At 44.1% G+C, this 57,671-nt stretch carries 54 protein-coding genes and 2 tRNA genes (2 of these 56 cut by a window edge); 19 read left to right on the top strand and 37 right to left on the bottom strand.

What is annotated here, in order from left to right:
• Positions 1–903 carry the end of an SF1B family DNA helicase RecD2 gene (gene recD2 / locus AC3E8G_RS00710; RefSeq protein ID WP_490676778.1) on the top strand. The gene continues 1,533 nt to the left of window position 1, outside the view, so only the last 903 of its 2,436 coding nucleotides appear in the window; its start codon lies beyond the left edge, outside the window; its stop codon occupies positions 901–903.
• Positions 904–931: 28 nt separating this feature from the next.
• On the opposite strand, the gene dinB is transcribed toward recD2, so the two are convergent.
• Positions 932–2,044 (bottom strand): DNA polymerase IV, encoded by a 1,113-nt coding sequence (dinB, locus tag AC3E8G_RS00705; protein ID WP_414286346.1) that lies wholly within the window; start codon positions 2,042–2,044, stop codon positions 932–934.
• A 225-nt stretch (positions 2,045–2,269) separates the two neighbouring features.
• Here dinB and pflB point away from each other — a divergent pair, with 225 nt between their 5' ends.
• From pflB to AC3E8G_RS00675, 6 genes are all read left to right on the top strand, one after another.
• Positions 2,270–4,585 (top strand): formate C-acetyltransferase, encoded by a 2,316-nt coding sequence (pflB, locus tag AC3E8G_RS00700; RefSeq protein WP_048688403.1) that lies wholly within the window; start codon positions 2,270–2,272, stop codon positions 4,583–4,585.
• A gap of 140 nt (positions 4,586–4,725) precedes the next feature.
• Entirely contained in the window at positions 4,726–5,484 is a 759-nt protein-coding gene (locus AC3E8G_RS00695; RefSeq protein ID WP_490676776.1) for a threonine/serine exporter family protein, read from the top strand.
• Between the two features lie 4 nt (positions 5,485–5,488).
• Positions 5,489–5,956 (top strand): threonine/serine exporter family protein, encoded by a 468-nt coding sequence (locus AC3E8G_RS00690; RefSeq protein ID WP_490676775.1) that lies wholly within the window; start codon positions 5,489–5,491, stop codon positions 5,954–5,956.
• Positions 5,957–6,062: 106 nt separating this feature from the next.
• On the top strand, positions 6,063–6,293 hold the full coding sequence (locus AC3E8G_RS00685; RefSeq protein WP_490676773.1) for a hypothetical protein: 231 nt from the start codon (positions 6,063–6,065) through the stop codon (positions 6,291–6,293).
• A 344-nt stretch (positions 6,294–6,637) separates the two neighbouring features.
• Positions 6,638–7,816: a hydroxymethylglutaryl-CoA synthase gene (locus AC3E8G_RS00680; RefSeq protein ID WP_490676772.1), complete on the top strand. Its 1,179-nt coding sequence runs from the start codon at positions 6,638–6,640 to the stop codon at positions 7,814–7,816.
• Complete coding sequence (locus AC3E8G_RS00675; protein WP_490676770.1) at positions 7,809–9,077, top strand: hydroxymethylglutaryl-CoA reductase, degradative; 1,269 nt, start codon at positions 7,809–7,811, stop codon at positions 9,075–9,077. Before AC3E8G_RS00680 ends, AC3E8G_RS00675 begins: the two co-directional genes overlap by 8 nt.
• A gap of 46 nt (positions 9,078–9,123) precedes the next feature.
• Here AC3E8G_RS00675 and fni read toward each other — a convergent pair whose 3' ends face one another.
• The 7 genes from fni to AC3E8G_RS00640 form a co-directional block, all read right to left on the bottom strand.
• A complete protein-coding gene (gene fni, locus AC3E8G_RS00670) occupies positions 9,124–10,140 on the bottom strand; it encodes a type 2 isopentenyl-diphosphate Delta-isomerase (protein ID WP_490676768.1) in 1,017 nt (338 codons plus the stop codon).
• Entirely contained in the window at positions 10,118–11,143 is a 1,026-nt protein-coding gene (locus AC3E8G_RS00665) for a phosphomevalonate kinase (RefSeq protein WP_490676767.1), read from the bottom strand. Before AC3E8G_RS00665 ends, fni begins: the two co-directional genes overlap by 23 nt.
• The gene (mvaD, locus tag AC3E8G_RS00660; protein WP_490676766.1) at positions 11,133–12,083 is read right to left on the bottom strand and encodes a diphosphomevalonate decarboxylase; all 951 of its coding nucleotides are present in this window, start codon (positions 12,081–12,083) and stop codon (positions 11,133–11,135) included. The genes AC3E8G_RS00665 and mvaD overlap by 11 nt, the downstream gene beginning before the upstream one ends.
• Complete coding sequence (gene mvk, locus AC3E8G_RS00655; RefSeq protein ID WP_490676765.1) at positions 12,065–12,943, bottom strand: mevalonate kinase; 879 nt, start codon at positions 12,941–12,943, stop codon at positions 12,065–12,067. The genes mvaD and mvk overlap by 19 nt, the downstream gene beginning before the upstream one ends.
• 120 nt (positions 12,944–13,063) lie before the next feature.
• Positions 13,064–14,017, bottom strand: a complete 954-nt coding sequence (locus tag AC3E8G_RS00650) for a serine hydrolase domain-containing protein (RefSeq protein ID WP_154857258.1) — start codon at positions 14,015–14,017, stop codon at positions 13,064–13,066.
• Positions 14,018–14,052: 35 nt separating this feature from the next.
• Positions 14,053–14,787 (bottom strand): CppA N-terminal domain-containing protein, encoded by a 735-nt coding sequence (locus AC3E8G_RS00645; protein ID WP_490676764.1) that lies wholly within the window; start codon positions 14,785–14,787, stop codon positions 14,053–14,055.
• A 105-nt stretch (positions 14,788–14,892) separates the two neighbouring features.
• Positions 14,893–16,170, bottom strand: coding sequence for an HdeD family acid-resistance protein (locus AC3E8G_RS00640; protein WP_490676763.1), 1,278 nt, complete (start codon positions 16,168–16,170; stop codon positions 14,893–14,895).
• 108 nt (positions 16,171–16,278) lie between these two features.
• Between AC3E8G_RS00640 and AC3E8G_RS00635 the strand changes: the two genes are divergently transcribed.
• The 3 genes from AC3E8G_RS00635 to AC3E8G_RS00625 all read left to right on the top strand — a co-directional run bounded on the left by AC3E8G_RS00635 (position 16,279) and on the right by AC3E8G_RS00625 (position 19,868).
• Positions 16,279–18,558: a Xaa-Pro dipeptidyl-peptidase gene (locus tag AC3E8G_RS00635; RefSeq protein WP_490676762.1), complete on the top strand. Its 2,280-nt coding sequence runs from the start codon at positions 16,279–16,281 to the stop codon at positions 18,556–18,558.
• 112 nt (positions 18,559–18,670) lie between these two features.
• A complete protein-coding gene (locus AC3E8G_RS00630; protein WP_048690819.1) occupies positions 18,671–19,186 on the top strand; it encodes a DUF536 domain-containing protein in 516 nt (171 codons plus the stop codon).
• An 88-nt stretch (positions 19,187–19,274) separates the two neighbouring features.
• The gene (locus tag AC3E8G_RS00625; protein ID WP_048690821.1) at positions 19,275–19,868 is read left to right on the top strand and encodes a 3'-5' exonuclease; all 594 of its coding nucleotides are present in this window, start codon (positions 19,275–19,277) and stop codon (positions 19,866–19,868) included.
• 314 nt (positions 19,869–20,182) lie between these two features.
• Here AC3E8G_RS00625 and AC3E8G_RS00620 read toward each other — a convergent pair whose 3' ends face one another.
• Complete coding sequence (locus tag AC3E8G_RS00620) at positions 20,183–20,482, bottom strand: YbaB/EbfC family nucleoid-associated protein (protein WP_048690824.1); 300 nt, start codon at positions 20,480–20,482, stop codon at positions 20,183–20,185.
• A 140-nt stretch (positions 20,483–20,622) separates the two neighbouring features.
• Positions 20,623–21,969 carry an Nramp family divalent metal transporter gene (locus AC3E8G_RS00615; protein WP_490676761.1) on the bottom strand — a complete coding sequence of 449 codons (1,347 nt, stop codon included), beginning with the start codon at positions 21,967–21,969 and terminating at the stop codon, positions 20,623–20,625.
• Positions 21,970–22,256: 287 nt separating this feature from the next.
• Here AC3E8G_RS00615 and AC3E8G_RS00610 point away from each other — a divergent pair, with 287 nt between their 5' ends.
• The 3 genes from AC3E8G_RS00610 to AC3E8G_RS00600 all read left to right on the top strand — a co-directional run bounded on the left by AC3E8G_RS00610 (position 22,257) and on the right by AC3E8G_RS00600 (position 25,581).
• Positions 22,257–22,787 (top strand): hypothetical protein, encoded by a 531-nt coding sequence (locus tag AC3E8G_RS00610; RefSeq protein ID WP_490676760.1) that lies wholly within the window; start codon positions 22,257–22,259, stop codon positions 22,785–22,787.
• 87 nt (positions 22,788–22,874) lie between these two features.
• A complete protein-coding gene (aao, locus tag AC3E8G_RS00605) occupies positions 22,875–24,047 on the top strand; it encodes an aminoacetone oxidase (protein ID WP_490676759.1) in 1,173 nt (390 codons plus the stop codon).
• 196 nt (positions 24,048–24,243) lie between these two features.
• Entirely contained in the window at positions 24,244–25,581 is a 1,338-nt protein-coding gene (locus AC3E8G_RS00600; protein WP_490676758.1) for a sodium-dependent transporter, read from the top strand.
• A gap of 40 nt (positions 25,582–25,621) precedes the next feature.
• Here AC3E8G_RS00600 and AC3E8G_RS00595 read toward each other — a convergent pair whose 3' ends face one another.
• From AC3E8G_RS00595 to tsaB, 7 genes are all read right to left on the bottom strand, one after another.
• Positions 25,622–26,293 (bottom strand): hypothetical protein, encoded by a 672-nt coding sequence (locus AC3E8G_RS00595; protein ID WP_490676757.1) that lies wholly within the window; start codon positions 26,291–26,293, stop codon positions 25,622–25,624.
• 122 nt (positions 26,294–26,415) lie between these two features.
• The gene (locus AC3E8G_RS00590) at positions 26,416–26,745 is read right to left on the bottom strand and encodes an AzlD domain-containing protein (RefSeq protein WP_154857250.1); all 330 of its coding nucleotides are present in this window, start codon (positions 26,743–26,745) and stop codon (positions 26,416–26,418) included.
• Positions 26,732–27,427, bottom strand: a complete 696-nt coding sequence (locus AC3E8G_RS00585; protein ID WP_154857248.1) for an AzlC family ABC transporter permease — start codon at positions 27,425–27,427, stop codon at positions 26,732–26,734. Before AC3E8G_RS00585 ends, AC3E8G_RS00590 begins: the two co-directional genes overlap by 14 nt.
• Positions 27,428–27,526: 99 nt before the next feature.
• Positions 27,527–28,438 carry a glucosidase family protein gene (locus AC3E8G_RS00580; RefSeq protein ID WP_154857246.1) on the bottom strand — a complete coding sequence of 304 codons (912 nt, stop codon included), beginning with the start codon at positions 28,436–28,438 and terminating at the stop codon, positions 27,527–27,529.
• A 167-nt stretch (positions 28,439–28,605) separates the two neighbouring features.
• Positions 28,606–29,616: a tRNA (adenosine(37)-N6)-threonylcarbamoyltransferase complex transferase subunit TsaD gene (tsaD, locus tag AC3E8G_RS00575; RefSeq protein ID WP_154857243.1), complete on the bottom strand. Its 1,011-nt coding sequence runs from the start codon at positions 29,614–29,616 to the stop codon at positions 28,606–28,608.
• On the bottom strand, positions 29,606–30,043 hold the full coding sequence (rimI, locus tag AC3E8G_RS00570) for a ribosomal protein S18-alanine N-acetyltransferase (protein ID WP_154857241.1): 438 nt from the start codon (positions 30,041–30,043) through the stop codon (positions 29,606–29,608). The genes tsaD and rimI overlap by 11 nt, the downstream gene beginning before the upstream one ends.
• Positions 30,040–30,723 carry a tRNA (adenosine(37)-N6)-threonylcarbamoyltransferase complex dimerization subunit type 1 TsaB gene (tsaB, locus tag AC3E8G_RS00565; protein WP_414286334.1) on the bottom strand — a complete coding sequence of 228 codons (684 nt, stop codon included), beginning with the start codon at positions 30,721–30,723 and terminating at the stop codon, positions 30,040–30,042. Before tsaB ends, rimI begins: the two co-directional genes overlap by 4 nt.
• A 283-nt stretch (positions 30,724–31,006) precedes the next feature.
• Between tsaB and AC3E8G_RS00560 the strand changes: the two genes are divergently transcribed.
• A complete protein-coding gene (locus AC3E8G_RS00560; protein ID WP_006595537.1) occupies positions 31,007–31,237 on the top strand; it encodes a DNA-dependent RNA polymerase subunit epsilon in 231 nt (76 codons plus the stop codon).
• Between the two features lie 3 nt (positions 31,238–31,240).
• On the top strand, positions 31,241–32,923 hold the full coding sequence (rnjA, locus tag AC3E8G_RS00555; RefSeq protein ID WP_006595536.1) for a ribonuclease J1: 1,683 nt from the start codon (positions 31,241–31,243) through the stop codon (positions 32,921–32,923).
• A gap of 248 nt (positions 32,924–33,171) precedes the next feature.
• On the opposite strand, the gene glnA is transcribed toward rnjA, so the two are convergent.
• The 4 genes from glnA to AC3E8G_RS00535 all read right to left on the bottom strand — a co-directional run bounded on the left by glnA (position 33,172) and on the right by AC3E8G_RS00535 (position 37,063).
• Positions 33,172–34,518: a type I glutamate--ammonia ligase gene (gene glnA / locus AC3E8G_RS00550; protein WP_006595535.1), complete on the bottom strand. Its 1,347-nt coding sequence runs from the start codon at positions 34,516–34,518 to the stop codon at positions 33,172–33,174.
• A gap of 41 nt (positions 34,519–34,559) precedes the next feature.
• Positions 34,560–34,925 (bottom strand): MerR family transcriptional regulator, encoded by a 366-nt coding sequence (locus tag AC3E8G_RS00545; RefSeq protein ID WP_411400098.1) that lies wholly within the window; start codon positions 34,923–34,925, stop codon positions 34,560–34,562.
• A gap of 68 nt (positions 34,926–34,993) precedes the next feature.
• Positions 34,994–35,527, bottom strand: a complete 534-nt coding sequence (locus tag AC3E8G_RS00540) for an FUSC family protein (RefSeq protein WP_006595533.1) — start codon at positions 35,525–35,527, stop codon at positions 34,994–34,996.
• Between the two features lie 336 nt (positions 35,528–35,863).
• Positions 35,864–37,063: a phosphoglycerate kinase gene (locus tag AC3E8G_RS00535; RefSeq protein ID WP_048715731.1), complete on the bottom strand. Its 1,200-nt coding sequence runs from the start codon at positions 37,061–37,063 to the stop codon at positions 35,864–35,866.
• Between the two features lie 140 nt (positions 37,064–37,203).
• Here AC3E8G_RS00535 and AC3E8G_RS00530 point away from each other — a divergent pair, with 140 nt between their 5' ends.
• Entirely contained in the window at positions 37,204–37,911 is a 708-nt protein-coding gene (locus AC3E8G_RS00530) for a hypothetical protein (RefSeq protein WP_048715728.1), read from the top strand.
• A 94-nt stretch (positions 37,912–38,005) separates the two neighbouring features.
• On the opposite strand, the gene AC3E8G_RS00525 is transcribed toward AC3E8G_RS00530, so the two are convergent.
• From AC3E8G_RS00525 to rsgA, 12 genes are all read right to left on the bottom strand, one after another.
• Positions 38,006–42,802, bottom strand: coding sequence for an endo-beta-N-acetylglucosaminidase (locus AC3E8G_RS00525; RefSeq protein WP_490676756.1), 4,797 nt, complete (start codon positions 42,800–42,802; stop codon positions 38,006–38,008).
• Positions 42,803–43,030: 228 nt separating this feature from the next.
• Complete coding sequence (gene gap / locus AC3E8G_RS00520; RefSeq protein WP_006595530.1) at positions 43,031–44,041, bottom strand: type I glyceraldehyde-3-phosphate dehydrogenase; 1,011 nt, start codon at positions 44,039–44,041, stop codon at positions 43,031–43,033.
• Positions 44,042–44,296: 255 nt separating this feature from the next.
• On the bottom strand, positions 44,297–46,378 hold the full coding sequence (gene fusA, locus AC3E8G_RS00515; protein ID WP_048715725.1) for an elongation factor G: 2,082 nt from the start codon (positions 46,376–46,378) through the stop codon (positions 44,297–44,299).
• A gap of 270 nt (positions 46,379–46,648) precedes the next feature.
• The gene (gene rpsG / locus AC3E8G_RS00510) at positions 46,649–47,119 is read right to left on the bottom strand and encodes a 30S ribosomal protein S7 (protein WP_048715723.1); all 471 of its coding nucleotides are present in this window, start codon (positions 47,117–47,119) and stop codon (positions 46,649–46,651) included.
• 19 nt (positions 47,120–47,138) lie between these two features.
• Positions 47,139–47,552 (bottom strand): 30S ribosomal protein S12, encoded by a 414-nt coding sequence (gene rpsL, locus AC3E8G_RS00505; RefSeq protein ID WP_001142332.1) that lies wholly within the window; start codon positions 47,550–47,552, stop codon positions 47,139–47,141.
• 216 nt (positions 47,553–47,768) lie between these two features.
• The gene (locus tag AC3E8G_RS00500) at positions 47,769–48,305 is read right to left on the bottom strand and encodes a hypothetical protein (protein WP_048715721.1); all 537 of its coding nucleotides are present in this window, start codon (positions 48,303–48,305) and stop codon (positions 47,769–47,771) included.
• A gap of 22 nt (positions 48,306–48,327) precedes the next feature.
• On the bottom strand, positions 48,328–49,152 hold the full coding sequence (gene purR, locus AC3E8G_RS00495; RefSeq protein ID WP_048715719.1) for a pur operon repressor: 825 nt from the start codon (positions 49,150–49,152) through the stop codon (positions 48,328–48,330).
• A 130-nt stretch (positions 49,153–49,282) separates the two neighbouring features.
• On the bottom strand, positions 49,283–50,233 hold the full coding sequence (locus tag AC3E8G_RS00490; protein ID WP_129269931.1) for a 3'-5' exoribonuclease YhaM family protein: 951 nt from the start codon (positions 50,231–50,233) through the stop codon (positions 49,283–49,285).
• Positions 50,220–51,476, bottom strand: a complete 1,257-nt coding sequence (locus AC3E8G_RS00485; RefSeq protein ID WP_314368989.1) for a DNA recombination protein RmuC — start codon at positions 51,474–51,476, stop codon at positions 50,220–50,222. The genes AC3E8G_RS00490 and AC3E8G_RS00485 overlap by 14 nt, the downstream gene beginning before the upstream one ends.
• A 1-nt stretch (position 51,477) precedes the next feature.
• Positions 51,478–52,143 carry a thiamine diphosphokinase gene (locus AC3E8G_RS00480; RefSeq protein WP_490676755.1) on the bottom strand — a complete coding sequence of 222 codons (666 nt, stop codon included), beginning with the start codon at positions 52,141–52,143 and terminating at the stop codon, positions 51,478–51,480.
• Positions 52,103–52,762, bottom strand: a complete 660-nt coding sequence (gene rpe, locus AC3E8G_RS00475) for a ribulose-phosphate 3-epimerase (protein ID WP_023024510.1) — start codon at positions 52,760–52,762, stop codon at positions 52,103–52,105. The genes AC3E8G_RS00480 and rpe overlap by 41 nt, the downstream gene beginning before the upstream one ends.
• Positions 52,763–52,777: 15 nt before the next feature.
• Entirely contained in the window at positions 52,778–53,656 is an 879-nt protein-coding gene (gene rsgA / locus AC3E8G_RS00470) for a ribosome small subunit-dependent GTPase A (RefSeq protein ID WP_414279550.1), read from the bottom strand.
• A gap of 330 nt (positions 53,657–53,986) precedes the next feature.
• On the opposite strand from rsgA, the gene AC3E8G_RS00465 reads away from it, so the two are divergent.
• The 3 genes from AC3E8G_RS00465 to AC3E8G_RS00455 all read left to right on the top strand — a co-directional run bounded on the left by AC3E8G_RS00465 (position 53,987) and on the right by AC3E8G_RS00455 (position 55,202).
• On the top strand, positions 53,987–54,907 hold the full coding sequence (locus tag AC3E8G_RS00465) for a CPBP family intramembrane glutamic endopeptidase (RefSeq protein WP_414278688.1): 921 nt from the start codon (positions 53,987–53,989) through the stop codon (positions 54,905–54,907).
• A 119-nt stretch (positions 54,908–55,026) separates the two neighbouring features.
• Positions 55,027–55,109, top strand: a tRNA-Leu gene (locus AC3E8G_RS00460).
• 4 nt (positions 55,110–55,113) lie between these two features.
• Positions 55,114–55,202, top strand: a tRNA-Ser gene (locus AC3E8G_RS00455).
• A 46-nt stretch (positions 55,203–55,248) separates the two neighbouring features.
• On the opposite strand, the gene rsmA is transcribed toward AC3E8G_RS00455, so the two are convergent.
• The 4 genes from rsmA to AC3E8G_RS00435 all read right to left on the bottom strand — a co-directional run.
• Positions 55,249–56,124 carry a 16S rRNA (adenine(1518)-N(6)/adenine(1519)-N(6))-dimethyltransferase RsmA gene (rsmA, locus tag AC3E8G_RS00450; RefSeq protein WP_490676754.1) on the bottom strand — a complete coding sequence of 292 codons (876 nt, stop codon included), beginning with the start codon at positions 56,122–56,124 and terminating at the stop codon, positions 55,249–55,251.
• 61 nt (positions 56,125–56,185) lie between these two features.
• Complete coding sequence (locus tag AC3E8G_RS00445) at positions 56,186–56,812, bottom strand: immunity protein Imm33 domain-containing protein (protein WP_490676753.1); 627 nt, start codon at positions 56,810–56,812, stop codon at positions 56,186–56,188.
• Between the two features lie 20 nt (positions 56,813–56,832).
• Positions 56,833–57,417: a ribonuclease M5 gene (rnmV, locus tag AC3E8G_RS00440; protein ID WP_490676867.1), complete on the bottom strand. Its 585-nt coding sequence runs from the start codon at positions 57,415–57,417 to the stop codon at positions 56,833–56,835.
• A protein-coding gene (locus tag AC3E8G_RS00435; protein ID WP_490676752.1) for a TatD family hydrolase crosses the window boundary here: on the bottom strand, positions 57,389–57,671 show its 3' portion. It continues 488 nt past the right edge of the window; 283 of the gene's 771 nt are visible here — the last part of the coding sequence; its start codon lies beyond the right edge, outside the window — the gene reads right to left on this strand; its stop codon occupies positions 57,389–57,391. Before AC3E8G_RS00435 ends, rnmV begins: the two co-directional genes overlap by 29 nt.

Below are 57,671 nucleotides of genomic sequence, written 5' to 3'. Positions count from 1 at the left end.
CGCAAAGGCCAACTGCCTCCTGATTTCACAGAGAAAAAACCTGATCGTTCCTACTTTGAAGCGCCGAGTGAGCTCATCGCTCCCATGATTGAAAAAATTACCAGCGCTGCCCTTCGCAACGGCATTCCGGCTCGAGACATCCAGGTCCTCGCTCCGATGTATCGAGGTTCTGCAGGTATTGATCAAATAAACAGTCTCATGCAAGAGCTTCTCAATCCATTAGAAACAGATGCTCTATTCTTTCAAGCATTGGATTGCCAGTATCGAAATGGTGACAAGGTCATCCACCTGGTCAATGATGCTGAAAGCAATGTCTTTAACGGAGATATTGGCTACATCACCGACCTTTTGCCAGCTAAGTATACCGAATCCAAGCAAGATGAACTCACCATCCAATTTGATGGCAATGAATTGGTCTACCCCCGCAATGAATGGTACAAGATTCGCCTGGCTTATGCTATGAGCATCCACAAATCACAGGGAAGCGAATTTCCTGTGGTCATTCTGCCCTTGACCAATCAGAGTCGGCGCATGCTCCAACGCAATCTGATCTACACGGCCATCACCCGTTCCAAAAGCAAGCTTATTCTCCTAGGAGAATACACCGCATTTGACTTTGCGACAAGGAATACTGGAACTGCTCGCAAAACCTTTCTGATTGAGCGTTTTTCGGATGGGACCCCTCAAGGTAGAGACTCTGCCTCACAGAGCCCTGTCCACCTGGAAGAGCCCATAAAAAAAACAGAGCCCCAAAGGGAGCCTGTCTCAGTTGAAAACCACTCCGACTCACCTGATTCCCAACCTTCTCAGCGAAGCTATCGATTAACAGAGGACAATTACTTAAGCATTGATCCCATGATCGGCCTCACAGAGGAAGATATTCAGAACTTCTTTAAAAATTAGTAAAAAATTCCCCGTAGGTCAAGTATACCTACGGGGTTTCTTCTATTAGAGATCCTTCATGGAATTCCTGAGACTCGGAAGAAAAATTAGTGAGGGTCACCCCTAAAAGGCGAATACCTGAGGGATTACTCTCTAGACTCTGGTAGAGCTCCTGGGCCACTCTCTGAATGACTTCAGGGTCTCTGGTTGCTTCCTCTAAACTTCGTCTCTTAGTCAAGGTCGTAAAATCGGCATAACGAATCTTGAGCACCAAGGTCTTGCCGATTTTCTGATGCTTGGCCAAACTGCTCGCTACCTTTTCAGATAGGTTGGCTAGTTCTTTTAGCACATCATCCTCGGCCACCAACAATTTTCGATAGGTGCGTTCCTTCCCAATGGACTTACGAATGCGATTGCTCTTAACCGGACTATTATGAATTCCCCGAGCCTTTCGATAGAGATCAAAACCAAAGCGACCGAAGTGATCGATGAGAGTCATTTCCGGCACTTCTAAGAGATCTGCACCTGTATAAATTCCCAAATCATGAAGTCGCTCCACTGTCCGTTTTCCCACACCATGAAACTTAGCTACATCTAGCTGACTTAAAAAATCTTGAGCTTGCTCGGGTAAAATGACGGTCAGTCCCCGAGGTTTCTGGTAATCACTGGCAATTTTTGCTAGAAACTTATTGTAGGAAACTCCGGCAGAAGCAGTTAAGTGCAATTCATTCCAAATATCATGCTGAATCAAGCGGGCTACTTTGACAGCAGACTGAAGACCAAGCTTATTGTTGGTCACATCCAGATAGGCTTCATCAATGCTCATGGGCTCAATCAGATCGGTATAGCGTTTAAAAATTTCTCTGACTTGGAGACCGACTGCCTGATACTTCTCGTAGTTACCAGGGATGAACACTGCCTGAGGACACCGTTCATAGGCCTCTTTGGAACTCATAGCCGAATGGACCCCATACTTTCTGGCTTCGTAATTGCAGGTCGATACCACTCCTCTTCCGCCAGACAAACGAGGATCATGGCCAATGATGACAGGCTTTCCCTTCAATTCAGGATGGTCGCGCTCTTCAACGGACGCAAAAAAGGCATCCATATCGATATGAATGATCTTACGACTCGTATCATTTACTAAAGGAAATATGAGCATGGGCAACCTCCTCTTTCATTATATCCCTATCACCGATTTTTTCCTACTAATTTTCACCTCTCCCAAGACAAAAATATAATACAGTTTATCCATATATGCCTTTCTGTATTATAAAAGAATCCAAAATCTTTTTGTTATTCCCTTTGTGAAACCGATTTCTATGTGGTATACTACTATTGTAAGTGCAACAGATTTGTTGCTAGAAAGATATAAGAGGATTTAAACATGGTTGTTAAAACAGTTGTTGAAGCACAAGACATTTTTGACAAAGCCTGGGAAGGCTTCCAAGGGGAAGACTGGAAAGAAAGAGCCAGCGTCTCACGCTTTGTACAAGCTAACTACACTCCTTATGATGGAGACGAAAGCTTCCTAGCTGGACCAACTGAACGTTCTCTTCACATCAAGAAGATTGTTGAAGAAACAAAAGCACACTACGAAGAAACTCGTTTCCCATACGATACTCGTCCAACTTCTATCGCTGATATCGCAGCTGGATACATCGACAAAGAAAATGAAGTCATCTTCGGTATCCAAAACGATGAATTGTTCAAATTGAACTTCATGCCTCGTGGTGGTATCCGTATGGCGGAAACTACTTTGAAAGAAAATGGATATGAACCAGATCCAGCTGTGCATGAAATCTTCACTAAATATGTAACAACAGTTAACGACGGTATTTTCCGTGCTTATACTACAAACATCCGTCGTGCACGTCACGCTCACACTGTAACTGGTCTTCCAGATGCATACTCACGTGGACGTATCATCGGGGTTTATGCTCGTTTGGCCCTTTACGGAGCTGACTACTTGATGGCTGAAAAAGCAAACGACTGGAACGCGATTACTGAAATCGATGAAGAATCAATCCGTCTTCGTGAAGAAGTAAACCTTCAATACCAAGCACTTCAAGAAGTTGTTAAATTGGGTGACCTTTATGGTGTAGACGTACGTCGTCCTGCCTTCGATACAAAAGAAGCAATCCAATGGACAAACATCGCCTTCATGGCTGTCTGCCGTGTGATCAACGGTGCTGCTACTTCTCTTGGACGTGTGCCAATCGTTTTGGATATCTACGCTGAACGTGACTTGGCTCGTGGTACTTACACTGAATCTGAAATCCAAGAATTCGTTGATGATTTCGTTATGAAACTTCGTACAGTTAAATTTGCTCGTACAAAAGCTTACGACCAATTGTACTCAGGTGACCCAACCTTCATCACAACTTCTATGGCTGGTATGGGTAACGACGGACGTCACCGTGTTACTAAGATGGACTTCCGTTTCTTGAACACTTTGGACAACATCGGTAACTCTCCAGAACCAAACTTGACAGTTCTTTGGACTGACAAATTGCCATACAGCTTCCGTCGCTACTGTATGCACATGAGCCACAAACACTCTTCTATCCAATACGAAGGTGTAACTACTATGGCTAAAGACGGATACGGTGAAATGAGCTGTATCTCATGTTGTGTATCTCCACTTGACCCAGAAAACGAAGAACAACGCCACAACATCCAGTACTTCGGTGCTCGTGTTAACGTTCTTAAAGCTCTTCTTACTGGTTTGAACGGTGGTTACGACGACGTTCATAAAGACTACAAAGTATTTGACATCGATCCTATCCGTGACGAAGTTCTTGAATTCGAATCTGTTAAAGCAAACTTCGAAAAATCACTTGACTGGTTGACAGATACTTACGTAGATGCTTTGAACATCATCCACTACATGACTGATAAGTACAACTACGAAGCTGTTCAAATGGCCTTCTTGCCAACTCACCAACGCGCAAACATGGGATTCGGTATCTGTGGATTCGCTAACACTGTTGATACATTGTCAGCAATCAAATACGCTACTGTTAAACCAATCCGTGACGAAGATGGCTACATCTACGATTACGAAACAATCGGTGAATACCCACGTTGGGGTGAAGATGACCCACGTTCTAACGAATTGGCAGAATGGTTGATCGAAGCTTACACTACTCGTCTTCGCAGCCACAAACTTTACAAGAATGCAGAAGCTACAGTTTCACTTTTGACTATCACTTCTAACGTTGCTTACTCTAAACAAACTGGTAACTCACCAGTCCACAAAGGGGTATACCTCAACGAAGATGGTTCTGTGAACACAAGCAAATTGGAATTCTTCTCACCAGGTGCTAACCCATCTAACAAAGCTAAAGGTGGATGGTTGCAAAACTTGAACTCACTTGCTAGCCTTGACTTTGGTTACGCAGCTGACGGTATCTCATTGACAACTCAAGTATCACCACGTGCTCTTGGTAAAACTCGTGACGAACAAGTAGACAACTTGGTAACTATCCTTGATGGATACTTCGAAAACGGTGGACAACACGTTAACTTGAACGTTATGGACTTGTCAGACGTTTACGAAAAGATCATGAGCGGTGAAGATGTTATCGTACGTATTTCTGGATACTGTGTAAACACTAAATACCTCACTCCAGAACAAAAAACTGAATTGACACAACGTGTCTTCCACGAAGTTCTTTCTATGGATGATGCATTGAGCTAAGATTCAAATAGATTTTTCAAACCAGTCGGAAACGGCTGGTTTTTTCTCGCCCTGTCTTGGCTAAATCCGTGGTAACACTAGTACAAATCAGTGAAATTTTGATATAATGGAGACAATCTATTAACAGAACAGGAAGAACAATGGAAGCGTCTAAAGATATGGACCGCGTGATTGACGTCCTCATGTTGGCAGGAACCCTCCTTTTAGAGAGCGGTTCTGAAATCCATCGGGTGGAGGATACCATGATCCGGATTGCTCATTCTCAAGGAATCGATGATTGCAATGCCTTAGCGATGCCAGTCGCTATTTTCTTTTCAATCGAAAACGCCAATATCACACGGATGAAGCGGATCCTGCGGACCAATTACAATATCGAGAAGGTCTGTGATGTCAATCAGATTTCTCGCCAATTAGTCTCTGGGCACATCGATCTCGAAGAAGCCTACCAAGCCTTGAGCCAATTGAAGCAGAAAGCAGTTCCTTATACCAATCTCCAGTTAACCATCGCGGCTACTCTTAGTGCCCCTTTTTTCTCCATTATGTTTGGCGGGAATTTTTATGATGCGATAGGAGCAGGTATTGCGACCGTCTTTGCCTTTGCTTTCTCTCTAGTAGTTGAGAAATACGTGCGCATCCCTTTTGCCACTGCTTTTGCGGCAGCCTTTGTCTTTGGCTTTTTGGCCCATATTTGGTCTCAATATAGTGGTTTTCCTTCCAATACTGATCTCATTATTGCCGGTTGTGTCATGCCTTTCGTTCCTGGGATTGCTATGACCAATGCCGTAAGGGATCTGATGAACAACCACCTCAACTCTGGGATGAGTAAACTCTTTGAAACCCTGCTCATTACCCTTGCCCTTGGTGCCGGAACGACCGTCGCTCTTGTCCTTATGAAATAGAATCATGAATCTAATTGAATTTTTAATCCAAGCCGTGGCGAGTTTGATTGCCATCATTACCTTTTTAATCGTCCTCAACGTGCAACGTTCCATGTTAATCCCTGGAGGAGTTCTAGGAATGGCTATTTGGTTGCTCTACTATATCTTGAAAGGACCTACCAATGTTATTATCGCGACGTTTATTGCAGCGATTGTGGGTTCTTGTATCAGTCAAATTTTAAGTATTATCTACAAGACGCCTGTCGTTGTCTTTATGCTGGCTATTCTTGCTCCCTTGGTTCCTGGATATATTTCCTATCGGACCACCTCCTTCTTTGTTAGCGGCCAATATCGGCAAGCCATGACCAGTGTGACCTTGGTTGTTATTCTAGCCTTGGTCATCTCTATCGGGATGGCTAGCGGGTCTGTTGTCTTGAAACTCTACCATTCTTACCAACGCCATCAAAAAAGAAAAATGACCAATGCCAACTAGCATTGGTTTTTCAAAACTTATATATGTAATCGCTTGCATTTTTATTTAAAAGGAGTACAATGATAGTGAAAAAACAAATCCTTTAAAGTATGTGAGGTACTGTACGATGCTAAACAAGTATATCAAGTATCTTCCTTGGGTGATTCTAGGAGCCTTCTCCTCCTATCTATCAGCGACTTACTATGCCCGCAATTCATTTGACTTGTTCTATCTGACCTTGATCTTTCTGATTGCGGACATCGCTATACTCGTCTTCTACGAAAATGTTCTAAGAGACAAATGCAAAGAACTCTTCATACGGGTTATGAGTAACCCTAAGAAAGATAAGCAAGCATAAGAGTTGAAAAGGCTGGGACAAAAGTCCTAGCCTCTCAATTGTTTTTGGATTGTCGAGCAAGACGCAGTGGTTGAGTGGGCTCTACTACGCTGATTTCATCAGCTTTTACAGCCCTACTCAACTGTGCGGAGGTGGGACGACGAAATCGAATTCTAACGAATTACCGATTTATGTCCCACTCTCTTTTGTTTTTCGTCCTCTTTTTTTCAAAAAATCCCCTTGCCCAACTCGGTCCTAAGAATGATTTCCAGACTGTTCTGGCTTTTTCAAGGGAGTTTTGCTCTCAAATATGGTAAAATAGTAACGAAATATACTAGTAGATATCAAATTAAAAGAGGTTATTTATGACAATCGGTATTGATAAGATTGGATTTGCGACCAGCCAGTATGTCTTGCGCTTAAGTGAGCTAGCGGCTGCTCGAAATACTGATCCAGAAAAACTCAGTAAAGGGCTCTTATTGAAAGAACTGAGTATTGCCCCTATTACAGAGGATATCGTCACACTTGGAGCAAGTGCCAGCCATAGTATTTTAACCGAAGAAGAAAAAGAAGAAATCGATATGGTCATCTTAGCGACCGAGTCAGGAATTGATCAGAGTAAGGCTGCTGCTGTTTTCGTTCACGGACTTCTGGGAATCCAACCCTTTGCTCGGAGCTTTGAAATGAAGGAAGCCTGCTATGCTGCAACGGCCGCTTTGGACTATGCTAAACTTCATGTTGAAAAGTTCCCACAGAGCAAGGTCTTGGTCATTGCCAGCGATATTGCAAAATATGGGATCGACACCCCTGGAGAACCGACTCAAGGAGCTGGATCTGTCGCTATGCTAGTGACGCAGAACCCACGTATCCTAGCCTTTAATGATGATAATGTAGCTCAGACCCGTGACGTCATGGATTTCTGGCGTCCCAACTACTCCAGTACACCCTTTGTCAACGGGATTTATTCGACCCAACAGTACTTGGATTGCCTGAAAACAACTTGGACAGAGTATCAAAAACGGACTGGTTTAACCTTGGATGATTTTGCGGCGGTCTGCTTCCACCTGCCTTATCCTAAGCTCGCCCTCAAGGGCTTAAAAAAGATTCTTGACAAGTCTCTTTCTCCTGAGAAACAAGCCCAATTGCAATACAATTTTGAACAATCCATTCTCTACAGTCAAAAGGTTGGGAATATCTATACGGGCTCCCTCTTCCTAGGTTTGCTTTCTCTCTTAGAGAATCAGCCTCAACTAGTGGCTGGCGACCGCATCGCCCTCTATGGATATGGAAGTGGTGCAGTCGCTGAGATTTTTAGTGCTCACTTAGTCGAAGGATTTGAGCAAATGCTCCATCCAAATCGTATGGCAGAATTGGATCAGCGAAAAACTCTTACGATTGCTGAATATGAGAAGATCTTCTTCGAAGAGGCACAATTAGATGCTGAAGGTAATCAAACCTTCCAAGGTTACCAAGATCAAACCTATGCCTTATCAGAAATCAACGAACACCAACGAACCTATGTAAAGGTAGAACAACATGGTTAAATTAACTGGTTTTTCAAAAGCAAGTCCAGCAGAGCGCATCGAGAAACTAGCTCAGGCCGGACTCCTTTCAGAAGAAGGTCTACAAACAGTAAGGGACAATGACACATTGCCCCTTTCTCTTGCCAATGAAATGGTCGAAAATGTCCTCGGCACCTTGGCTTTACCCTTTGGTCTGGCTCCTGGCTTCCAGGTAGATGGTCAGGAAATCCAAGTCCCAATGGTGACGGAAGAACCCTCTGTCATCGCTGCTGCTTCTTACGCTGCTGGACTAATCAAGCGCTCAGGTGGGTTTCAGACCCAGGTTCACAAGCGTCAAATGATCGGTCAAGTAGCTCTTTATGACGTTAGCCATAAAGAAAAGGCCAGTCAGGCGATTGCAGAAGCTAAGGAAGAACTGCTCCAACTGGCCAATCAAGCCTATCCTTCCATTGTTAAACGGGGAGGTGGGGCACGAGATCTCTGGACGGAGGTGAAAGGGGACTTTCTCATCTGCTACCTGTCTGTTGATCCCAAAGAGGCCATGGGAGCCAACATGCTCAATACCATGCTAGAAGCCCTGGTCAACCCTTTAGAAGATTTATCCGAGGGGCAGGGATTAATGGCCATTCTGTCTAACCTATCGACAGATGCCCTGGTCACTGCAAGTTGTCACATAGACTACCGCTTCCTCAGTCGCGATCCCAAGGAAGCGGCTGAAATTGCTCAGAAAATGGCTCTGGCCAGCCAATTGGCAGCTGTTGATCCTTATCGAGCAGCCACTCACAACAAGGGAATTTTCAATGGCATCGATGCTGTCGTCTTGGCAACTGGGAATGACTGGCGGGCGATTGAAGCAGGCGGCCATACCTATGCTAGTCGATCTGGACAAGCTCAAGGACTATCTAACTGGATAGCTCATCCAGATCAGCAAGTCCTAGAAGGCCAGCTGACTCTTCCCATGCCTATCGCTACCAAGGGAGGCTCCATAGGACTCAATCCAAGTGTCCAAGTGGCTCATGACCTACTTGGAAATCCCGAAGCCCAAACTCTTGCGCGGATCATTGTTTCCGTTGGCCTGGCTCAAAACTTTGCAGCGCTTAAGGCCTTGGTCAGCACCGGTATTCAGCATGGGCATATGAAACTCCAGGCTAAGTCACTCACCCTACTTGCTGGCGCTAGTCCGTCAGAGGTAGCTCAAGTGGTCCAAGCCCTGCTAGAAGACAAACCCTTTAACCTGGAAAAAGCCCAAGCTGTTTTAGAGAACATTCGTCAAAGCAAGTAAAAAATCCTTCCGTGCAAACGGAGGGATTTTTGCTAGTTTCTTCAAGTTAATCATGGGTAGAGGATATTTGTTCGTATCCTTCTTTTACGCGGCCATAAAGAAGGTAGGGAACCTTTCTCAAATCAGCAAGTGTCTGACAAGAAAGAGCACACATGATCAGGCGTAAATCCTCCTTCCAAGCATTGACTTGGGCGATGACCTCTTCAATCGGCTGTGTCTCGACCAATTCTAAGATGGTCCGAGAAAGACCGACCCCCTTGGCTCCTAGAACCAGTGCTTTGATCATATCCAAAGGATGACGAACGCCACCAGAGGCGAGAACCTCGACCTGATCCATCAGTGGTTGAGCCCCAAGCAGGGCTTGGACTGTTGTTTGTCCCCAGTCATTGAGATAGGAACGATTGCCTCCCCGACGGTTTTCGATATAGGCAAAACTGGTCCCGCCTCTACCAGAGATATCAACGGTCCTGACACCTAGTTCGATGGCTCTTTGGATAGTTCCGGCGTCCATACCAAAACCGACCTCTTTTAGCACCAACGGCACAGGTAGATGCTTTGCATAGTCTGCTAAATGGTCTCGCCAGTTTCTAAAGCTTCGTTCCCCTTCGGGCATGAGAAGCTCCTGCATGAGGTTGACATGGAGTTGGAGAAAGAGAGGCTGGGTCTCCTCGATCGTCTGTAAGCCCAGTTCAAGCGGTTTGTCAATCCCGATATTGGTCGCAAAGAGAAGATCCGGATAAAGGTCCTTGACTCGATAGGAGCTGTCCTGGGGATCTTTTAAAGCTGCACTATAGGACCCCGTCACAAAGAGAATGCCACAGGCTTCTGCCACCTGAGCCAATTTTCGATTGATTTCTCCCCCCTTGGCACTACCACCTGTCATGGCATTGATATAAAAAGGGTAGTCCCAATCACGACCCGCAAAATGGGTCTTCAAATCCACCTCATCTAAATCGATAGTTGGTAAAGAGGAATGAATCAACTCAACCTCATCAAAGCTATTGTAACCTGGAGTTTGCTCCAAGGCCAAGCGAATATGTTCATCCTTTCGGTTGGTCGTCATACTCTCCCATCCTTTCTGCATATAATAAAGCAATCCCTGCTTTTTGCCAGCGTCTGACGATTTCTTGGGCAGCTGCCTCCTCAAATGCGAGGGCAATCCCACAATCTCCTCCTCCAGCGCCACTGGATTTTGCAATGACCTCTAGTCCCTCTTCTGCCCTCTTTAATTGGGCCAATTTTTTGGTATAAATCACCTCATTGAGAGATCGAAGTAAGTCGCTCGCCCGACTGATAGAAGACCAGGCCAAGTCTCGATCTGCCTCTTGAAAGGCCACTAAAAGGTCTTGTACAGCCTGCTCCGTCCCCTCTAAGAAAACAGGATCAATAGCTGAACGAACCTGGTTAATCAACTCTCTTGAAATAGCAGGTTCTTGGGTCCAGCCTACTAAAAAAGTATAGGACAACTGAGGGGCAAGAGGCTTAATTTCATAACCCCAATCCAGGTCTAAGACTTGGTCCAGACCCTGATCTTGTAATTGCTCAGCCAGTGCCCGTCTGTCAAAAGAGCGGTAGCTAACCAAGCCTTCATAGGCAATACAAGCTAGGTCTCCCATAGAGCCATTGTCTCCACGTCGAATTAAGACCAAACAGGCCAAACGAAAGAGCAAGTCTGCTGACAGGGGAAAATCATAAAGAGCTACCATGGCTTTAAGGGTCAACAAGACCACACTGCCACTAGAGCCGATTCCGAATTTCTTACCTTCTCGCTCAAATTTCCCCTCAATACCTAAATCAAAGGGAGCAAGTGCCACTCCTTGTGACTGGAGGTAGGCGTTCATCAGATGCACGGTTTCTTGGATCAGGGCATAGTCCGCCTGCGGGGTCAAATCAACCGCAAAGGAAAACATGTCCGACTGAATCCGATAAGTAGATGCTGGTTGGATTTCTGCCTGCATGTAAATGGGAATAAACTGAATAATGGCTGTTTGTCCCGGGGTTAAGATAGAATATTCCCCAGCGATATACAACTTCCCACCTGCTCGAACTGCTTTCTTATTCTTCATGGGATAGATCCTTGGTCTTGGAAACAATAATACGGTAGTCTTGTTCAAAAAGTGAAACCAACTCTTCCAGATCCTCTTCTAGACAGAGAACCTTCACATTCGGACCTGCGTCCATGGTGAAGTAGCACCGTTTCCCTTCGTTACGAAGAGAGCGGACAAAATCCATGGCCTCGTAACTCTTATCCGTCAAATAGGAGAAGGCTGGGCTAGCAGTCTTGGTTGTAGAATGCATGAGAAGAGCATTTCGTTCGGTCAATTCCCCTACTTTTTCAAAGTCATTGTCCTTCAGGTAAGCCAGCATATCTTGGTAATCCTGAGCTGACTGGCGGATCCATTCTTGGAAATTGGTAGAGGTTTCCGTGCACCGCTTCATCCCTTCCCGACTAGAAAGAATTTTTTGTTGGTCGTTTAACACCAGCATAATCATCGCCAGTTTGAGGTCCGTTTCCACCTGGTAGATTGCTCCAGTATCCTTGTCCCAAGCCGCTAGAGGACCAAAGAAAGAACGAGAAGACGATCCGGAGGCAAACTTAGCCGCTTGAGCTTGTTCTGCCTGTGTCATTCCCAGTTGGTAATAGCGATTGCAGGCTTTTACCAAGGCAGATAGACCACTGGAACTAGAAGAAAGTCCTGCAGCTGTCGGCATGTTGTTGCTGGTATCAACCCGCACAAAGCCTGTTTCCCCTTCTGGTTTAAAGCGGTCGATGACTGCTCCAATCTTGGCCTGCTCCGCTTCATTCTGGAAGACCCCATCAATATAGAAGGCATGGGCCTTGGCCTCAGGACCTAAAGGACTGAGGCGCGTCTCTGTATACATATTTTCCAAGGTCAAGGAAATGGAACTAGTTGATGGCACCATGGCTTCACTGTTTTCCTTGCCCCAATACTTAATTATGGCGATATTGGCATACGATTTTACACTTACAGGCTTTCGATCCATAACTCCTTCACTCCTTTATTTCTTAGTTCTTTTGCGATGATTTCTGCTTGTTCCTGGTCTGCAGCAAGGGCAATGATACAGCCACCGAGCCCGCCACCGCTCATCTTGGCTCCCAAGGCTCCACTCGCTAAGGCTAGTTCCACCAACTGATCCGCTTCTGGACAACTCACTCCCACTGCCTGCAAATGATGATGGCAGTCTGTTAAGATACGTCCCAAGGTGGGAACATCTTTTTGAGCAAGAGCTTGTTCTGCCTGCTCGGTAAGGAGGCCGATTTCATGGAAACTAGCAAGGGCCGCTGTTCCCAAATCCTTGACCTTTTGAATGGCTTCTTTGGTATGGCCATGGATACCTGTATCTGCAATGACCAACTTGGCACCCAAATCAACTTCTAACTCACTAAAACCGACGTTGCGAATGAATTTAATCGGCTGATCACTTAGGCAAGTCTTGGCATCTAGCCCACTTGGATTCATATGGGCAATCATTTCTGCTCGATTAACCAAGATTTCCAAGGTTTCTTGGCTCAAATCTCGCTTGAAGTAATCAAAGACTGCCCGAATTGCCGCGATACTGACAGCAGCCGAGGAGCCCATCCCCCGCTGAGCTGGAATCATAGAGTCAATCCGGCAAGCGATGGCTGCCTTCTCAATCCCCAAATACTCTAAGGAAGCGTAGACGGCCATCGATAAGCTGTCATTCTCAAAAAGGACCCACGGACGCTCCGCAGGTACAATCTGACAAGTGACCTGAATGTGAAGGAGGGGCAGGGCAATAGCTGGATAGCCATAAACAACCGCATGCTCACCTATTAAAATAATCTTGCTATGTGCCTGGCCGACACCTATCGATTTCGTCATACGTCTCTCAGTTATCTTCATTCTTTTCTGCTATAGATTGCTAGATACAATCTTCTCTCCTTCCATTTTAATATAAAAAAAGAAAAAAAGCGATGGCTAAACCACGCTTCTTTCTCCGTCTTAGGAAGGATTTTTACTGGTCCCTTCCATTTCTCTTTTGATGAGCTCCATGAGTTGATTCCGATCTAGGATCCATTGGGCCCGCTCATCTTTTTCATAGGTCCGATTGGATAAGAAAACAGCTGCCAACTGGAGCTTACGGCTATAGAGAAGGAAGGTTCCTGTATAACCTGTATGGTCCAACCAGTCTCCTTCCAGATTCCAGGCCAGAGAGCGCGTCTTTCCTTCTTCTAAAGCATAGTTCTGGGAAAGGATTTCTGCAAAAGGATCCTGTAAATAATGCTCCAGGAAAATTTCCATATCTCTAATGGTCGAAAACAGACCTGCACTTCCGGCATGGACTCCCAGTACACGCGCTTTCGGATCATGGACGACGCCAGCTGGAACGCCACGAAGGGTTGGCACCGCTTGAGAAACCGGACCAAAAGTAGTCTCCTTCATTTGCCAAGGTGTAAAAACTTGCTCCTGAAAAATCTGGGCCAAATCCTGACCAAACCACTTCTCCAGAAGAAAGCCCAATAAAAGAAAATTGACATCTGTATAGTGGAACTGGCGATTGTCCTTGAGCTTCAAACGGTGCAGGGCTTCTTTTAAGCCCTCAGCATCCAAGTCATCTCGTCCGGGGATGAAAGGATCCAAACCAGAAGTATGGGTCAAGAGCTGACGGATGGTCACCTCTGTCTGCTCCATATCCGGATAGTAGGAAGCTAAGGGACGATCGATATCGATTTTCCCTTGTTGGACCAGAAAAGCAAGAACCGTTCCAACTCCGACGACCTTACTCACACTGGCCAAATCATAGGTCAAGCCGGCAATAACTGGCTCTTGCTTGGCTGGATCAGCCAGTCCCAAGTAATACTCCTGCCAGCTTCCCTTCTGATAGAGAGCAAGAGAGGCACCTGGGTAGATGCCTGCTCCTATTTGCTCTTGAATTTTTTGGATGATTTTTTCCATTTTTCTTCACTCATTTCAATCAGCCAAAGACTTGCTTAGGCTTCGAACCACCATTCAATCTTGCTTGGATCCTCAACCAAGACAAATTGTTGCCTTTTTGGTACAAAAGTTACCTGATCTCCAAAGCAGGAGGCTAGTTCACTTGCTACAAATGGCTCTAGAATGACCTTGACCTGACAAAGGTCCCAAGTCTGTCCATTAGCTAGTGTGAGGTCCGGACCATCTGATGCTTCTAAGTCTAAATACTCTTCTAAGCCAGGTAGTTGTTGATAGAAAGCTGTAGAAGTCTCTACATTAGGTACACGAAGAACTATCTTTTCTACGAAAAACTCCGTCAAGGTTGTAAACTCTTCATTCGCTTGAAAATCTGGAACTTCCTCAATTTCAGTTAAACTGTCCACTTGCTCTTCCGCATGGAGCAAGATACGATCTCCTTCTGGCGAAAGAGCTTCAAAGGCATAGCCATTTTCCCCTCTGAAGAGGCGATCAACTTGATGACCACGAGCCAGAAGCCACTCAATTTCTTGCGGGTTGGTCACGCGAATCTTTAAGCAAGCCAAGCGTTTTGGTCCCTCAACCTTACGGGTTCTCATACTAGGGGATTCCTCTAAATAGAGGCGGTCTGTCTTCGATTGATCTCCAAGGGATAATAAAGCCCCATCTTCCAACAGGGTTTTCATTCCTAAGACCTTTTCAAAAAATTCTTGATTGACATTTCGATTGTTTGTTTTTAATACGGGTGAAATACTACTAATCTTATTTATGCACATAATTCCTCCAAGTCTTTTATATTTTAAAAGATTTTCTTTTTTTTTACAAGAAATCTTGTGCAAAAAAGACAGATTTCTCAAAATTTTGAATCTGTCTTTCTTTACTTAATATACTGTTCGTGTATGGACCCGCCCGTTTGGAGCTTCAAATTCATATTCTAAGTAATCCTGATAGGTCCCCGGTGCAATCACTCCACGAACATCTAATACAGCCGTTCCCGCCTGTCCCACAATTGAATCTGCTAACAGACAGCAATTAGTAGACAGAACAAAGTAAGATTTAAAACGCGAAGAAGTAAATTTATATAGCTCAGCCCCTAAATCATATTTCAATTTGTAAGCGTAGGTCGGCTGACCGTCTTCCAGTAACCTCCTAGGTGGATCCCAAGGTTCTAACAACTGATCAATTTCAGCTAGACGCTTCTCTACTGCCTGATTCTCTTCTTCGGTAAGGGATAGGCTGTAGCCAAACAGCGTCTTTTGACTCTCTTTTTTACATAGTTCGATGTATGGTTCCTTATCCACTTTAAACAGTACGCCATCCCCAATCGTCCCAAATAGACGCTCTGAAAAGGGATCGTAACTTCCGTAAGAAATGACCTTCCCCTGATAACAAATATCTACATGCCCAATCGCTCCAAATAAGTTGCTGTCAGAAGTATGAACCAAAATTTCTAATTCCCTTGCCTCTTCTTCTTTTTTCACCAATCGATAAGGGCCTGTGTGTCCCGCCGAGCTCCCTTTTTGAAGAAACTGGTTAAACCGTTTTAACTCCTTAGCAGGGATAAAGGCTGCAAAGATAACCGGTAGGCTAATACGAAAGCGACGTTTTAACTCTTGGCCTTGTTGGTCTTTGTCAAATAAAATACCATCTCGAATATTAGAAATCCCCAACAAGACCAGATAAGCCCCCAAGAGGATAAATTGGAAGTGCCCATCTGAACCAGGTCCCAAGACAGTTGCTAGACCAATCCCACCGTTTAAAAGCGCATCCCATAAATAGAGCCAGCCTCCTTTTACCCGATTGGCCTTATAAAGCCAAAATGTGATCCCATAGACAATGGCACTCCCCAACTGATATGCCCCTAAACAAATCACAACTAAGTTTACGGGCAGACTACTCAGTCGATTCAACCAGATCAACGCAAGTGAAAGAAAAATAAACCAAATAGAGTGGCTATAGGAAATAGACTTGCTACGTAACAAAAAGCGAAGAAGAAAGCTTCCTAGTCCATCAACTAAAAAGTAAATGGCTAATAGATCCAAGGAAAATTTGGTGAAACCAACGCCGTTTCGAAAAATGAGAATCCCAAAAATGACGGCAAGAACCCCAAACAATAAGGTCCGTCTTCTTGCAACTTGTTCAAAAGATATTTTTTTCAATATTCCTTCTCCTTATAGACGAAAGGTCTTTAGACAAATACTATTTTATCATGTATAATATAAGAAGTAAAGAACAAAGAACAAAGAAACTGATAAAAGGAGCAGCCTATGAAATACAATCAATATAGCTATCTATCTGTTGACCAAAAAGACATTCTTAAGGAACTAAAAGAAATTGGGTTTGACCTTCCCACCCACCTCCCAGAAAAAGAACTGTTTGAATGGTTTGTCCGCAAGGTTTACTTCACCTATAAAGATACAGATTATCCCCTCTCTAACCTAGTGGTGGATTCTAAAACAGACTTTTTAACTTATATCCAATCTGACCGCGAATGGTCTTCGAACATTTTTTACACAGTAGCTCTCCAGTTGCTCGGTTTCCACTATTTTATTGATTTTGAAGATACGACCAGTTTTTTGAAAGAAGTCCAATTTCCGATTGAGTATGGAAACTTGGTTGAGAACCTCTATCACCTCCTCAATACTCGAACAGTCAAAGGGAATTTACTAATTGAGCAGTTGGTCAGCGATGGCTTGATCCCCGAGGACAATCGCTACCACTTTTTCAACGGAAAAAGTCTAGCTACCTTTAACTGCCATGATGTAATCCGTGAAGTGGTCTATGTGGAGAGTCGAGTTGATAGCGACCAGGATGGTCTTCCAGATTTGGTCAAGGTCAATATTATTCGCCCACGCTATGAAGGAAAAATCCCAGCCGTCATGACTGCCAGCCCTTATCACCAAGGAACCAATGACAAGGCTAGCGACAAGGCTCTCTATAATATGAATGTGGACCTCGAGGTCAAAGAACCTCATACCATCCAAGTAGAAGAACCTCAATTAGAATTGGTGGATCCTGTCGGTTCAGCTCAACTAGTCTCTGAGGCTGAAGAAACCCTCACTCATATCAACTCCAGTTATACCCTCAATGACTACCTTCTCGCTCGTGGTTTTGCCAATCTCTACGTCTCCGGTTTAGGGACCAAGGACTCTCAAGGCTTGATGACCAATGGAGATTACCGTCAAATCGAGGCCTATAAAAATGTTATCGACTGGCTCAACGGCCGTTGCCGGGCCTTTACAGACCACAGTCGCCAACGCCAAGTCAAGGCCGATTGGTCTAACGGCAAAGTTGCTACGACGGGCTTGTCCTACCTAGGGACCATGTCCAATGGACTGGCTACCACCGGTGTCGATGGCCTAGAAGTTATCATCGCAGAAGCCGGTATCTCTTCTTGGTACAACTACTATCGGGAAAACGGACTCGTGACGAGTCCTGGCGGCTATCCTGGAGAGGATTTTGATTCGCTTGCTGAGTTGACTTATTCACGTGCCCTTCGGGCTGGAGACTATCTCCGCCACCATGCAGCCCATGTCGCTGATTTGGAAGAGGTTAAGAAGCAATTGGATCGCAAAACAGGGGACTACAACCAATTCTGGCATGACCGCAACTATCTCCTTCAGGCAGACAAAGTCAAGGCAGAGGTGGTCTTCACCCATGGATCCCAAGACTGGAATGTCAAGCCCCTCCATGTATACCAAATGTTCCAAGCCCTTCCAGCCAACATCAAGAAACACCTCTTCTATCACAATGGAGCCCATGTCTATCTCAACAACTGGCAGTCCATTGACTTCCGTGAGAGTATGAATGCCCTCCTCTCTAAAAAATTACTGGGCTATGATTCAAGTTATGAATTGCCAACCGTCATCTGGCAGGACAATACAGGGGAACAAAGTTGGACTTCCTTGGAAGACTTTGGCAATCAAACAGCCCAGCGGACCTTCCCACTGGGAGATGGTGAGAGAGTCATCCAAAACCGCTATGCGACAGAAGATTATGAGCGCTATGGCAAGGCCTATCCGACCTTCTTAACCGACCTCTACCAAGATAAGGCCCAACAAGTGACCATTGATCTTCCGATCGAAGAAGACCTGCACCTCAACGGAAAAGCTCGCCTTCACCTGCGACTCCAATCTAGCACAAACAAAGGCCTGCTTTCAGCCCAACTCATGGAGCTAGGAAGCAAGAAATACCTCCAACCCTATCCAGCTGTCCTATCCGTCCGCACCCTTGATAACGGTCGCTACCATATGCTAGACAATTTGACCGAGTTGCCATTTAAGGAAACTAGCCAACGAGTGATTACAAAAGGGTATCTCAACCTTCAAAACCGTCATGACCTCTTAGAGGTTGAGGCCGTGACGCCAGGGGAATGGATGGAACTCGACTTTGAACTCCAACCAACCATCTACAAACTGGAGAAAGGCACTACTCTTCGTCTCGTCCTTTATACAACTGATTTTGAGATCACCGTCCGCGACCAAACGGACTACCAACTCACCATTGATCTGGCCAACTCCAGCTTAACCCTTCCTGAGATGGATTAAGGAATTTCATGCTTTTTCCTTGTCGTCCCTTCCCTTGCTTGATTTGACAGCCTTGCCTACTTATGATAATATCTAAGAGAGTATTTCATAGAAAAAGAGTTTAGAGGATATTATGGCTATCGAAAAAACAGTCAGCGAAATTGCTGAAATTCTAGGAGTTAGTCGCCAAGCGGTCAATAACCGTGTCAAGGCCCTAGATCCTGAAGATACAGAAAAAAATGATAAGGGAGTTACCGTCGTAACCCGTAGTGGCTTGATCAAACTAGAAGAGATCTACAAAAAGACCATCTTTGAAGACGAGCCAGTCAGCGATGATGTGAAACAGCGTGAATTGATGGAAATTTTGGTAGATGAAAAAAATGCCGAAATCGTCCGTCTCTACGAACAACTAAAAGCAAAAGACGACCAGCTAAAATCCAAAGATGAGCAATTAGCTAAAAAGGACGAACAGTTGCGTGTCAAAGATGTTCAGATCGCTGAAAAAGACAAACAGCTCGACCAACAGCAACAGCTAACCCTTCAGGCTATGAATGACCGCGAAACATTGAAATTGGAATTAGATCAAGCCAATGAAAAGGTTCAAGAACAAGAGAGTAAAGGCTTCTGGAGACGCGTCTTTGGTCGCTAAAAACTGACTTCGGTCAGTTTTTTCTATGCCTTTGACTCCCCTCAACAATTAGAAAATCCAAAAACACCCATTAGATGAAGGAGTTCCCTTGAAAGAATTAAGCCACTATGTCTCCTTTGATTTAGAATTTAATCAATTTGAAGGAAAGTACCACATTATCCAAGTTTCTGCTGTCCGCTTTGCAGATGGCCAAGAAGTTGCCCACTATGATTCCTATGCCTATACGGATAAACCACTAAAGAGCTTTATCAATGGCCTCACCGGGATCACATCTGATAAAATCCTCCAAGCTCCCCCACTCGAGCAAGTTCTAGAGGAGTTTCGAGATTTTGTTGCAGATAGTCCCCTCATTGGATACAATGCCATCAAGAGTGACCTCCCTATCCTAGCGGAAAATGGGCTAGAGTTCACAGACCAATATGCTGTTGATGTCTTTGAAGAAGCTTCTAAACGCCGCCCTTCTGACCTCCATGGGATCAAAAACTTGCAGCTCCATACAGTTGCTCAGTTTTTAGGGGTAGCTGGAAAATCGCATGATAGTTTAGAAGATGCCCGGATGACTGCCCTTGTCTATGAAGCCTTTCTCGAATCAGACCGGGCCCGGCAACTCCTAACCGAACAAGAATCCTTTTCGACCTCTCCTTTTGGTGGATTGGACCTCTCCAATTTTTTTAACGACTAAAAAACCTCTATCATCTGATAGAGGTTTTTGAATATAGATAAACTAGTGTTTTACATAAAACAGCTAGATGACTTTCAAAAAATGACTTATATTTTTTAGTCATTTAAGAAGATGAAAAACTTTCCGCTGTGAGAAAAGTGCTAGAAACACTATTGTTTCTAGCACTCGGGAGTTTTGAGACCTTAGGCTCAAAACTAAGTCATGGAACTTCTTCGAAGTTCGCTGACGTCCGTACTCACCTAAGGAAAGTTTTTCATAAGACTTTATTTTCAATCTAAAACCTCTATCATCTGATAGAGGTTTTCTCTGTATGCTTAGAATGGTAATTTACCAGCAAAAGCTCCCAATTTTTTCTTGGTTGCTGCATCAATTTCTTCGATTGCCGCATTGATAGCTTGAACGGTCATATCAGAAAGAGTTTCTGTATCTTCTGGGTCTACTACTGCCGGGTTAAATTCGATGGATACCACCTTTTTATCACCTGTCAAGGTAGCGACGACCAAGTCCTGAGCAGACTTGCCAACAAATTGAGAAGCCGCCAATTCTGCCTGACTTTGTTCCATTTGTTTCTGAAGCTTTTGTGCTTGCTTCATCATATTTTGCATATTCATCATAAGATTTTCGAGATTCCTTTCGTATCAAGGGGTTAGGCCCTCTTGTTTAGTTTTTACTGCCCACTTCTGCCCATTTTCTAGCTAGATGGGAACTTCCCTTCTATTATAGCATGTTTTCCCCGTCCGACAAAGCTGATTTTTTATTTAAAGAGCGTCGTCACAATGAGTTGGACGTTTAAAAGAGTCAGAAGAGTAGCTACTCCATAAGCTAAATAAGTATTCCATTTTGCATTGACAAATTCTCCCATAATTTTTTTATTGGAGGTAAAGTAAACCAAGGGAAAAATTGAAAATGGTAGAGCCAGAGACAAGAAGACTTGAGAATAGACCAGCAAATCATCTAGAACACTTTCCTGGTCTCCAAAGAGAAAGGCGACAATCAGGACAGGAGTGAGGGCCAGCATCCGTGTAAAGAGGCGGACAAGCCATTGAGGAAGGCGGAATTTAAGAAAACCTTCCATGACAATTTGACCCGTCAGAGTGCCTGTAATTGTTGAATTCTGACCGCTTGCTAACAAAGCAACGGCAAAGAGCGTAGACAAAAAAGGACTTGCAATAGCTCCTGCAATGGCATTGTTTTGCAAGGCATCATACATACTAGAGAAGGCTCCAATTTCTTCTGCGTGTCCAAAAAAGAGGGCCGCTCCGAGAATCAGCAAGAGAGAGTTGACAACAAAAGCCAGGGTCAATTCAATATTAGAGTCCCAGGTCATGAAGCGCACAGCCCGACGAACATCTGCAGGATCCTCATAATCGACCTTGCGTGTCTGTGAAATGGAGGAATGCAGATAGAGATTATGAGGCATGACGGTTGCACCAATAATCCCCAAGGCTAGCGTCAAGGCTTGTGATCCCTTGGGAAGACCAATACCTACAATTTCTTTCTGAGGAAGAAAGCCAGCAAAAATGCCACCTATATCTGGTTTTGATAGGACCACAAGGTAGATAAAGATCCCCAAAATGGTCAATATTAAGGTGGAGACAATAGCCTCAATCTTACGAAAACCTAAGTGTATAAGGCCAAGGAGGAGGAAGACATCCAGGATGGTGACCAAAATAGAAAAGAGCAAGGGCCATCCGAATAGCAAATGGAGTGCAATCCCTGAACCAATGACTTCTGCTAAATCTGTCGCCATCAAGGCTAATTCAATCACTATCCAGAGAATATAGCGGAGCCACTTGGGCAAATGCGTCGCTGTTGTCTGGGCCAAATCTTTCCGATGGACAATCCCTAGTTTCCCAGCCATCTGTTGCAATTGCATGGCAATCAAGGAAGACAAGAGAACCACCGACAAGAGCAAGTAACGATAGTGAGCCCCTCCAACAACGCTGGTGATCCAGTTCCCAGGATCCATGTAGCCCACTGCTACTAGGCTCCCTGGACCTGAAAATAATAACAAGGTCCTCCAAAAAGAAGTTCCCTTGGGAACCTTGACGGATTGATTGATTTCTTGGAGCGATTTCCGCTCTAACTGTTCTAAACTCATGATATCCTTCTTTCCATGATGTCACTTCCCCTTGATTATAGCACAAATGAAAGGTTTCGGTAAATTTTCTTCGCATTTTCAAAAAAAGATACCTTTCCTCACTCCCGCTTCCCCATTTTTTTCGTATTCCTTTAGCGATTTTTTCTCCTTTACTCCTCTAAAATGAACCGAATAGCTTCAAAAATGAACCAAATAGATTTTTCCCCCTATCTGACTTCAAAAGCTTGTATACTAATCGTAACTGAAAGATAGCTCAGTTATTTACTCAATAGCAAAGGAAAGAAACTATGATCTATGTCATTGAATACAATTATCCCTCTAAGATGTTGGTCGAACATATTAACAACTATCTAGAGAAAAAACGGGTTCGTAATCTACCAGTCAAGCTGGTCTATAATGGAAATATCTCCTATATTGACTATGACTTGAAAAACATTTACTTCTTCTCCTGTCAAGGAAATTCTGGAATCAACGCCTACAAAGAGCTCGAACGCATCCGAAGAAATGATCCCTTCGGACGCATTATCGTTCACTCTAACAAGGTGGACGGACGTAGACTCATGGACCATAAGCTACAAGTCTATGGTTTGATGGAACTAAGCCTTAGTGACTACGGAAAGCCAGACCTCTATTTTCAAGAGCTCGACTTCTTACTTGGCGATCTCTACGAAGAGCTCTGGGAAATGGCTGCTGAAGCCAAGTACGCTGCTGGGAAGAAAACCAATCAGCTCTTCCCACGCTGGGGTCCTGAAATCGGCATTTACCCACCTAAGCGTTATTCCATCCACCTCCGTCAAAATCCAGACGAAGACAATTAACTCATAAAAAGTGGAGCCTGGGGACAGGGTCCATTTTTTATGTTACAATGAACTGGAAATAAAACGAGACGAGAAAAAGGAGACCTTATGAACCACTACGATACCATTGTCATCGGAGGAGGCCCTGCTGGTATGATGGCCACCATCTCCAGCGCCTTCTACGGGCAAGCAACCCTCCTCTTGGAAAAAAACCGCAAACTAGGGAAAAAACTAGCTGGGACTGGTGGAGGCCGGTGCAATGTGACCAACAATGGAAGCCTGGACGATCTCCTAGCAGGCATTCCAGGAAACGGACGTTTCCTTTACAGTGTCTTTTCTCAATTTGACAATCATGATATCATCCGCTTCTTCACAGAAAACGGGGTCAAACTCAAGGTCGAAGACCATGGTCGTGTCTTTCCAGCTTCAGATCGTTCCCAAACGATTATTCAAGCTCTGACAGATAAGATTGCCGAGCTCGGCGGTCAAGTCCGCTGCCAGGTAGAGGTAACCTCTGTGAAAAAAATCGATGGACAATTCGTCATCAAATCCAAAGATGAGACCTGGACTGCGGACCGCTTGATTGTGACAACTGGTGGAAAGTCCTACCCTTCGACGGGTTCCACCGGCTTTGGCCACGATATCGCCCGTCACTTCCAGCACACTATTACAGAACTAGAAGCTGCTGAAAGCCCCCTCCTCACAGATTTCCCCCACAAGGCCCTTCAAGGGATTTCCTTAGACGATGTGACCCTCCACTATGGCAAACACCACATTACCCATGACCTCCTCTTTACCCACTTTGGCCTATCTGGCCCGGCCGCCCTTCGCATGTCAAGCTTTGTCAAAGGAGGAGAGATCCTAACACTAGACAGTCTCCCTCACTATTCTAAGGAAGAACTCTCAGCAATCCTAGAGGAAAATCGTGAGAAGTCCTTAAAGAATGTTCTGAAGGCCTATCTGCCAGAACGTTTGGCGGAATTCTTTGCCCAGGATCTTCCGGAAAAGGTGAAACAACTTTCTCCTAAAGAAATCGATGCCGTACTAGCGAAAGTAAAGGAACTCCCAATCCCTGTAACAGGGAAGATGTCCTTGGCCAAATCCTTTGTGACTAAGGGAGGTGTCAGTCTCAAGGAAATTAATCCCAAGACCTTAGAAAGTAAGTTGGTCCCTGGTCTTCATTTTGCTGGGGAGGTCCTGGATATCAATGCCCATACAGGAGGATTTAACATTACTTCTGCCCTCTGTACTGGTTGGGTGGCCGGAAGTCTCCACTATTGACAGCTTTTTCAAAAGATGTTAGGATTATTTTTAGAACAAATCCAGCAACAAACATAAGAGTCGTCTTCTTAGAGATGTCACTTTGCGTTTTAAGGCTATTTAGTTCGTACTAAATAGCCTTTTTCTTTTGTCTATGAAAGAGCCTTTGATGGCCTTTGCTTTCTTCCTATATTTGAATTAGAAATGGAGAATCCATATGGAAAAATCTCAATGGGGTTCCAAAATTGGCTTTATCCTAGCCTCTGCAGGTTCTGCAATTGGGCTTGGGGCTGTTTGGAAGTTCCCCTATATGACCGCCGCTAACGGGGGCGGAAGTTTCCTTCTTGTTTTTTTGATAGCAACTCTACTTATCGGTTTCCCACTCTTACTAGCTGAATTTACTCTAGGACGTGCAGCTGGTGTTTCTGCCATTAAGACCTTTGGAAAGCTCGGTGGTCGTCGCCTTTATGATGGGATTGGTTGGATCGGTGCCTTTGCCCTGTTCATCCTCCTCTCCTTCTACAGTGTTATCGGTGGCTGGATCCTGATTTATCTAGGAGTCGCCTTGGGAGAGTTATTCCAACTTCTCTCAGTTAGTGACTATACCCAGCTCTTTGGAGAGATTATTTCAAATCCCTGGTTGGCTCTTGGGGCCCAGGCCATCTTCATCCTCCTCAATGTCTTGATTGTGTCCAAGGGGGTGGAGCAAGGGATTGAAAAGGCCTCAAAATTCATGATGCCACTTCTCTTCATTATCTTCTTAGTCATGATTGGTCGTTCCTTGACCTTACCTGGCGCTTGGGAGGGAGTCAGCTATTTCCTCAAGCCAGACTTCTCCAAGATGACTAGCCAAGGTCTGCTCTATGCTTTGGGCCAATCGTTTTTCGCCCTCTCCCTAGGGGTGACGGCCATGTTGACCTATGCTTCCTATTTGGACAAGGACACTGACCTGGTCCAATCCGGGATTTCCGTCGTCTTCATGAATATCGCCGTTTCCATCATGGCGGGCTTGGCGATCTTCCCAGCCATGTCAGCCTTTCAAATCCCTTCTACTAGTGGACCTGGCCTCCTCTTTGTAGTTCTGCCACAAGTCTTTGACAAGATGCCTTTTGGAACCCTCTTCTACCTGCTTTTCCTTCTTCTCTTCCTCTTTGCGACCATTACCTCATCCGTCGTCATGTTAGAGATTAATGTCGGAAACGTCACCAACCAAAACAACCAACAGCGGGCTAAATGGAGCCAAATCATTGGTCTTCTGACCTTTGTCTTTGGGATCCCATCTGCCCTTTCCTATGGAGTGCTCTCTAAATGGACCCTCTTTGGAAAATCCTTCTTTGATTGCATGGACTTTTTGGTTTCCAACCTCCTCATGCCTTTTGGAGCTCTCTGCCTCTCCCTATTTACAGGCTATATCTTTGATCAAGTCCTAGCCCAAGAAGAACTCAAGGTGGGAGAAGAGAAAACCAAGCACTTCTTCTTCAAGCTCTGGGTTTTCTTGCTTCGCTTTGTGATCCCAGTCGTCATCCTCATTGTCTTTATTACACAATTTATCTAAAACAAAATCCACGACTCCTTAGGGATTCGTGGATTTTTCTTTATTTTGTAAGGGAAACACGGAAATCATTGTATTTGCTATAATCAAAGTCTTCATTAAGCCCTGTTACAAATACAATCGGTGTATAATGGCCCTCTTCTAAGATGAAGCCGGGTTTTACCTTCATATTGGCTCCCCCAAGTCCAGCAATCCCTGGAAGAAGGGCATCAAAAGCGCCAGGTTCGTCTGTTTCCCAGTAATAGACATTACCAGATGCTTGAACTGCTTTGGCTTTTGTTGTTGCAGTACGAACAGGATTCAAGTCAGCTTGATAAAAGTTGGCTGTTGTAGTGACCGTACCATCTGCAGCCACGGTCATTTGAACATCTTTGGCAATTTCAGTTGTTCCTGTCCAAGTCCCTACCAGCTCTTCTGGCACCACTTGAGACGAATCTGTGGCCTTGTCAGTGCTTGCTACAGCAGATCCTGCATCAGTTTGACCTGAGTTTCCTGCATCTTGAGAAGCAGCTTGTGCCCCTTCTTGCGCATCCGTTTCAGTAGCTTTTGTCTCTTTCTTACCAGAAGCTGCCTTTGCTTTTTTCTGACTAGACTTCACCGTCGTTTGTGCTTCTTTGGCAGAAGATTTGTTCTCTTCTTTTTTTGAACCACAGGCTACGAGTAGGCTTGCAGAAGTTAATCCTAAAATTGCTAAACTTGTCCATTTTTTCATCATGATGATCCCTCACTTCATTTGATAAAAACTATTATATTACAATATTACTCAATGTCAAGTGTTTTTGAAATATTTTTGTAATATTCGTAACAATAAGTAATCTATCTAAAAATTCAGGAGATTCAGGCGACAAACAATCGTAAGAGGGCAACCAAGACAATCCCAAATAGAACCGTGCCCATTAGGTTTTTGTAGCGAAAGGCCACTATCATGGTCGGAATGGTTGCGACCAGATCCACCCACCGAACCTGAGGGAGCTGGCCCGCTTTTCCCTCTACTAGACTGGAAAGGATCAGTGCAAAAATAATGGCAATGGGAAGATACTTTAGAAAACGCAGAACTGGATCTGGCAGCCCCCGGTATTTGACCAAAACGAAGGGCAGAATGCGTGGAATCCAGGTGACCACTGCGGACGTCAAAATAACTAAGAAAATCCAACTATTCACGCGCATCGCACATCACCCCCACGAAACAACCTGTTAAAGTAGCTACTAAAACAGCCAAGGATTGGGTCAAAAAGAAGGTCAAAAGGAAAAAGCTAAGGGCCACAGCAGCTAAAACAAGAAGCATGGTTGGCAGCTTTTCCGTCAAACGCATGCCTTGAAACTGACCTGCAAAAATCCCAATAAACATGGCAACTAAGGCGAAGTCCAGGCCGAAGGTACTAGGATTGGGTAAGAGGGACCCCAACGCTGTCCCCAAAATAGTTGATGAGCCCCAGGCCAGATAACCGACCACATTATTGCCATGCATCCAGGGAACAGTGATCCGGTCACTTTTCAATTTTTCACTCAAATAAACCCCGTAACTTTCATCTGTCAACAAACTACCAATTCCAATATTATGGACCAGGCTAGCCTCCTTAAAATCAGGGGAGGTATGCAGACTCATGAGCATATTGCGCAAATTGATGAAAAAGACGGTTAAGGCAATATTCATGAGGGACGAATGAACGGCAATCAAAGAGATCATCGCAAACTGAGAAGCCCCTGCGTAAACCAAGAGACTCATCAAGCCCATTTCTAAAGGGGAGAGATAGGGCGATGCTACCACACCACAAGCCAAGCCAATACTGATATAACCCAAGGCCGTCGGAAGGGCATCCCTGACCCCCTGCTGAAAATTCTTTTCCACTCCTTCTTCCTTTCCTTTTTTGTTGCTATCTATTATAACAAAAGAAGATGAGTAAAAAAAGGGTTCTGACAGGGAAGCTAAGGGAGTCAACTGCTCTCTCTAATCGGTTAGCTCCCCACCTTTTCCATTGTAGTATTGTTTAAACTCATCATAAGAACGAATTTCATGTTCTTGACCATCTATTGAGTACCGAGCTTCAATTTTTACACCAGGTAAGGTGTCCTGTCCTTTAGGTGCAAACCAATGAAGAAGAGTATCAAACCATTCCTTACTACTTAACAACTGTAATCTAGGTTCAATCCAGTACTTACCACTCAACATTTTCTCTTTGGACTCCGGATAATGTACAAATAAATTGATATCTGTCTTTACATTCTTAGCCTGTTTCTGAAATTTAAATCCTGATTGAAGTTCGAAACCGGTATTCTTATTAATCAACTCTTTTAAATTTGTACAGTATATAATATTTTCCTTAACTGTACTGCCTTCTGGGATAGCATATTCACTGTAGTATTTCTGTTCATCTAACTTGTAATAAATATTTTTCCCATTTCCAATACTACGTTCCATTGCACAATGAGAATCAAAATAGATTAGATCTACAACACTTACTCCACTATTAACATTTATTTGATAATCATAAATAAAGGCTTTTGGTGCTGTCTTTCGAATCTCATCTAAAGCATTTACGGTTGTTTCTTTAAATCGATTGTCAATCTCGTAATATCGGAATCCGACATACTCCCATTTTATTCTGTCATCGGTTTTTACATAGTCAAACCCAACCAGATACTTCCCATCAACCAAGGTCAGATCCTTACTCAAAACAAATTGATTTTTCTCACCAAATAGCTGAACATCCTTGAGATTCCCTTCATGAATGACCTTTGTTGAGCTCGGTCTCTTTTCGACAGGATTTTTCTTAGTCTCTGAAGGTTTAAAATAGAATACCAAAGCAACTACAAGGCCCACTAGAAAAACTAATTTCAAACTTAAAAATTTTTTCAACATTTCTACCTACTTTTTATAGAACTATACTGGGAACCAATCCCATTCCATCATTCTTTCATTCCTTCTATCATAACGAATTTTTCTTAGGGTAGCAAATTCGCTACTAGTTGGTGAATTTTTGTCAAAAAAGCCATCTGGATAGCGGTACCCAGATGGTTCTTCAATCCTTATTCAATTCCTTCAAAAGCGAGACTTGGCTTGGCATTTAAGTCTAAGCTAGCAAAATTCCCCTTATTCCATTCGCTGACACTGGCATAGGCAATCATCCCCGCATTGTCTCCGCAGAGGCGCAGAGGAGGAATGATGACCTTAACATCTGTGATCTCAGAAGCCAGGCGTTCACGAAGACCTTGATTGGCCGCGACTCCTCCCGCCACCACCAGGGTCTTAACAGGGTATCTTTCTAGGGCTTTTTTGGTCTTGGCCATCAAGATATCCATCACCGCTGCTTGAAAGGAAGCCGATAGGTCTTCCTTGGATAGGCTCTCGCCTTTTTGCTCGGCATTGTGGTGGAGATTGATAAAGGCAGATTTGAGCCCTGAGAATGAGAACTCCAGATTGTCTTCCTTGATCATGGCGCGTGGGAAATCGTAGATATCCTGACCCTTATGCGCTAACTCGTCAATCTCGCGACCGGCTGGATAGGTCAAGCCCATGACGCGGCCGACCTTATCATAGGCCTCACCCACTGCATCATCACGCGTTTCCCCAACGATCTTATAATCACCCGCCTCCGAGACATAGACCAACTCGGTGTGTCCTCCGCTGACCAGCAAGGCCAAGAGCGGAAATTCTAAAGGCTCAACGCTTTGAGCAGCCATCAAGTGGCCAGCCATATGATTGACAGGAATCAAAGGAATCCCATGGGCCCATGCAAAGGCCTTGGCTGCAGCAAGACCGACCAAAAGAGCACCAACCAGACCTGGTCCGTAGGTCACCGCAACCGCTGTGACTTCTTCTTCTGTAATTCCCGCTTCTTCTAGCGCTTCCTCAATACAGGCCGTAATAACTTCGACATGGTGCCGACTGGCGACTTCTGGAACCACTCCCCCGAAGCGTTTATGGCTTTCAATTTGACTAGCAATGACATTGGACAAGAGCTCGTCGTCGTTTTTCAGGACGGCGACACTGGTCTCATCACAAGATGTTTCAAATGCCAAAATATATCTATCCTTCATTTGCTTCCCTTTTCATCATAATGGCGTCTTCGGTAGGTGCATGATAATACCCTTTCCGGCAACCAATTTCTTTAAATCCTTGTTTCTGATAGAGAGTCCGAGCCGGAGTGTTTCCTTCTCTCACCTCTAAAAAGACCTCTTTCTCCTGAGGAACAGTTTCTAGTAGCTGACCAGCAATCCCGCGCCCTTGCCACTCTTTTCGAACAGCAATTTGGACGACTTCTAACTCATAGAGGTTTTCTTGTATAGCCAAGAAGCCCACCAATTCTTCCCCACTGTAGGCCAAGGCATACCAATTTTGAGCTTGACCCAGATCCGCTAGGACTTGCTCCAAGGTCCATGGGCTTTGTCCATAGACATTGTCTAAGATTTCTACCATCTGAGGGGCTAAATCGAATCGCCCCGCCTCCTTCTCGATACGGATCATAAGCGTTTGATGTAGGACTGACCGGACTCTTGATGGTCCTTGAGCCAGTTTTCCTCAGCTTCTACCCGCTTGAGGTAGTTGGGCACAAAACCATGGACGGAGACAGCTTCTTTTGTAAGTCCTAGTCGACCGATCCGTACCGCATCCGGTAGGGTTTCTACCATCTGAGCATTTGGCAAGGCTTCTTGTATCTGCTCACGAAAGGCTTCGACTTCCCCAAGGAAGGTCACCTTTTCAGCTCCCTTTGCTCTATCTAATACGGCTTCAAAAGAAAGGTGAGCCTCCGGGTAGACTAGCTGATCCTCTTGGTAAAAGCCCGCATAGACATGGTTGCGCCGCGCATCCATTACTGGAATGGCTAGACCTTCTATCTCTTCTGGTACCAAGGCTAGTAAGCTCGACACCCCTACTAAGTCAATCTTTAGCGTTTGAGCTAGGGTTTTAGCCGTTGCTACCGCGATCCGTAAGCCAGTATAAGATCCAGGCCCTTCTGCTACTACGATACGGTCTAAATCCGTCGGTTTCCAATCAATGCTGGCCATCAAAAATTCAATGGTAGGCATCAAGGTAATGCTGTGGTTTTTCTTGATCGTCAGTGTCAACTCTGCTAATCGGTTTTCTTCCTCCAAAAGGGCAACGGATAGGGCCTTACTGGAGGTGTCAAATGCTAATACTTTCATGTTTTCTCCTCGTTGTCTGCTTCATATTATACTACAAATAGACGCCAAACGGTAGAGGAAGCACCCCCAGACTGTGAAATCACCAGCTCTCTATCCCTTCTAAAAAAGCGCTTCCTTCTGCTCTCAGAACCCGCTTGCATCTTTTCCTTAGAGCCTATTTATGGTATAATGGATAATAATTGTATCGAATCAGGACAAAAGAAAGCAAGAATAGGTGTCTCAGCTAGCTACTAGCTGTTTCTTTTCTGCTACAGTCCGAACAAGTGAAAGGAACCGAAACGAAATGATTTACAAAGTTTTCTACCAAGAAACAAAAGAACGCAACCCTCGTCGTGAAACGACTCATGCCCTCTATCTCGATATTGATGCGAAGAATGAGTTAGAAGGACGCATTGAAGCTCGTCGCCTTGTTGAAGAAAATACATCTTACAACATCGAATTTATCACTCTCTTGTCAGACCAACACCTAGAATATGAAAAAGAGTCTGGCGCATTTGAAATTACGGAGTTCTAATCCATGGCATATACCTTAAAACCTGAAGAAGTTGGTGTTTTCGCCATTGGAGGTCTCGGGGAAATCGGTAAAAATACCTATGGGATTGAATACCAAGACGAAATCATCATTGTAGATGCTGGGATCAAGTTCCCTGAAGATGATTTGTTAGGGATCGATTACGTGATTCCAGACTATTCCTATATCGTTGAAAATATCGACCGTGTCAAAGGTGTCTTGATTACTCACGGACACGAAGACCATATCGGAGGAATCCCCTTCCTCTTGAAGCAAGCCAATGTGCCAATCTATGCTGGACCTTTGGCCCTAGCCCTTATTCGTGGAAAATTAGAAGAGCATGGTCTCCTTCGTGGTGCAAAACTCTATGAAATCAACCAAAATACGGAGCTGACCTTTAAGCATATTAAAGCGACCTTCTTCCGGACGACCCACTCCATTCCAGAACCTTTGGGAATCGTTCTTCATACGCCTCAAGGAAAAATCGTCTGCACAGGAGACTTTAAATTTGACTTCACACCTGTTGGTGAGCCGGCCGACCTTCACCGGATGGCTGCACTAGGAGAGGAAGGCGTCCTCTGTCTGCTTTCTGACTCAACCAACGCGGAAGTCCCAACCTTTACCAACTCTGAAAAAGTCGTTGGCCAATCCATTATGAAGATTATTGAAGGCATTCATGGACGCATCATCTTTGCTTCCTTTGCATCCAACATCTTCCGTCTCCAACAGGCTGCAGATGCCGCTGTTAAAACTGGCCGCAAGATTGTTGTCTTTGGACGCTCGATGGAAAAAGCCATTGTCAACGGAATTGAGCTTGGCTATATCAAGGTACCACCTGGAACGATTATTGAACCAAGTGAAATCAAAGACTACCCGGCAAACGAAATCCTCATTATGTGTACAGGTAGCCAAGGGGAGCCTATGGCGGCACTGTCTCGTATCGCTAATGGAACCCACCGCCAGGTGCAATTGCAACCGGGTGATACCGTTATCTTCTCATCTAGTCCAATTCCTGGGAATACAACTAGTGTGAATAAATTGATCAATATCATCTCGGAAGCAGGAGTCGATGTCATCCACGGTAAGATTAACAACATCCATACCTCTGGACACGGTGGCCAACAAGAACAAAAGCTCATGTTACGCTTGATCAAACCCAAATACTTCATGCCTGTCCACGGTGAGTACCGCATGCAGAAGATTCACGCTGGACTTGCGCGTGATTGTGGAGTAGAGAAAGATAACATCTTCATCATGAGCAACGGAGATGTTCTTGCCCTGACGGCTAACTCAGCTCGTATCGCAGGAAGTTTCAATGCTCAAGATATCTATGTCGACGGAAATCGCATCGGAGAAATCGGAGCGGCTGTCCTTCGTGACCGCAAAGATTTATCAGAAGATGGGGTTGTCCTAGCTGTTGCGACAGTTGACTTCAAGTCGAAAATGATTTTAGCTGGACCAGATATCCTCAGCCGTGGCTTCATCTATATGAGAGAGTCCGGTGACCTGATCCGTGAAAGTCAACGCATCCTCTTCAATGCTATTCGAATCGCCTTGAAGAATAAAGATGCCAATATTCAAACCGTACACGGTGCTATTGTCAACGCCCTTCGTCCTTTCCTTTACGAAAGCACGGAACGTGAACCTATCATCATCCCGATGATTTTGACACCAGATGAAGAAAATTAAGTAAAAAGAATGAGGCTGGGACAAAAGTCCTAGCCTCTCAATTGTCTTTGCATTGTCGAGCAAGACGCAGTGGTTGAGTGGGCTCTACTACGCTGATTTCATCAGCTTTTATAGCCCTACTCAACTGTGCGGAGGTGGGACAACAAAATCGAATTCTAACGAATTACCGATTTCTGTCCCACTCTCATTTTCTATCTATGAAAAAAGAGCCAGGTCATCAAACCTAGCTCATTTTCGGATAAATTTGCTTAGTACAAGTCCAAGTAGTTATCAATTTCCCATTGTGAAACAAAGGTTGCATAACTTGCCCACTCGATCCGTTTGGCTTCCAAGAAGCTGGTATAGATATGTTCACCAAGAGCATCCTTAACAACTTCATCTTCAGTCAAGGCTTTCAAAGCATTGTGAAGGGTAGATGGGAGGTCAGTGATTCCAGCTTCTTTACGCTCTTCTGCAGTCATGATGTAGATGTTTTCTTCGATAGGAGCTGGTGCTTCGATTTTGTTTTCAATACCGTGCAAACCAACTTCCAAGAGAACAGCCATAGCAATATATGGGTTGGCCATTGGGTCTACTGAGCGCAACTCAAGGCGTGTTCCCATACCACGTGAAGCTGGTACGCGGACCAATGGTGAACGGTTTCGGCCAGCCCAAGCGATGTAAACAGGTGCTTCATAACCTGGAACCAAACGTTTGTAGGAGTTAACTGTTGGGTTCATGATGGCTGTGTAGTTGTAGGCGTGCTTGATCAAACCGCCAAGGAAGTGATAAGCTGTTTCTGACAACTGCATTCCTTTTGGATCATTTGGATCAAAGAAGGCATTGTTTCCTTCCGCATCAAACAAGGACATATTGCAGTGCATCCCGGAACCAGCGATCCCAAATTTTGGCTTAGCCATAAAGGTTGCATACAAACCATGTTTGCGAGCAATGGTTTTGACAACGAGTTTAAAGATTTGAATCTTGTCACAAGCACGAAGCACTTCATCGTACTTAAAGTCAATTTCATGCTGACCTACGGCCACTTCGTGGTGACTGGCTTCTACTTCAAATCCCATTTGAGTCAAGACATTGACGATCTCACGGCGAGTGTTATCAGCAAGGTCTGTAGGCGCCAAGTCAAAATAGCCACCCTTGTCATTCACTTCAAGAGTTGGATCCCCATTTTCATCGAGCTTAAAGAGGAAGAACTCTGGCTCTGGTCCAAGGTTGAAAGATTTGAAGCCAACTTCTTCCATGTGACGAAGAGCACGTTTGAGGTTTCCACGAGGGTCTCCTGCAAAAGGTTCCCCTTCTGTTGTATAGACATCACAAATCAATCCTGCGACACTACCGTTCTCATCTCCCCAAGGGAAAACAGTCCAAGAGTCCAAGTCTGGATAGAGATACATATCAGACTCATTAATCCGAACAAACCCTTCGATAGAAGATCCATCAAACATGGCCTTGTTTGAGAGAACCTTTTCCAACTGTTCATCTGTCGCTGGAATTTCAACGTTTTTCATGGTCCCTAAGATATCTGAGAACATCAACCGAATAAAGGTTACATTTTTTTCTTTGACTTCGCGACGAATATCTTCAACAGTAATTGACATGTGTGTCTCCTTATGAGTATAGCATTAAGCAAAAAGAATGATCAGCGTAACTGACCATATGGCGATGAGGTCGTATGAAAGCGACTTTGCTGGAGAATGTCACGGTGAAGGGCCTTGCGGACATCCTTTTCACTGACAATCTTGGCAACTTGACGTTGAGCTTCTTTCTCAGCAATCCGTTTTTTAATTCCTGCAATATTAAGGCCTTCAGATAAATAATCCTTAATCTCCAACAGGCGGTCCATATCGTTAAGAGAAAACATCCGACGATTGCCCTCTGTACGATCTGGAGTAATGAGTTGTTGATCTTCGTAGTAGCGAATTTGACGAGCTGTTAAATCTGTCAATTTCATAACACTACCAATCGGAAAGACCGCTAACGTTCGTCTTAATTCCTTTTCTTTCATACAAACCCCCTTTCTATTCTATTATAACGCAAAAAAAACCGATGTCAAGATTAAAATGTCATATAATCTCACATGGTTTTTCTTCTTTCTTTTATAAAGTCCCGAATCCGATCCACATCTGAATTGACTAAAATCGCAACGAAGACACCGATAAAGGTTTCAAAGATGCGGGCAAAAACATATAGGAACGTTTCTCCTGTCGGAATGGAGAGGGTGATGATGAGCATGGCTGAAACACCACCGATGATTCCAGCTTTATTGTTCATAGCGACGTTTGTCATTATGGTTAACATGGTCGCAATGGGCACAAAAATCAGGGTCACCCAAAAAGCATTGTGGAAGAGAATCTTGATCATAAAGAACAGCAGGGCATAAAAACCACCGATACTGTTGCCCATCACGCGCGAAGCTCCGAAGTGAACACTCTTATCAAAATCTTCTCTCAAACTAAAGACAGCTGTCAGCGCCCCAATCTGCAAGCCCCGCCAGCCAAAGATACCAAAAATCAATAGAACCAGAAAAACGGCTATCCCTGTTTTGAAGGTTCGCATTCCTAATCGAAATTTGGAACGGTCAAATTTATGTCGTTTAAAGTAATCCATTGTCCCCTATCTTTCTATCTCTTTTATTCTAACATATTTCTAGAAAGGTTCAAGCGGGTAAATGAAGATCGACTAGCTTCCTTCTACTCTACAAAGTCATTTTAAAAACTTTCCTTAGGTGAGTACGGAGGTTAGGTGAAATTATCCAGTGGATGATTTCAGCAATCCAGGAAGTTCCATGACTTAGTTTTGGGATTTTCTTGATTAATTTCAAAAATGAGATCTCATTTTATTTCGATACAGAATCACTTAACTTATCTTATATAAAAATTAGGTTGTATACACTCTAAAAAAAGCACCTTTCGGTGCTTCTTCTATGGTTCATGAGGAACCGTCTTATTTTTCAGTCAAGGCTGCAAGTCCTGGAAGAACTTTACCTTCAAGAAGTTCCATTGATGCTCCACCGCCAGTAGAGATCCATGAGAACTTGTCTGCACGTCCAAGGTTGATCGCTGCGGCAGCTGAGTCACCACCACCGATGATTGATTTAACACCTGGTTGTTTTACGATAGCGTCCATTACACCGATTGTACCAGCTTGGAAGTCAGGGTTTTCAAATACACCCATAGGTCCGTTCCATACAACTGTTTTCGCACCAGTCAAAGCTTCGTCAAATTTAGCGATAGATTTAGGACCGATATCCAAACCAAGGAAACCTGGGTCTACTGCTTCACCTTCAGTGTCTTTCACTTCAGTGTAGTCAGCAAATGCGTTTGCTTCTTTTGAGTCAACTGGCAAGATCAATTTGCCGTTTGCTTTTTCAAGAAGAGCTTTAGCGACATCCAATTTGTCTTCTTCTACAAGTGAGTTACCGATTTCGATACCTTGAGCTTTGTAGAATGTGTAAGTCATCCCACCACCGATAAGAACTTTATCAGCTTTTTCAAGCAAGTTTTCGATCACACCGATCTTGTCTGAAACTTTTGAACCACCAAGGATAGCCACGAATGGACGTTCTGGAGCTTCAACTGCTTCTTGGATGTAAGCAATTTCGTTTTCAAGAAGGAATCCAGCAACTGCTTTTTCAACGTTTGCTGAGATACCAACGTTAGATGCGTGTGCACGGTGAGCTGTACCGAATGCATCGTTTACGAAGATACCATCTCCAAGTGATGCCCAGTATTTACCAAGTTCAGGATCGTTTTTAGATTCTTTCTTGCCGTCAACATCTTCGAAACGAGTGTTTTCAACCAAAAGAACTTGTCCATCTTCAAGAGCGTTAATCGCTGCTTCCAATTCAGCACCACGAGTAACACCTGGAAGGAAAGCAACGTCTTGACCCAATTTAGCAGCCAAGTCAGCCGCTACAGGAGCAAGTGATTTACCTTCTTTGTCTGCTTCTTCTTTCACACGTCCAAGGTGAGAGAAGAGGATTGCACGTCCACCTTGTTCAAGGATGTACTTGATTGTTGGAAGAGCTGCAGTGATACGGTTATCGTTAGTGATCACGCCATCTTTTACAGGAACATTGAAGTCAACACGAACGAGAACTTTTTTCCCTTTCAAGTCAACGTCTTTAACAGTCAATTTTGCCATTGGATATGACTCCTTCTTTTTTTAATACATGATAATTATATCACAAAAGCTGTAAAAGAGGTAGAAAAATCCAATGCTTTTCCCCTCTTATTGACAGTCTAACCAAGAGACCCTATAATAGGGATAAAAAGGAGATATAAATGAAAGAAGGATTATCTACTCAACAAAAAGAAGCCGACAAAGATTTAAATATCTTGGCACTTTTCACCTTGCTTCCACTGATGGGCTTTCTAGCTTTTCAGGAGCCAATCATCAACTTCACTAGAAGCCCAGACCATTCTCTCTGGATTCGCTTAATCGTTCTCGCACTTTGTCAATTTTCTGTAGCTGGCTTGGGAACTAGTGCTGTCCTTATTCGTAGAAAAGAAAGCATACAGAAATATGGACTGGTTAAGAAAAAATTCTTTCCAACTATCCTTCAAACAGTTCTTATTGCCTTACCTCTTCTCATTTTCCTCATAGCTTCAGGTCAGATGCATTCCTATCTTCCTTTTCAATCCATCCTCCTAACAAAAGAAGTCTTATCCAGTCCCTTCCCAACCAATTTCTTGGGCTATCTTCTCATTTCTCTTATTTGGGGATTCTGGGAGGGTTTTAATTATGTTGTGATTGTCCAAAAAATCAACCTCCGCTATCCTCAGTACGTAAAAGGAGTATGGAATCTAGGAGCATTTGTGTGTGCTTTAATCTGCTTGCTCATCCACGGGATGATTGGTTTTGACTCATTGTCACTCTTACAAGAAGGAACTGTTTTCATTCTTATTTATGGAATGCTTCTAGTTCAGAGACGTACAGGAAACGCTTGGGGCTGTATTCTTATTTTTGTCCTCCTTTGGAATGCCTTTTAATATCCTCTAAACAAGATCAAACCTCTCTGGTTTTTACCAGAGAGGTTTTTTTGAGAGTGACTTTTTAAAAGAACGAAAGAATCCTGTAAAAGACTTACTCTTCTTTCCTCTTACCAGCCAAGAGGAAGCCGCCTAAGGCTGCTAAGAGAACAGCTTCTGCTGCAAAGGAAGCTTCTAGGCTTGCCGTATTTGGCAAGTGTTCCGATTGACTTTCTTTGCTTGCATCTTTTGTTCCTTGCTGAACCGTTGGCTGTGAGTTCGCTCCTTGGTGGGCACTTAACAACTGATGGATCTCTTGATCGACCATATCCTTGTGATCTTCCTCTTGATGACCCGGTTGAGTAGAAGTCGTTGGGGCCAACTGATCCACTTGAGATGAATTTGTAGGCTTCAGTGGATTAGCTGGATCCGGAGTCACTGGGGTACTTGGTTGGACTGGCTGATTTGGTTGAGCCGGTTGAACAGGCTGATCAGGTTTAGCCGGCTCCTCTGGTTGGATCGGTTGATCTGGTCCTTCCGTTTTGGCTGGCTTATAGACAATCGCATAGTGGGTAAAATGAGGAGGTGTAAAGATAACTACATCTCCAACTCTCTCAAAGGCCAAGGATTGAGGTGCTTGACCTTCTGGGAAGAAGAGGACTTGCTCCACTTCTTTATCCTTATCCACAGGGATTTTCACAAGTGATGGATGCTGGGTATCGACATCCTGACCACTTGCATCGACTCCTTCGATATCAAAGATAGTCGCTTCTCGTCCCTTCAGCTCTTCTTTTTCTGCCTGATTGGCTTCAACTTTCGCGACTTTTAGTCCCTTAATAGCAGTAGGCTCCAAGTTAGAGAATTGAACTTCGACTCCAGTCGCAGGGTCTACAAAGACAGCCGGCTTATCTTCTTTCAGGAGCGCAATCAAGGTTTCTAGACCTGTTTTTGCGGTTGCGAGCGCTTCAGGAGTGAGTTCTGAAGAGTCTAGGAGTTCTTTATTTTTCTCAACCAGTGCCTGTAAAGCGTCACCAGAAGGGTGATTTGGCTTGCTTGCTAATAGAGCAGTCGCTTCCTCTGTCAGAGCAGAAAGAGCGTCTTTCTCTTTGACTAGATTAGCTTGTCCATCCAAGGCTTTCAAGAGAGCGGTCAATTGATTCAACTGCTCATTGACTTGATCTTGTGTGCTGGTATCATGCTCTTTCAAGACTTTTTCAGAAGCAGCCATTCCAGCCAACAAGGCTTCTTTGACTTCAGGACTGGCAAATGTAAAGTCTACTTTGGCTTTTGCAGCTTCAGCTTCAGCTAATTTTTGCTTAAGGTATTCATCATTGAGAGCTGGTTTTGGATTGACGAGGACATCAAAGCTTGTGCTAGCTCCTTTGTAATGGACGGTGATGGTTTGACGGCCTTCCTTGGTTGCATCAAAGCCAGTTACTTCCACACCTTCATCGGTCAAGGCGTGCGTTTCGGTTGTTTCATCATCAAAGACAACTGTAAAGCGTCCGCCTTCTTTTTCAAATGCTTCTCCGACGATATATTCTACTTTTGGTTTGTCGGTCAATTCTAGACCAGCAACTGCTTTTTCACCTGCTTCCTCTGCACTGACCACAAAAACAGTGAGAGTCTTATCCAATTTCTGACCAAGGTAAGAAACTTCTAGGTGTTGTTCTCCAAGCTTGCTACTGTCAAATCCATGAATCTCTACACCTGAGTTGGTGAGGTTGACCAGTTGATTTGCTTGGCCATCTTTATAATGAACACGGAGAGTCGCCCCTTTCAAGGAAAGAGCATCCCCTTCCCGGTAAACCTTCTTGGTCAAACCATCTTCAAATTGAAGTCCCGCAATTTCTTTATCATTTTTTGGAACTTCGATCGCTAGAACATTACTGATATCTTTGCCAGGTTCTTGCGCACGATAGTAGAGAAGAGATGGGGTTGATTCAAAAGCCAGTGGTTTAAAGATCAGATTTCCAGCTTGATTGGCTGTCATGGTCGCAATTGGGCTAGTCGCTTCTTTATCGGCATAAAGAGTCAGTGTGGTATTGGCCGGTACATCTTTGAAGCCGACTTGGACAAAATGATTGCCTAAGTTTTGCGCTGCAGCATGTTTCATCGGGATGTTGACCGTTTCCGTATCCAGACTTTCATACATCTTCCAGTTGTAAATCCGGATGGCTTGCCATGGGGTTCCGTTATCTGCCGTAATGACATGGAGACGCCATTCTTGAGCCTTGATTGGATGGTCGAGTGTAATGTCGGACACATGGGCTTTATTGCCACGAACTTCCTTAGCGAGCTTCCACTCACCCGCTTCATCCTTGTAGTAAAGGTCGAAGTCACGGGTATTCATCTTGCCATCGTCGACAGATTCTCCACCCGCACCGGCATGGTCCATGACCCAACGAACAATGGTCCGTGGTTGTGTCAAGCGAATATCGACGGTTCCACTCAATTGAGCAGAAGACCATTTATCTGAAAGACTGGTAATGGTACCATTTAACATACCTTCGATGCCTTCACTACCATCCGCATCTGGGAAGCTCGAACCAATGACTTTGGCTCCAATCACCACGTTTGGTGCAAGGGCTTTTGGAAGACTGGTATCTGACACGGTCATACCCCAATCAAAGGCCACAGTTCCTGCATCTGAACGTTGGCCGTTCTTCCCAACTGCCACAACCTTGAGGTCCTGAGTCGTTCCTTCAGCACTTGCTGAACGGCTAACTTTTGGTAGATAGACGGTTGTCGCAGAAGACCCTGTTAAGAGACGCCAGTTGTCGCCGTCTTTTTCATAGACTTCATAATAATCTGCGTCCGCAACCCCTTTAAAATTAAGGACAGCCTCCGCTTCCTGGCCATTTTGCAGGCGTTTTGCCCGAACAGTCACTTCAGATGGGGCTACTGGTTTTTCTTGGTTGGACGTAATCGACAATTGACCGAGGTTGAACTTGTAATCTTTGACATCTGCATCATGATCAAAGAACATCTTAACGGCATAAATAGTCTTACCCGCCAAGCCTCCCAAATCAAAGGTTTGAGTAGACCAATCCGCACTCGGTGTCAATTCCTTCCATTCGTATTCAGAGTAGTCTTCTTTTGTGGCAACAGCTACCCAAGCAGCAGCTCCGACCCCACCCTTGTGAGACACACTTAATTTTGTCGTTTCTGTCACAGGAATCTTAGTAGAATAGAGCATAACATTTTGACTGCTATTAGCTTTCAAATCCCCTTCAAAGGTTAAAGAGTTCCCTCCATTGTAGGCTTGATCAAAATCATAGCGACCTTTTAATGGCGTACTATCTTCACTATGCTCTACCCACCAGCGCCATGTTGGAAGGTAGCCAGAAACAGAACGGTAGTTCCACTCCCCTTCTTTAGAAATCTTGCCATCCACAAACCAATGTTTGCCGTGGCCTGTATTAAAGGACGTATTGAAATTAGCACTTGTAATTGGCGTTTTATCCACTACTAGATTGGACATCCCGTACCAAGATTGGTCTGCTGGTTTTCCTTTGGTTGGATCCCCTTGGAAACCAGTCCAGAATAGATCTTCATGGGTATGGTAACCTTCTCCTGTCTTTCCTAGACCTGTAATGGTATCAGGTGCATAAAGCCCAAGAGATAGACGCAACTTGCCATGCTCATCTAGAATCGCATTCCAGTCGACATTGGTCTTATAAGAACCTCCTTTTTGAAGTTCGAGACCCGCTAAAACATCATAAGGATTGCGGTTAATCCATTTGGCTGTACTAATCGAATAATCAACTTCTGATTTGCCCCAGTTAAAGTTGGCAAAGAAGGTATCCACAGGATTTTCCCCGTTTTCAGGCTGCATGAAATTGTAGTTGTACTCACCCAGTGCATTTTCATGGTAGCGACCATATTCATAAGTCATGGCATCATACCAAGAATACTTGATCGGATAGTTGACGCTCTTCGCATATTCCTTGGTATAAAGAAGGAAATCTCTTAATTTTGGCCCCAAAGGCTCTACTAAGTTCCCTGTTGTTTCTTGGTTGATAAAGTAACCATCGAAACCATAGTACTTGGCTAAATCAACCAATTTACGAGCAATCGGGAAGGTTTTTGAGCCTTCACTATCTTCTTTCAAGGTTTCTGCAAAGCGCTCTTGATCCTTGATGCTACTAGACCAGTTGTAAAAGAGTGTTCCGTAGATGGGAACCCCATTTCGGTGAGCCGCATCAATCACGTCTGCTGAAGGGACAAGTCCTTCCCAAAAGACCATAGAATCCAAATATTGCCAGTAGTCAAAAGCATAAGCCTTAAACTCTTCCCCACCGACGGAAGCATGATCCTTAGCCTTTGAGTTCATGTTAGAAAGGGCTTGGATCTTTGCATCTGGGTTGGCTTGCTCGTTGATTTGCTTCCCTTGAAAACGACTCGCAAGTGGGACACTTGCTCGGTTCATATCGTCATCCACTCGTTTTCCTGGTTCCCACTTCAAGAGATCGTCCCAGGTATCGAACTTAACTTCTTTCGGTCTTAATTGTTTTTCTTCATTGGTTGGTAAATCTTCTACTTTTTCTGCGACTGCTTTTGGTTGTTCCGTCGCTGAAACGGCTGGAGTATCTGTCGTCGTCGGGCTAGCTTCTGTGCTTGCAGGACCTGATTCTGGAGTTGCTGGAGTTGCTACCTCAACTGGTTTTGCTGTTTCTGCAGTTGGCAAAGCAGCATCTGCAGTGTAGACTCCCGCTTCTCTGATCAAACGATTGACATCTTCAGTATTTGCTGTGGAAGCTTCTAAGGGTTGTTCATTAGTCGCATGCGTCTCATCTGCTGAGACTGCCCCCGTTCCTAAAAATGCCAATCCAATCAATGCAGAACAAACTCCTACACTGAATTTTCGGATACTAAAACGTTGTTGTTTTTCAAATTGATGACCTTTCATCTTGACCTCCATCTTATTTTACTGATTTCCAATCTCCTAAAACACTCCTCCTTCACTCGCGTGCAATCGCTTACATTTTTTTGAATTGGAAATCTTCACTCAGATTTAGTTTACCCCTTTAAAGAGAGGTCTGTCAATTCATTTTAGCAAATCCTATAATAAGGTGAGGAGGAACTAAAAAAAGTACAAAAAAAGAGGAGGTTACCCTCCTCTCATCATACAGATGAATTATTTAGCAATTTTTGCGAAGTATTCAAGAGTACGAACAAGTTGTGCAGTGTAAGACATTTCGTTGTCATACCATGAAACAACTTTAACCAATTGTTTACCGTCAACGTCAAGAACTTTAGTTTGAGTTGCGTCAAACAATGAACCGTAAGCCATACCTACGATATCTGAAGATACGATTGGATCTTCTGTGTAACCGTATGATTCGTTAGCTGCTGCTTTCATAGCCGCATTTACTTCATCAACAGTAACGTTCTTTTCAAGAACTGCAACCAATTCAGTAACTGATCCAGTTGGAGTTGGAACGCGTTGTGCAGATCCGTCCAATTTACCGTTCAATTCTGGGATTACAAGACCGATAGCTTTAGCAGCACCAGTTGAGTTAGGAACGATGTTAGCTGCACCAGCGCGAGCACGACGAAGGTCACCACCACGGTGTGGTCCGTCAAGGATCATTTGGTCACCAGTGTAAGCGTGGATAGTAGTCATCAATCCTTCTACAACACCGAAGTTATCTTGAAGAGCTTTAGCCATTGGAGCCAAGCAGTTTGTAGTACATGAAGCACCAGAGATAACTGTTTCAGTACCATCAAGAATGTCATGGTTAGTGTTAAATACAACTGTCTTAACATCGTTTCCACCAGGAGCAGTGATAACAACTTTCTTAGCTCCACCTGGGTGCAAGTGTTTTTCAGCAGCTTCTTTCTTAGCAAAGAAACCAGTTGCTTCAAGAACGATTTCTACACCGTCGTTAGCCCAGTCGATTTGTTCTGGATCACGTTCAGCAGAAACTTTAACGAATTTACCGTTAACTTCGAATCCACCTTCTTTAACTTCCACAGTACCGTCGAAACGACCTTGAGTTGTGTCATATTTCAACAAGTGTGCAAGCATAACTGGATCTGTAAGGTCGTTGATGCGAGTAACTTCAACACCTTCTACGTTTTGGATACGACGGAAAGCAAGACGACCGATACGACCGAAACCGTTAATACCAACTTTAACTACCATTCGTGATTTCCTCCTTATGAAAATCAAAAAATTTTTTATGTGAAAAGAGTAACTTGATAGGTTACAAATCATCTTTCAACAATATTATTATATACTTTCTTCCCCTAAAATGCAACTGATTTCATTAGGATTAGAAATATTACACAAACTTTCATATTCATTTTCACTATCTCTTATGAGGAAGAGGCCTTAAGTTCTTTTCGAATCAAAAAAAGCTTTCCTCCTATGAGGAAAGCTTTTAGCTAGACGGTAAAATTATGCTTCACCTTTAGCTTTTTTAATGATTTCTTCTTGTACTGATTTCGGTACATCTTCGTAGTGGTCAAATACCATCATGAAAGTACCACGTCCTTGAGTTGCAGAACGAAGGACAGTAGCGTAACCGAACATTTCAGCAAGTGGTACATAAGCACGAACGATTTGGCTTGCACCGTGTGCTTCCATACCGTCTACACGTCCACGACGAGCAGTTACGTGACCCATAACATCCCCAAGGTTTTCTTCAGGAACTGTGATGGTTACAAGCATCATTGGTTCAAGGATAGCTGGTTGTGCTGATTTAGCTGCTTCTTTAAGAGCAAGAGATGCAGCGATCTTGAAGGCAGTTTCAGATGAGTCGACATCGTGGTATGATCCATCGTAAAGCTTCGCTTTCACGTCAACCATTGGGTAGCCAGCAAGAACACCGTTAGCCATAGATTCTTGAAGTCCTTTTTCTACTGCAGGGATGAATTCACGTGGAACCACACCACCGACGATCGCATTTTCGAACTCGAATCCTTTACCTTCTTCGTTTGGAGTAAATTCGATCCAAACATCACCAAACTGACCTTTACCACCAGATTGACGTTTGAAGAATCCACGTGCTTGTGTAGAAGCGCGGAATGTTTCACGGTAAGATACTTGAGGAGCACCAACGTTTGCTTCAACCTTGAATTCACGTTTCATACGGTCAACAAGGACATCCAAGTGCAACTCACCCATACCAGAGATAACTGTTTCACCAGTTTCAGGGTTTGTTTCAACGCGGAATGTTGGATCTTCTTCAGCCAATTTTTGAAGGGCGATACCCATCTTATCTTGGTCTGCTTTAGATTTAGGCTCAACCATCAATTGGATAACTGGTTCTGGAACTTCGATTGACTCAAGGATAATTTTCGCTTTTTCATCTGTCAATGAGTCACCAGTTGTAGTATCTTTCAAACCAACGGCAGCAGCGATATCTCCAGAATAAACTGTTTCGATTTCCATACGAGTGTTGGCGTGCATTTGAAGGATACGTCCGATACGTTCACGTTTACCTTTAGATGTGTTCAATACGTAAGAACCTGAGTTCAAGACACCTGAGTAAACACGGAAGAATGTCAAACGACCTACGAATGGGTCAGTCATGATCTTGAAGGCAAGAGCTGCAAATGGCTCTTCATCAGATGCTGGACGTTCTTCTTGTTCGTCTGTATCAGGGTTTACACCCTTGATTGCAGGGATATCAAGTGGGCTTGGAAGGTAGTCAAGGACTGCGTCCAACATCAATTGAACCCCTTTGTTCTTGAAGGCAGAACCACACAATACTGGGAAGAATTCAACATTGATAGTTGCTTTACGGATAGCAGCCTTCAATTCTTCGTTAGTGATTTCTTCACCTTCAAGGTATTTCATCATCAAGTCTTCATCAGTTTCAGCAACTGCTTCAACCAATTTTTCACGGTATTCTTGAGCTTGGTCAAGGTATTCAGCTGGGATATCTTCTTCAAGAATGTCTGTACCAAGGTCGTTGGTGTAGATTTCAGCTTTCATCTTGATCAAGTCGATGATTCCACGGAAGTCATCTTCTGAACCGATTGGCAATTGAATTGGGTGTGCGTTTGCTTGAAGACGATCATGAAGTGTGCTTACTGAGTAAAGGAAGTCAGCACCGATTTTATCCATCTTGTTCGCAAATACGATACGAGGAACACGGTATTCAGTTGCTTGACGCCAAACTGTTTCTGTTTGAGGCTCAACACCTGATTGTGAGTCAAGAACCGTTACAGCACCGTCCAAAACGCGGAGTGAACGTTGTACTTCGATCGTGAAGTCCACGTGTCCTGGTGTGTCGATGATGTTAACACGAGTGTCTTTCCATTGAGCGGTTGTCGCAGCAGATGTGATGGTGATACCACGTTCTTGCTCTTGCTCCATCCAGTCCATTTGTGACGCACCTTCGTGAGTTTCACCGATTTTGTGAATCTTACCAGTGTAGTAAAGGATACGCTCAGTTGTAGTTGTTTTACCAGCATCGACGTGGGCCATGATACCGATATTACGAGTTTTTTCAAGTGAAAATTCGCGTGCCATGAGGTTTTGTTCTCCTATATTTTTTATTTCTATACTATTATAACATGATTTAACAAAAACGGATAGGCAGGACCTACCCGTTCTCATTGTTTATCCTGTTTTTTGTTGGTTCCAACTTGTAGATAAGTTGAGTTGGGTTCAAAAGCTGATGATGCTTAATTAAACCCGGGCTAAAAGCTCGGAAAATAGATAAGCTCTCCTAGAATCTTTGATTCTTCGTCAAGCTTCCTAATTTTCAGTCGCTTTTTTAACGCCCTCAGTATCTTGATCTTACCAGCGGAAGTGTGCGAAGGCACGGTTAGCTTCAGCCATACGGTGAGTGTCTTCACGTTTCTTAACTGCTGCACCAGTGTTGTTTGCAGCATCCAAGATTTCTTTAGCAAGGCGATCAACCATTGTGTGCTCACCACGTTGACGAGCGATGGTTACCAACCAACGAAGTCCAAGTGTTGTACGACGTTCTGGACGAACTTCAACTGGGACTTGGTAGTTAGATCCACCAACACGACGTGCACGTACTTCAAGTACAGGCATGATGTTTTCCATTGCTGTTTCAAATACTTCAAGCGCGTCATTTCCAGTAACTTCTTTGATTTGCTCAAAAGCACCGTAAACGATTGAAGCTGCTGTACCACGTTTACCATCAAGCATAACGCGGTTGATAAGACGAGTAACTAGTTGTGAATTGTAAAGCGGATCTGGCAATACATCGCGCTTTGGAGCTCTATTTTTACGACTCATTTCTCTTTATCCCCTTTCCTTATGCTTTTGGACGTTTAGTACCGTATTTAGAACGGCCTTGTTTACGATCGTTAACACCTGCAGTATCAAGTGCACCACGGACGATATGGTAACGTACCCCTGGAAGGTCTTTTACACGTCCACCGCGAAGAAGCACCACGCTGTGCTCTTGCAAGTTGTGTCCGATACCTGGGATGTAGGCAGTAACTTCGATCAAGTTGCTCAAACGTACACGAGCGAATTTACGAAGGGCAGAGTTAGGTTTTTTAGGTGTCATTGTTCCAACACGAGTTGCAACACCACGTTTTTGTGGTGAAGAAACGTTTGTTTGAACTTTTTTATGACTGTTGTAACCAACGTTCAAAGCTGGTGATTTAGATTTTTCTACTTTTGATTTACGCGGTTTGCGAACCAATTGGTTAATTGTAGGCATCTACATTCTCCTGTATTTTTTTATTTTTGGTGATGATACACTTGGTGACAGCTACCATCTGTGTGTACTTTTGCAACATTTGTCAGCACGTCCCTGTACACTCTTGAGAGACCAAAAGTAAAAAGTACCGTCTATTATTGTAACATAGCGGTACTTTCACTGTCAAGATTTTTTTCTCTTTTTTGCACGATTGCTTCTTCTTAAAATCGCGCTAGATTATTGTTCAGTTTGTTGTGTTACAGCTGGTGTGGTAGCATTCGAAACCTGAGGAACCTCATTGGACTGATACTGAGGGACTTCTGCGGGAACGACTTGTTGAGGTTGACCTGTTTGGCTAGCTTGATTCGTATCAGTTGATTGAGTATTCTGATTGGTCTGCATTCCGTAATAGTCTACAATGTACTGAATACGAGCTTGAAAGGCCTGTTTCTTGGTTTCGTCCTTCACTTTTTCTACAGCCTCTTGCGCAGCGGTTAAGGTTTCTTGAGTTGCTGTGGTTTCAAAATGAGCAACTGCTTTTTCAGCCGCTTCAGCGATTTTCGCTTCCTCTTCTTCTTTGGCTTTTTTAGGGTCTTTCTTCTTAATAGGAAGAGAACCTGTTTTTTTGGTTTCTTGCTTCACTACTGTAACTTGGTCTGCAGAATTTTTACGAACCGTATAAAGCCCACCGACAAGAACTCCTGTCAAGATGAATATCGTTGCCAATCGAAGCCACAGGGGACTACGATCAAAACGGTCTAAAATTGTTTTCATTTTCCTTTCTCCCTCTCCAGCCTTAGTTCTTATCGAAAATATTTCCGATTTCTACATCAATTTTATTTTCTGCTACATCAATGTTGGTCACACGTAGAAGTGACTTGTGATCGAATAAATCTTTACTTCTAGCCGAAGCATTGTCCGCAAAAATAGCGACTCCTGCCAACTCTGAATCGAACTCAGCTAAGAGGCTAACCATCCCACTGATCGTTCCCCCTCCTTTAAGGAAATCATCGACAATTAGAACACGGCTTCCAGCTTTCAAACTACGTTTTGATAGGAACATTTTCTCAATCCGATCGCCACTGGAACCAGATACGTAGTTGACACTGACCGTTGAGCCTTCTGTAATTTTCAAATCGCGTCGTACAATGACAAAAGGAACATTTAAGACATTGGCTACCGCGTTTGCTAATGGGACACCCTTAGTGGCCACCGTCATGACTGCATCGATTTTTTGATCTCGGAAGGCCTTGGCAATAATGCGCCCAATATTATTTAAGATTTTTGGATCACTTAGCAAATCCGAAAGGTAGATATACCCACCTGGTAAAATCCGGTTGCTTTCTGACAGTTGATCGCACAAATTTTGGACGATTTCTTTTGAATCTGCATCCGAAATCGATGGTGTAAAGATGACCCCTCCACCTGCACCGGTAAGAGTTTCAATGCTTCCAATTTCCATTTCTTCAAAGGCCCGTTTAATAATGACAATGTCCTCAGAAATAGATGATTTGGCAGATTCGTATTTTTCGGCAAATGTATTTAAACTCGTCAATTCGTAGGGATGATTAATCAAGTAATTCGAGATCACAACCATCCGCTCACTTCTTCTTAGCTTCATTTTCTCTCCACATAGTTTTTTTATTGTATTATACCATATTATACCAAAAAACGAACATTGTTAGTCTCACAACATTCGTTTTTGGTTTTTTTACTAACAAACTAAGAGCAGGTTATTTAAGGCCAGTTTATTAGGAATCTTTTAAATTTGGCTTATAGAAGGAGCGGTTGTCCAAGGCAAAAATCTTATTGGTCATTTCACCAGGGCCTACTAAAGCTAAGGCAGAAGTCATCATCATCATTTCTGCATCTAGGTTATCAATCATATGGATGATTTCGGCTTCCATGATTTTTGGACGAACCGGGCTACCATATTCTAGTAGACCATGGTGACTCAAAATCACATGGCGCAACACAATCACATCTTCTTTTTGATCGTCAATCTTTAACTCTTGTAAGACCTTGGTAATTTCTTCATCGATCAGAGCAATGTGCCCGATGAGGTTTCCTCGAACCGTATACTCTGTATTTTCAGGCCCTGATAGCTCCAGTACCTTGGCAAGATCATGGAGCATGATGCCGGCATAGAGGAGACTCTGGTTCAATTGAGGATACACCTGAGAGATGCTCTCAGCCAAACGAACCATAGTGGCTGTGTGATAAGCTAAGCCTGTCTCAAAAGCATGGTGGTTGGTTTTGGCCGCAGGATAAGAGTAGAACTCTTTGTCATACTTGCTGTATAGCGCCCGCACCACACGTTGCCAAACTGGATTTTCTATTTTGAAAATCATCCCCGATAGGTAATCTTTCAAATCGACTGGATTTACTGGAGGTTTTTCCTTAAAGTCTGCTGGATTCGATGGCTCCCCACTTTGAGGCAACCGCAAGGTCAACTGGTTGACCTGAGGCGTATTGTTGTAGACCTCCCGACGGCCACTCATATGGACTACACGCCCAGCCTGAAATTGCTCCACATTATGTGGCTGAGCATCCCACAATTTTCCTTCGATTGTGCCTGTCTCATCTTGGAAGACAAAGGCAAGATAATTCTTTCCAGCACGTGTCTGACGAACATCTGCTGACTTAATGAGGTAGAAACCTTCAAACAATTCGTCTTTTTTCATTTGATTAATTTTGACCATCATCTTCTCCATCTTCTAAATTCAATAGGCTTGCTATATCTAGATTCTCTGACGTTTCAATGTTTCGGAGTGTGCGCTCGATAGCATTTGTTCTTCGGTTTAAGAGGTCATCAATGTTGCCAGAGGCATACTTCAACTGCCGTTGGGTCTTTTCTAAAACGCCTCCAAATTTTTGGAACTCCGTCTTGACGGATGCAAGGACCTTGCTAATATCATCCGCACTTCGTTGAATATTCAGGGTCTTAAATCCAACCGATAGGGAATTCAACAAGGCCGAAAGCGTACTTGGCCCCGCGACGACGATCTGCTCCTCTCTTCGGAGGCGATCAAAGAAGGCTGGGTCGCGGACCACTTCTGAATAGAGCCCTTCTGTCGGTAAAAAGAGAATCCCAAAATTAGTAGTGGCAGGTGGATAGAGGTATTTTTGATGAATGTCCTTAGCAAATTGTTTGATACTAGCCAATAGGAGTTTGCGACACCGTTCAATCTCCTCTTTCTCCCCACTTTCATAGGCTTCTTCCAGTCGGTAATAACCGTCCAGAGGAAACTTAGAGTCGATTGGCAGATAGACGTATTCCCCTCTGACCTGACCAGGCATCTTGATGGCATACTCGACGCGTTCGCTGGAATGGGGAACTGTTACAAACTCCCTCTCGTATTGGGCGGGAGTTAGGATATCTTCGATGATCTGGCCGAGTTGGAGTTCTCCCATAATCCCACGGGTTTTCGTGTTAGAAAGAACCTTATTGAGACTTCCCACATCTCTAGCGACCGTCTGCATTTCCCCAAGACCTTTATTGACCGACTCCAATTGTTTGGAGACCGTCTCAAAGGAGGTTTGAAGACGACTATGCAAGGTTTTTTCCAACTTTTCTTCGACCGTTTGACGCATCTGCTCCAACCGCAAATCATTGGAAGCTTGAATCTGTTGCATCCGCTCGTCCGTTTTGTCTCGGTTTTTAGTGAAATTCTCAGCAAGTTCTGCTCGTAAAGCAGTCGTTTGCTGATGCATTTCTGTCCGTAATTCCATAAGACGGTCACTGATCGCCATCTCTATCTGCTGGCCAGTGATTTGCTGAGCTTGTCGCTCTCTCTCAAATCGGTAATCCAGCTGATCCGAAAGATGATCTTCTTGGTCCTCCAGTAAGTCACGGACCTGTTTGTTATTAGCTGTCCGTTGCTGGTAGAGCAAGAAGAGCAAGACAAGATTTCCCACTCCTAATACAAAAAGGATTAATTCCATCTTATTTCCCATCCTTGCTATAAATGATAAGGGCGTAGCCTCGATCAATGGTTAAGGTAATCGGCTGATTGATAAACTCGTTGGAACCATAAATAGCCTTTTTAAAATAATTGGTCTGATTTAAGGGATACTTGGCTCCTTCAATCTGGATAGAAGCTCCCTCAACTGGCATAAAAGCTACATAGGTATAGCCTGCTATAGGCAGAATGGTATGTCGGCCTACCGGACGATAGCAGAGATAATTTTGTTGATCCATCAAGTAAAGTTGCGACATAAAGGGTGCAATCTCTGGATCGCTGGGCAGAAAAACGCTGGCCAAGTGGTGATCCAGGCGACCACCAAAGGCTCCAAAAATCAGAATTTCTGCTTGAGGCCAACGTTCTAATACTTCCTTAATCGCCAATTCCAGATCCGTATCATTTTTTTCTGCTACCGAAGTCCGTAATTCGTGACCCGCAGATTGAATACTCTGGAATTCTTCTGGCTCGACCGAGTCAAAATCTCCAACTGCTAAAGATAGTTCCAATCCTTGCTCTAATAGGAAAAGGCAACCTGCATCCACCCCGACATAAACATCCAAGTCTAGCGGAATGGTTTCCACTCGGCCTCCAGCTACAATCGCAACCTTAGTCTTGGATGGCTGCTCGAAGGGTTTGAACTCGTTCATTCACATCTCCATTAAACACATAGGAACCTGCTACAAAGACGTTTGCCCCTGCTTCTTTCGCAGCGTGAATCGTCTTATCATCAATTCCCCCATCGACTTCAATATCGAAATCCAAGCCTTTTTCTTCACGCAATTGAACCAATTGACGAATCTTATCCATAGTTTCTGGCAGGAAGGCTTGCCCACCAAATCCTGGGTTGACAGTCATGACAAGTACTTGGTCTACCAAGTTCAAGATGTGTTGGATACTTTCAACAGGGGTTCCTGGATTGATAACCACACTTGGTTTTACCCCTGCCAAACGAATTTTTTGAAGGGCGCCATGGATGTGTGGAGTCGCTTCGACGTGAATGCTAATGATATCTGCTCCGGCACGCGCAAACTCTTCGATATGTTGCTCAGGATTGGTAACCATCAAGTGGCAGTCAAACACTAGCTTGCTGTGAGGACGCATACTAGCAACTACACCAGCACCAAAGCTGATATTAGGCACAAAGTGGCCGTCCATCACATCGATGTGGGCGTACTCCGCACCAGATGCTTCCAATTTCTTCAATTCACTTTCAAAATTTGCATAATCTGCACTCAAAATAGAAGGGGCTAATTTGTTTGTTTTCATATTCTTCAGGTCTCCTTATTTGGGTAATTTTTTCGATACTTTTTTGTAGGTTTCTCGCCTATTTTCGATCTCACTCAAGAACTGTAAGTAATTCTCATAGCGGAAGGAAGCTATGATCCCTTCCTCGACAGCAGGCTTGACGGCACAGGATGGTTCATGTGTGTGGGTACAAGTACGGAATTTGCAATCCTGGCTCACCTTGGCAATGTCTGGAAAAGCATGATTCAGATCTTCCGCATTATCGACTTCATAATCTAGAGAGGAGAAGCCAGGGGTGTCCGCAATTTTGCCCCCATTGAGATCATAAAAACTGACAGCTCGCGTCGTATGGCGGCCACGTCCAAGACTGTCGGAGATTTCTCCTGTCTCTAGTTCCAACTCCGGAGCCAAGGTATTCAAGAGGGTGGATTTCCCCACTCCTGTTTGGCCCATAAAGACCGTCACCTGATCCTTCAAGAGAGGCAAGAGCTCTTCCTTGTTCGTGACAAAGTCATAGCCCATTTTGCGATAGACTTCCTGGAAAGGAAGCATCTGAGCTGGATCTTCTAGTAAGTCCATTTTTGAAATATAGACAATCGGATGAATCACTTTTTGTTCCAAGAGGACTAAAAAGCGGTCCAATAAATTAACATTAAAATCTGGCTCTTTGGCAGACATGATGACGACAGCCTGATCTATATTCACAATGGGTGGACGGACTAAGCTATTCTTTCTTGGGAATATTTTTAAAATATAGCCTTCCGAATTTTCTTCAGCTGAAAATTCTACCTTATCTCCAACATAGGGAGTTTGTCCCTTTTTCCGGAAATTTCCTCGGGCGCGTGTTTGGTAAATTTCTCCCTCGCACTCCACATAATAAAAACCGGCCAAGGCTTTAACAATCGTTCCTTGCAACTAGCACTCCTTTAAAGTTAATACTACCATTATATCAAAAAATATACGATAGCGCTTGCTGACTTGGGTAGGAAAAAAGAAGTCCATCCAGTTTTTTTGAGCAAGATGCAGACAAGGGGTTGTAAACGTTTTCAGATAGGTTTATAATAGAGGGGAAGGATATAATATATATGCCTATCGTGGGAAGTACAGACTATATTGTAGAAAGGAAGTGACGGAGACTGATACATTTCTTGACGAAGCTACCTGATTAGTAATGAAAGAATCCCTTTTTTGGTGCCTAATTTCTGACTTTCTTACTAATCCCTGCCAGTTATAAGGAGGTCCTTTATGAGTTTTTCATTTCTTTCCAAGAGTAACCCTCTCGTTTCTAATGTAAAAAAAGGGAAGTTTTTAACCCCTTGGTTTTTAGCTCCCTTTATTCTCTACTACATCACCCAGTACATGTCTCCGATCAGTACTGCTTCCACAAACTTCTTTTTGAACAAACAAAGTTGGATTCCCGACTGGTGGAATATTCTGGATCTTTTGTCCTTCCTCTACACCATCATCGCCTTCTTCCTCTGGGTGAAACTCATTGAAAAACGACCGGTTCGAACCATGGGCTTTTCCAAAGGAAATGGTCTCTCCGAATTCGCTAAGGGGGTCTTGGTCGGTGCCATTATGATTACTACGGTCTTAATCGTCTTCTTCATCACTGGTGATGTCCGTTTCGACCGCATTCAATTTAGTCTTCCTTTCCTCGTATCTTGGATCTTGGTTCTGATCGGCTATATTTTTCAAACGGCAGCCGAAGAAATTTATATCCGTGGTTGGTTGATTCCGATTATTTCTTACCATAAGAATGCTTACCTAGCCATCCTCATTTCTTCTACCATGTTCTCCTACTTCCACTTGAACAACAACGGAGCTTCTTGGCTCTCAACAGTTCATCTCTTCGTTTTCGGTCTTTTCACAGCTGTCTATGCCTTGAAGAGAGGAAATATCTGGGGACCTTGTGGCTTCCACTTCGCTTGGAACTTCATCATGGGAAATGTCTACGGCTTCCATGTCAGCGGCTTTGATAGTGAATCCTCTCTGATGTACTTTACGACTTCAAACCGGACCTTTATCACAGGCGGTGAGTTTGGACCTGAAGGTGGGATCCCTGGCTTAGTCGTCTTTATCCTTGCTCTTTTATGGGCCATCTTCCTTCTCAAAGATACCTCTGCAGAACAAGAAGAACTCTACCCTCAACTGAGTTATGAATAAATAAAAAATAGAAAAGGCTGGATTTTCCCAGCCTCTTTCTTTTTCCTCAATAGGTTCGATAAAAAGAAACATGCTATTTTTTCTTGGCATTTCTTTTAAAAAGAGTATAATAGAACTATGCGGAGGTGGTGGAACGGCAGACACGCATGCTTCAGGCGCATGTGCCCCTTCGGGCGTGAGGGTTCAAATCCCTTTCTCCGCATCTTGGAAAGGTGGCCCAGCTCGGTACGGCACCGGACTCGAAATCCGGCAAGTGGATTTTCTTCACGCGCGGGTTCAAATCCCGTCCTTTCCTTTTACAATTAAAAAAGACATGAGCTTCATATCTCATGTCTTTTCTATTATTTGATCCCGGCTTCTAGAAGGCCATCTGCTAGGCGGGCGAAATCTTCTAAGCTAAGGGCTTCTCCTCGTACAGATGGTTGCAAACCGGCTGCTTGGATCCCTGCTTCCAGTTTAGCCTTCACTTCTTCGGTCTTGCCAAAGCGACTGGTCAAGTTGTTCCAAAGCGTTTTGCGGCGGTGGACAAAACTGGCCTTGCTGACAGAGAAGAAGAAATCTTCATCCTTGACGGCCACTGCTGGTTCTGGGCGACGCACCATCTTGAGGATGGCAGAATCGACGTTTGGCGCTGGCACAAAGACGGTGCGAGGCACGATAAAGGCTACCTTAGCGGTCATATAGTATTGGACTGCAATGGATAAAGATCCATAAGCCTTGGTGTTGGGCTCAGCCGAAATGCGGTCCGCCACCTCTTTTTGCATCATGACCACAAATTCTTGGAAAGGAATCTTGGATTCGATCAAGTGCATGAGGATGGGAGTTGTGATGTAATAGGGAAGGTTGGCCACCACCTTGATCGGAAGGTCTGGGTTTTTAAACTCTGCGATGTACTGGTTGAGATCTACCTTGAGGATATCTTGGTTGACAACCGTGACATTGTCAAAATCACGCAAGGTATCCGCCAAAATGGGAACCAAGCGGTCATCAATCTCAAAGGCCATGACTTCTGCGGCATTTTCCGCCAAAAACTCAGTGAGAGCTCCAATTCCGGGACCGATTTCGATGACATTGACCTGCTTATCAATCTCAGCAGTATCCACAATCTTTTGAAGGATGTTGGTATCAGTCAAGAAGTTCTGACCGAAGGATTTTTTAAAGGTAAAACCGTGACGCTCTAGTACTGCCTTGGTCACGCTATAATCTGCAATTCTCATTTATTCTCTTTTCTAATCAGTTTAGGGTGAGACATACTCTCTTTTTTCTCCGCAGGCTAGTCTAACAGTCTTCCACAAAAGCATTCTGCTCCGCTTGGTAGACATAAGCTCCCCCATTTTTATCTAAGACGGTTTCCAACAAGGGCTCTATTTCCAAGGCCTCTTCAAGACTGATGATGGTAATCTTAGACGGATCGTCCAAGTCTTCCTGGGACTCATAACCTGTAAAGAACTGCCAACCACTATCTTGTGGATGATGAGGTGCATCGTGAATCGCCCAATTAATCTCACGTCGTAGGAAGCAATCCTTGGTAATCATGGCCCCTTTTTGCGTATCAAGATTCAGCGGAGGAACCATCAGGCTTGCGATATGTTCCTGGGCAAATTCCAGCTCATCTCCAAGCTGGATGGAGGTAATATAAGCCGGTTGATTGGTTAAACGTCCTTTGAACTTCCCATCGCGGATTTCGGTGAGTTCGACCCACATACGCTCTGCTCGACACCCATTCTCCAACACGGTATCCAGCACAAAGATAAGGCGAACCTGATCTCCAAGCTTCAATTGGTCGATTTCTTCTTGACTAGGAATCAAAAAATGTCGCGGGTTCTTTTGGTGCTCCACTTGAACATTCTCTAACGAAAAGCCGATCACTTTTTTCTTATCTGTAAACAGGTCGAACAATCCCATCTTCTACCTCTATCTCTTTTTTAATAACTAGCCATCGTTTCTTCAACTTCCGCTAATGTTACCCCAAACAACTCCAAGCGTTTGAGCAGTTGTTTGCCATTGCAGTAGCCGATGCGCAAGGCTTCTCCTAGATATTCCCGTCGTTTGCGACTGTCACTGCCCATCAGCAGGCCGAGTCGCATCAGATCTGATTTGGTAATATCAAAGAAATGCTCATCTTCATAGGAGCCCACCAGTCCAGCAAGGGCTTTTTCTAAGTCTTCAAAACTGGCATGCTCCACTCCAAGAGAACGCCCCTTGGTCTTAGATTTGGGTACTGCTTCGCCACGATTTAAAAAGGCATGCTTGGCTTGCGGAATTTCTTGCATGATGATCTTACGAATCCGTTCCCCATTGTAATCCGGATCCGTAAAGACAATAACTCCACGCAGCTTCTGCAAGGTGGCAATTCGTTCGAGGTCATCCTGATTAATGGCGGATCCACGTGTCTCATAAGTATCCACCTCATAATAGCGTTTCAGATTGGCCGTATCGTCCTTGCCTTCAACAACAATCACTTCTGGTATTTTTCTTTTCTCAGTCAAGGCCAAATACCTTTCTCGCATTGTCATAGGTGGCTTGAGCCACTTCCTCTGTCGTCAAGCCACGTAATGTTGCAATATGATCCACTACATAGCGGGTGTAGGCTGTTTTATTTTCCCGGCCCCGCTTAGGAACTGGTGCCAGATAAGGGGCATCTGTCTCAACCAAAATCTTTTCGAGCGGAAGGCCAGCTGCGGCTTCTTGGACATCTGTCGCCTTCTTAAACGTCACTACACCTGAGAAGGAAATCATCATTCCCAGATCCATGAAGCTCTTG

The sequence above is a fragment of the Streptococcus sp. SCPM-O-B-15294 (M123) genome (assembly GCF_058200455.1).
The sequence above is the reverse complement of the archived record's forward strand: the minus strand, read 5'-3'. Positions and strand labels throughout refer to the sequence as shown.

Coding starts and splice junctions, on each gene's coding strand:
- dinB (WP_414286346.1), bottom strand. CDS start 2,044: ATGCTCATATTTCCTTTAGTAAATGATACGAGTCGTAAGATCATTCAT.
- pflB (WP_048688403.1), top strand. CDS start 2,270: ATGGTTGTTAAAACAGTTGTTGAAGCACAAGACATTTTTGACAAAGCC.
- AC3E8G_RS00695 (WP_490676776.1), top strand. CDS start 4,726: ATGGAAGCGTCTAAAGATATGGACCGCGTGATTGACGTCCTCATGTTG.
- AC3E8G_RS00690 (WP_490676775.1), top strand. CDS start 5,489: ATGAATCTAATTGAATTTTTAATCCAAGCCGTGGCGAGTTTGATTGCC.
- AC3E8G_RS00685 (WP_490676773.1), top strand. CDS start 6,063: ATGCTAAACAAGTATATCAAGTATCTTCCTTGGGTGATTCTAGGAGCC.
- AC3E8G_RS00680 (WP_490676772.1), top strand. CDS start 6,638: ATGACAATCGGTATTGATAAGATTGGATTTGCGACCAGCCAGTATGTC.
- AC3E8G_RS00675 (WP_490676770.1), top strand. CDS start 7,809: ATGGTTAAATTAACTGGTTTTTCAAAAGCAAGTCCAGCAGAGCGCATC.
- fni (WP_490676768.1), bottom strand. CDS start 10,140: ATGACGACCAACCGAAAGGATGAACATATTCGCTTGGCCTTGGAGCAA.
- AC3E8G_RS00665 (WP_490676767.1), bottom strand. CDS start 11,143: ATGAAGAATAAGAAAGCAGTTCGAGCAGGTGGGAAGTTGTATATCGCT.
- mvaD (WP_490676766.1), bottom strand. CDS start 12,083: ATGGATCGAAAGCCTGTAAGTGTAAAATCGTATGCCAATATCGCCATA.
- mvk (WP_490676765.1), bottom strand. CDS start 12,943: ATGACGAAATCGATAGGTGTCGGCCAGGCACATAGCAAGATTATTTTA.
- AC3E8G_RS00650 (WP_154857258.1), bottom strand. CDS start 14,017: ATGGAAAAAATCATCCAAAAAATTCAAGAGCAAATAGGAGCAGGCATC.
- AC3E8G_RS00645 (WP_490676764.1), bottom strand. CDS start 14,787: ATGTGCATAAATAAGATTAGTAGTATTTCACCCGTATTAAAAACAAAC.
- AC3E8G_RS00635 (WP_490676762.1), top strand. CDS start 16,279: ATGAAATACAATCAATATAGCTATCTATCTGTTGACCAAAAAGACATT.
- AC3E8G_RS00630 (WP_048690819.1), top strand. CDS start 18,671: ATGGCTATCGAAAAAACAGTCAGCGAAATTGCTGAAATTCTAGGAGTT.
- AC3E8G_RS00620 (WP_048690824.1), bottom strand. CDS start 20,482: ATGATGAATATGCAAAATATGATGAAGCAAGCACAAAAGCTTCAGAAA.
- AC3E8G_RS00615 (WP_490676761.1), bottom strand. CDS start 21,969: ATGAGTTTAGAACAGTTAGAGCGGAAATCGCTCCAAGAAATCAATCAA.
- AC3E8G_RS00610 (WP_490676760.1), top strand. CDS start 22,257: ATGATCTATGTCATTGAATACAATTATCCCTCTAAGATGTTGGTCGAA.
- aao (WP_490676759.1), top strand. CDS start 22,875: ATGAACCACTACGATACCATTGTCATCGGAGGAGGCCCTGCTGGTATG.
- AC3E8G_RS00600 (WP_490676758.1), top strand. CDS start 24,244: ATGGAAAAATCTCAATGGGGTTCCAAAATTGGCTTTATCCTAGCCTCT.
- AC3E8G_RS00595 (WP_490676757.1), bottom strand. CDS start 26,293: ATGATGAAAAAATGGACAAGTTTAGCAATTTTAGGATTAACTTCTGCA.
- AC3E8G_RS00590 (WP_154857250.1), bottom strand. CDS start 26,745: ATGCGCGTGAATAGTTGGATTTTCTTAGTTATTTTGACGTCCGCAGTG.
- AC3E8G_RS00580 (WP_154857246.1), bottom strand. CDS start 28,438: ATGTTGAAAAAATTTTTAAGTTTGAAATTAGTTTTTCTAGTGGGCCTT.
- tsaD (WP_154857243.1), bottom strand. CDS start 29,616: ATGAAGGATAGATATATTTTGGCATTTGAAACATCTTGTGATGAGACC.
- rimI (WP_154857241.1), bottom strand. CDS start 30,043: ATGATCCGTATCGAGAAGGAGGCGGGGCGATTCGATTTAGCCCCTCAG.
- tsaB (WP_414286334.1), bottom strand. CDS start 30,723: ATGAAAGTATTAGCATTTGACACCTCCAGTAAGGCCCTATCCGTTGCC.
- AC3E8G_RS00560 (WP_006595537.1), top strand. CDS start 31,007: ATGATTTACAAAGTTTTCTACCAAGAAACAAAAGAACGCAACCCTCGT.
- rnjA (WP_006595536.1), top strand. CDS start 31,241: ATGGCATATACCTTAAAACCTGAAGAAGTTGGTGTTTTCGCCATTGGA.
- glnA (WP_006595535.1), bottom strand. CDS start 34,518: ATGTCAATTACTGTTGAAGATATTCGTCGCGAAGTCAAAGAAAAAAAT.
- AC3E8G_RS00545 (WP_411400098.1), bottom strand. CDS start 34,925: ATGAAAGAAAAGGAATTAAGACGAACGTTAGCGGTCTTTCCGATTGGT.
- AC3E8G_RS00540 (WP_006595533.1), bottom strand. CDS start 35,527: ATGGATTACTTTAAACGACATAAATTTGACCGTTCCAAATTTCGATTA.
- AC3E8G_RS00535 (WP_048715731.1), bottom strand. CDS start 37,063: ATGGCAAAATTGACTGTTAAAGACGTTGACTTGAAAGGGAAAAAAGTT.
- AC3E8G_RS00530 (WP_048715728.1), top strand. CDS start 37,204: ATGAAAGAAGGATTATCTACTCAACAAAAAGAAGCCGACAAAGATTTA.
- AC3E8G_RS00525 (WP_490676756.1), bottom strand. CDS start 42,802: ATGAAAGGTCATCAATTTGAAAAACAACAACGTTTTAGTATCCGAAAA.
- gap (WP_006595530.1), bottom strand. CDS start 44,041: ATGGTAGTTAAAGTTGGTATTAACGGTTTCGGTCGTATCGGTCGTCTT.
- fusA (WP_048715725.1), bottom strand. CDS start 46,378: ATGGCACGCGAATTTTCACTTGAAAAAACTCGTAATATCGGTATCATG.
- rpsG (WP_048715723.1), bottom strand. CDS start 47,119: ATGAGTCGTAAAAATAGAGCTCCAAAGCGCGATGTATTGCCAGATCCG.
- rpsL (WP_001142332.1), bottom strand. CDS start 47,552: ATGCCTACAATTAACCAATTGGTTCGCAAACCGCGTAAATCAAAAGTA.
- AC3E8G_RS00500 (WP_048715721.1), bottom strand. CDS start 48,305: ATGAAAACAATTTTAGACCGTTTTGATCGTAGTCCCCTGTGGCTTCGA.
- purR (WP_048715719.1), bottom strand. CDS start 49,152: ATGAAGCTAAGAAGAAGTGAGCGGATGGTTGTGATCTCGAATTACTTG.
- AC3E8G_RS00490 (WP_129269931.1), bottom strand. CDS start 50,233: ATGGTCAAAATTAATCAAATGAAAAAAGACGAATTGTTTGAAGGTTTC.
- AC3E8G_RS00485 (WP_314368989.1), bottom strand. CDS start 51,476: ATGGAATTAATCCTTTTTGTATTAGGAGTGGGAAATCTTGTCTTGCTC.
- AC3E8G_RS00480 (WP_490676755.1), bottom strand. CDS start 52,143: ATGAACGAGTTCAAACCCTTCGAGCAGCCATCCAAGACTAAGGTTGCG.
- rpe (WP_023024510.1), bottom strand. CDS start 52,762: ATGAAAACAAACAAATTAGCCCCTTCTATTTTGAGTGCAGATTATGCA.
- AC3E8G_RS00465 (WP_414278688.1), top strand. CDS start 53,987: ATGAGTTTTTCATTTCTTTCCAAGAGTAACCCTCTCGTTTCTAATGTA.
- rsmA (WP_490676754.1), bottom strand. CDS start 56,124: ATGAGAATTGCAGATTATAGCGTGACCAAGGCAGTACTAGAGCGTCAC.
- AC3E8G_RS00445 (WP_490676753.1), bottom strand. CDS start 56,812: ATGGGATTGTTCGACCTGTTTACAGATAAGAAAAAAGTGATCGGCTTT.
- rnmV (WP_490676867.1), bottom strand. CDS start 57,417: ATGCGAGAAAGGTATTTGGCCTTGACTGAGAAAAGAAAAATACCAGAA.